This is a genomic window from Flavobacterium sp. F52, assembly GCF_000278705.1.
Lineage (GTDB): Bacteria > Bacteroidota > Bacteroidia > Flavobacteriales > Flavobacteriaceae > Flavobacterium > Flavobacterium anhuiense.
In genome coordinates this window covers 230,687-288,357 of sequence record NZ_AKZQ01000018.1, presented here as the reverse complement: position 1 = coordinate 288,357, position 57,671 = coordinate 230,687, and the positions used below count along the sequence as shown (strand labels likewise).

50 protein-coding genes (2 of these 50 running past the window's edge) are annotated in these 57,671 nt (G+C 35.8%); 23 read left to right on the top strand and 27 right to left on the bottom strand.

From position 1 onward, the window contains the following. The 18 genes from FF52_RS05575 to FF52_RS05490 form a co-directional block, all read right to left on the bottom strand. On the bottom strand, nucleotides 1-478 hold the 5' end (the start) of the coding sequence (locus FF52_RS05575; RefSeq protein ID WP_008463679.1) for a LacI family DNA-binding transcriptional regulator. The gene continues 542 nt to the left of window position 1, outside the view; the window shows 478 of its 1,020 coding nt (coding positions 1-478); it begins with the start codon at nucleotides 476-478; its stop codon lies beyond the left edge, outside the window. A gap of 218 nt (nucleotides 479-696) precedes the next feature. Continuing rightward, entirely contained in the window at nucleotides 697-1,959 is a 1,263-nt protein-coding gene (locus tag FF52_RS05570) for an MFS transporter (RefSeq protein ID WP_008463678.1), read from the bottom strand. 43 nt (nucleotides 1,960-2,002) lie between these two features. Further along, nucleotides 2,003-3,388, bottom strand: a complete 1,386-nt coding sequence (locus FF52_RS05565) for a sugar porter family MFS transporter (protein WP_008463677.1) — start codon at nucleotides 3,386-3,388, stop codon at nucleotides 2,003-2,005. Nucleotides 3,389-3,426: 38 nt separating this feature from the next. Next, nucleotides 3,427-4,527 carry a DUF4434 domain-containing protein gene (locus FF52_RS05560; RefSeq protein ID WP_008463676.1) on the bottom strand — a complete coding sequence of 367 codons (1,101 nt, stop codon included), beginning with the start codon at nucleotides 4,525-4,527 and terminating at the stop codon, nucleotides 3,427-3,429. A gap of 38 nt (nucleotides 4,528-4,565) precedes the next feature. After that, nucleotides 4,566-5,447 carry a hypothetical protein gene (locus FF52_RS05555; protein ID WP_008463675.1) on the bottom strand — a complete coding sequence of 294 codons (882 nt, stop codon included), beginning with the start codon at nucleotides 5,445-5,447 and terminating at the stop codon, nucleotides 4,566-4,568. A gap of 14 nt (nucleotides 5,448-5,461) precedes the next feature. Continuing rightward, the gene (locus FF52_RS05550) at nucleotides 5,462-7,783 is read right to left on the bottom strand and encodes a family 20 glycosylhydrolase (RefSeq protein WP_008463673.1); all 2,322 of its coding nucleotides are present in this window, start codon (nucleotides 7,781-7,783) and stop codon (nucleotides 5,462-5,464) included. A gap of 21 nt (nucleotides 7,784-7,804) precedes the next feature. Beyond that, a complete protein-coding gene (locus FF52_RS05545; protein ID WP_008463671.1) occupies nucleotides 7,805-10,048 on the bottom strand; it encodes a GH92 family glycosyl hydrolase in 2,244 nt (747 codons plus the stop codon). Nucleotides 10,049-10,050: 2 nt separating this feature from the next. Next, on the bottom strand, nucleotides 10,051-11,280 hold the full coding sequence (locus FF52_RS05540; RefSeq protein WP_008463669.1) for a hypothetical protein: 1,230 nt from the start codon (nucleotides 11,278-11,280) through the stop codon (nucleotides 10,051-10,053). Between the two features lie 75 nt (nucleotides 11,281-11,355). Further along, the gene (locus FF52_RS05535) at nucleotides 11,356-12,486 is read right to left on the bottom strand and encodes a glycoside hydrolase family 10 protein (RefSeq protein ID WP_008463668.1); all 1,131 of its coding nucleotides are present in this window, start codon (nucleotides 12,484-12,486) and stop codon (nucleotides 11,356-11,358) included. Nucleotides 12,487-12,540: 54 nt separating this feature from the next. Further along, nucleotides 12,541-14,382, bottom strand: coding sequence for a hypothetical protein (locus FF52_RS05530; RefSeq protein ID WP_008463667.1), 1,842 nt, complete (start codon nucleotides 14,380-14,382; stop codon nucleotides 12,541-12,543). 93 nt (nucleotides 14,383-14,475) lie between these two features. Further along, the gene (locus FF52_RS05525; RefSeq protein WP_008463666.1) at nucleotides 14,476-16,320 is read right to left on the bottom strand and encodes a RagB/SusD family nutrient uptake outer membrane protein; all 1,845 of its coding nucleotides are present in this window, start codon (nucleotides 16,318-16,320) and stop codon (nucleotides 14,476-14,478) included. A 4-nt stretch (nucleotides 16,321-16,324) separates the two neighbouring features. Continuing rightward, nucleotides 16,325-19,345 carry a SusC/RagA family TonB-linked outer membrane protein gene (locus FF52_RS05520; protein ID WP_008463665.1) on the bottom strand — a complete coding sequence of 1,007 codons (3,021 nt, stop codon included), beginning with the start codon at nucleotides 19,343-19,345 and terminating at the stop codon, nucleotides 16,325-16,327. A gap of 33 nt (nucleotides 19,346-19,378) precedes the next feature. Then, the gene (locus tag FF52_RS05515; protein ID WP_008463664.1) at nucleotides 19,379-20,581 is read right to left on the bottom strand and encodes an AGE family epimerase/isomerase; all 1,203 of its coding nucleotides are present in this window, start codon (nucleotides 20,579-20,581) and stop codon (nucleotides 19,379-19,381) included. 29 nt (nucleotides 20,582-20,610) lie between these two features. Next, complete coding sequence (locus FF52_RS05510; protein WP_008463661.1) at nucleotides 20,611-21,273, bottom strand: GDSL-type esterase/lipase family protein; 663 nt, start codon at nucleotides 21,271-21,273, stop codon at nucleotides 20,611-20,613. A 1-nt stretch (nucleotide 21,274) separates the two neighbouring features. Then, nucleotides 21,275-23,077 carry an FAD-dependent oxidoreductase gene (locus FF52_RS05505; protein WP_008463660.1) on the bottom strand — a complete coding sequence of 601 codons (1,803 nt, stop codon included), beginning with the start codon at nucleotides 23,075-23,077 and terminating at the stop codon, nucleotides 21,275-21,277. A gap of 34 nt (nucleotides 23,078-23,111) precedes the next feature. Continuing rightward, the gene (locus FF52_RS05500; protein ID WP_008463659.1) at nucleotides 23,112-24,518 is read right to left on the bottom strand and encodes a DUF5009 domain-containing protein; all 1,407 of its coding nucleotides are present in this window, start codon (nucleotides 24,516-24,518) and stop codon (nucleotides 23,112-23,114) included. Between the two features lie 82 nt (nucleotides 24,519-24,600). Continuing rightward, nucleotides 24,601-25,725, bottom strand: a complete 1,125-nt coding sequence (locus FF52_RS05495) for a glycoside hydrolase family 10 protein (RefSeq protein WP_008463658.1) — start codon at nucleotides 25,723-25,725, stop codon at nucleotides 24,601-24,603. A 446-nt stretch (nucleotides 25,726-26,171) separates the two neighbouring features. After that, complete coding sequence (locus FF52_RS05490; protein WP_008463657.1) at nucleotides 26,172-27,398, bottom strand: ROK family protein; 1,227 nt, start codon at nucleotides 27,396-27,398, stop codon at nucleotides 26,172-26,174. Nucleotides 27,399-27,730: 332 nt separating this feature from the next. On the opposite strand from FF52_RS05490, the gene FF52_RS05485 reads away from it, so the two are divergent. Further along, nucleotides 27,731-28,999, top strand: coding sequence for a DUF3370 family protein (locus FF52_RS05485; RefSeq protein WP_008463656.1), 1,269 nt, complete (start codon nucleotides 27,731-27,733; stop codon nucleotides 28,997-28,999). Between the two features lie 388 nt (nucleotides 29,000-29,387). On the opposite strand, the gene FF52_RS05480 is transcribed toward FF52_RS05485, so the two are convergent. Further along, nucleotides 29,388-29,729 (bottom strand): winged helix-turn-helix transcriptional regulator, encoded by a 342-nt coding sequence (locus FF52_RS05480; protein ID WP_008463655.1) that lies wholly within the window; start codon nucleotides 29,727-29,729, stop codon nucleotides 29,388-29,390. Nucleotides 29,730-29,839: 110 nt separating this feature from the next. Here FF52_RS05480 and FF52_RS05475 point away from each other — a divergent pair, with 110 nt between their 5' ends. Next, nucleotides 29,840-30,376: a YceI family protein gene (locus FF52_RS05475; RefSeq protein ID WP_008463652.1), complete on the top strand. Its 537-nt coding sequence runs from the start codon at nucleotides 29,840-29,842 to the stop codon at nucleotides 30,374-30,376. 147 nt (nucleotides 30,377-30,523) lie between these two features. On the opposite strand, the gene FF52_RS05470 is transcribed toward FF52_RS05475, so the two are convergent. Further along, entirely contained in the window at nucleotides 30,524-31,549 is a 1,026-nt protein-coding gene (locus FF52_RS05470) for a hypothetical protein (protein ID WP_008463651.1), read from the bottom strand. Nucleotides 31,550-31,747: 198 nt separating this feature from the next. On the opposite strand from FF52_RS05470, the gene FF52_RS05465 reads away from it, so the two are divergent. The 8 genes from FF52_RS05465 (at nucleotide 31,748) to FF52_RS05430 (ending at nucleotide 38,679) form a co-directional block, all read left to right on the top strand. Beyond that, nucleotides 31,748-32,263, top strand: a complete 516-nt coding sequence (locus FF52_RS05465) for an RNA polymerase sigma factor (RefSeq protein ID WP_008463649.1) — start codon at nucleotides 31,748-31,750, stop codon at nucleotides 32,261-32,263. A gap of 50 nt (nucleotides 32,264-32,313) precedes the next feature. Next, the gene (locus FF52_RS05460) at nucleotides 32,314-33,213 is read left to right on the top strand and encodes a FecR family protein (RefSeq protein WP_008463648.1); all 900 of its coding nucleotides are present in this window, start codon (nucleotides 32,314-32,316) and stop codon (nucleotides 33,211-33,213) included. Nucleotides 33,214-33,297: 84 nt separating this feature from the next. Next, nucleotides 33,298-35,748, top strand: a complete 2,451-nt coding sequence (locus FF52_RS05455) for a TonB-dependent receptor (protein WP_237718527.1) — start codon at nucleotides 33,298-33,300, stop codon at nucleotides 35,746-35,748. Between the two features lie 197 nt (nucleotides 35,749-35,945). Next, nucleotides 35,946-36,338 (top strand): OB-fold protein, encoded by a 393-nt coding sequence (locus tag FF52_RS05450; RefSeq protein ID WP_008463646.1) that lies wholly within the window; start codon nucleotides 35,946-35,948, stop codon nucleotides 36,336-36,338. A 23-nt stretch (nucleotides 36,339-36,361) separates the two neighbouring features. Continuing rightward, nucleotides 36,362-37,204, top strand: a complete 843-nt coding sequence (locus FF52_RS05445; protein ID WP_008463645.1) for a DUF5777 family beta-barrel protein — start codon at nucleotides 36,362-36,364, stop codon at nucleotides 37,202-37,204. A gap of 18 nt (nucleotides 37,205-37,222) precedes the next feature. Beyond that, nucleotides 37,223-37,600: a c-type cytochrome gene (locus FF52_RS05440; RefSeq protein ID WP_008463644.1), complete on the top strand. Its 378-nt coding sequence runs from the start codon at nucleotides 37,223-37,225 to the stop codon at nucleotides 37,598-37,600. 5 nt (nucleotides 37,601-37,605) lie between these two features. Continuing rightward, on the top strand, nucleotides 37,606-38,160 hold the full coding sequence (locus FF52_RS05435; protein ID WP_035690872.1) for a YceI family protein: 555 nt from the start codon (nucleotides 37,606-37,608) through the stop codon (nucleotides 38,158-38,160). 114 nt (nucleotides 38,161-38,274) lie between these two features. Next, on the top strand, nucleotides 38,275-38,679 hold the full coding sequence (locus tag FF52_RS05430) for a hypothetical protein (RefSeq protein WP_008463641.1): 405 nt from the start codon (nucleotides 38,275-38,277) through the stop codon (nucleotides 38,677-38,679). Between the two features lie 36 nt (nucleotides 38,680-38,715). Here FF52_RS05430 and FF52_RS05425 read toward each other — a convergent pair whose 3' ends face one another. Then, the gene (locus FF52_RS05425) at nucleotides 38,716-39,081 is read right to left on the bottom strand and encodes a winged helix-turn-helix transcriptional regulator (RefSeq protein WP_008463640.1); all 366 of its coding nucleotides are present in this window, start codon (nucleotides 39,079-39,081) and stop codon (nucleotides 38,716-38,718) included. Between the two features lie 134 nt (nucleotides 39,082-39,215). Between FF52_RS05425 and FF52_RS05420 the strand changes: the two genes are divergently transcribed. Further along, nucleotides 39,216-39,998: an SDR family oxidoreductase gene (locus tag FF52_RS05420; protein ID WP_008463639.1), complete on the top strand. Its 783-nt coding sequence runs from the start codon at nucleotides 39,216-39,218 to the stop codon at nucleotides 39,996-39,998. Next, on the top strand, nucleotides 39,973-40,341 hold the full coding sequence (locus FF52_RS05415) for a nuclear transport factor 2 family protein (protein WP_237718526.1): 369 nt from the start codon (nucleotides 39,973-39,975) through the stop codon (nucleotides 40,339-40,341). The genes FF52_RS05420 and FF52_RS05415 overlap by 26 nt, the downstream gene beginning before the upstream one ends. A 99-nt stretch (nucleotides 40,342-40,440) precedes the next feature. Here the strand turns inward: FF52_RS05415 and FF52_RS05410 are convergent, their stop codons facing one another. The 4 genes from FF52_RS05410 to FF52_RS05395 all read right to left on the bottom strand — a co-directional run bounded on the left by FF52_RS05410 (nucleotide 40,441) and on the right by FF52_RS05395 (nucleotide 44,434). Then, nucleotides 40,441-40,932, bottom strand: a complete 492-nt coding sequence (locus FF52_RS05410) for a membrane protein (protein ID WP_008463637.1) — start codon at nucleotides 40,930-40,932, stop codon at nucleotides 40,441-40,443. A gap of 158 nt (nucleotides 40,933-41,090) precedes the next feature. Then, complete coding sequence (locus FF52_RS05405) at nucleotides 41,091-42,017, bottom strand: helix-turn-helix domain-containing protein (protein WP_008463636.1); 927 nt, start codon at nucleotides 42,015-42,017, stop codon at nucleotides 41,091-41,093. A gap of 144 nt (nucleotides 42,018-42,161) precedes the next feature. Further along, nucleotides 42,162-43,256: a hypothetical protein gene (locus tag FF52_RS05400; RefSeq protein ID WP_008463633.1), complete on the bottom strand. Its 1,095-nt coding sequence runs from the start codon at nucleotides 43,254-43,256 to the stop codon at nucleotides 42,162-42,164. A 20-nt stretch (nucleotides 43,257-43,276) separates the two neighbouring features. After that, entirely contained in the window at nucleotides 43,277-44,434 is a 1,158-nt protein-coding gene (locus FF52_RS05395) for a hypothetical protein (RefSeq protein WP_008463632.1), read from the bottom strand. 591 nt (nucleotides 44,435-45,025) lie between these two features. Between FF52_RS05395 and FF52_RS05390 the strand changes: the two genes are divergently transcribed. From FF52_RS05390 to FF52_RS05375, 4 genes are all read left to right on the top strand, one after another. After that, the gene (locus FF52_RS05390; RefSeq protein ID WP_008463631.1) at nucleotides 45,026-46,027 is read left to right on the top strand and encodes an SDR family oxidoreductase; all 1,002 of its coding nucleotides are present in this window, start codon (nucleotides 45,026-45,028) and stop codon (nucleotides 46,025-46,027) included. Between the two features lie 106 nt (nucleotides 46,028-46,133). Continuing rightward, complete coding sequence (locus FF52_RS05385; protein ID WP_008463630.1) at nucleotides 46,134-46,712, top strand: flavodoxin family protein; 579 nt, start codon at nucleotides 46,134-46,136, stop codon at nucleotides 46,710-46,712. Nucleotides 46,713-46,766: 54 nt separating this feature from the next. Then, nucleotides 46,767-47,507, top strand: coding sequence for a DUF72 domain-containing protein (locus FF52_RS05380; protein ID WP_008463629.1), 741 nt, complete (start codon nucleotides 46,767-46,769; stop codon nucleotides 47,505-47,507). A gap of 78 nt (nucleotides 47,508-47,585) precedes the next feature. Beyond that, a complete protein-coding gene (locus FF52_RS05375) occupies nucleotides 47,586-48,341 on the top strand; it encodes an SDR family oxidoreductase (protein ID WP_008463628.1) in 756 nt (251 codons plus the stop codon). A 49-nt stretch (nucleotides 48,342-48,390) separates the two neighbouring features. Here the strand turns inward: FF52_RS05375 and FF52_RS05370 are convergent, their stop codons facing one another. Further along, a complete protein-coding gene (locus tag FF52_RS05370) occupies nucleotides 48,391-48,945 on the bottom strand; it encodes a DUF892 family protein (RefSeq protein ID WP_008463626.1) in 555 nt (184 codons plus the stop codon). Between the two features lie 452 nt (nucleotides 48,946-49,397). On the opposite strand from FF52_RS05370, the gene FF52_RS05365 reads away from it, so the two are divergent. Together FF52_RS05365 and FF52_RS05360 are read left to right on the top strand one after the other, a co-directional pair. After that, on the top strand, nucleotides 49,398-52,643 hold the full coding sequence (locus tag FF52_RS05365) for a CheR family methyltransferase (protein ID WP_008463625.1): 3,246 nt from the start codon (nucleotides 49,398-49,400) through the stop codon (nucleotides 52,641-52,643). Nucleotides 52,644-52,761: 118 nt separating this feature from the next. Next, the gene (locus FF52_RS05360; protein WP_008463624.1) at nucleotides 52,762-53,121 is read left to right on the top strand and encodes an SPW repeat domain-containing protein; all 360 of its coding nucleotides are present in this window, start codon (nucleotides 52,762-52,764) and stop codon (nucleotides 53,119-53,121) included. 72 nt (nucleotides 53,122-53,193) lie between these two features. On the opposite strand, the gene FF52_RS05355 is transcribed toward FF52_RS05360, so the two are convergent. Beyond that, nucleotides 53,194-53,451 carry a hypothetical protein gene (locus tag FF52_RS05355; RefSeq protein WP_008463623.1) on the bottom strand — a complete coding sequence of 86 codons (258 nt, stop codon included), beginning with the start codon at nucleotides 53,449-53,451 and terminating at the stop codon, nucleotides 53,194-53,196. Between the two features lie 250 nt (nucleotides 53,452-53,701). Between FF52_RS05355 and FF52_RS05350 the strand changes: the two genes are divergently transcribed. From FF52_RS05350 to FF52_RS05330, 5 genes are all read left to right on the top strand, one after another. Then, the gene (locus FF52_RS05350; protein WP_008463622.1) at nucleotides 53,702-53,884 is read left to right on the top strand and encodes a hypothetical protein; all 183 of its coding nucleotides are present in this window, start codon (nucleotides 53,702-53,704) and stop codon (nucleotides 53,882-53,884) included. A gap of 240 nt (nucleotides 53,885-54,124) precedes the next feature. Continuing rightward, on the top strand, nucleotides 54,125-55,261 hold the full coding sequence (locus FF52_RS05345) for a glycosyltransferase (protein ID WP_008463621.1): 1,137 nt from the start codon (nucleotides 54,125-54,127) through the stop codon (nucleotides 55,259-55,261). Continuing rightward, nucleotides 55,258-56,391 carry a UDP-galactopyranose mutase gene (gene glf, locus FF52_RS05340; protein WP_008463620.1) on the top strand — a complete coding sequence of 378 codons (1,134 nt, stop codon included), beginning with the start codon at nucleotides 55,258-55,260 and terminating at the stop codon, nucleotides 56,389-56,391. The genes FF52_RS05345 and glf overlap by 4 nt, the downstream gene beginning before the upstream one ends. Further along, entirely contained in the window at nucleotides 56,391-57,536 is a 1,146-nt protein-coding gene (locus FF52_RS05335) for a hypothetical protein (RefSeq protein WP_008463618.1), read from the top strand. Before glf ends, FF52_RS05335 begins: the two co-directional genes overlap by 1 nt. A gap of 24 nt (nucleotides 57,537-57,560) precedes the next feature. Beyond that, nucleotides 57,561-57,671, top strand: the 5' end (the start) of a protein-coding gene (locus FF52_RS05330) for an adenylyltransferase/cytidyltransferase family protein (RefSeq protein ID WP_008463616.1). The gene runs 330 nt beyond the window's last position; the window shows 111 of its 441 coding nt (coding positions 1-111); it begins with the start codon at nucleotides 57,561-57,563; its stop codon lies beyond the right edge, outside the window.

The window sequence follows — 57,671 nt, the reverse complement described above, 5'->3', positions numbered from 1 at the left end:
ATTGCAAATCTTCAAAAAATCTGTCCATCAAAACAACTGGGATATTATAATTTATAAGATCTTCGACCGTATCTTTTATACCTGGAGAAGGAACAATTATAAATCCATCAACCTGTCGAAAATTAAACAAATCTATAAGTTCTCTCGACTTCTGATCATTATTTTCATTACTGCAAAATATAACCTTATATCCTTTCTTATAAATCATGTCTTCAAAAATCCTAGCAAGCTTTGAAAAAAAACTGCTTGAAATATCTTCAACCATGAAGACTAAAATTTTTGATCTTCCTGTTCTAAGGCTCTGCGCAATTTGATTTGGCTTATAGCCTATCAATTTTGCGTACTCCAATACCTTTTGCGTCAATTTTTTCGAAATATGTTTCTCTTCCGCCTTTCCATTTAGCACGAAAGAAACCGTTGATATTGAAATATTCAATTGATCAGCAATGTCTTTTATAGAAACTGGTTTACTTTTCATTTAAAATCAGTTAAATCTTTTAGTATAAGCAATATTAAAAAGGAAGGCATTCCTACCTTCCTTTTTCATTAAATTATCACAAAAACAATCTTCATCAATAATCTACAAGCAAACTGAATTTACTAAAAAACGCTTTATCGAATCCAACTAGTGCATTGGTAACCAAACCCTTAAATCACTCAAATTGGTTAATGAAATAATTTAACATCAAATTTTTATTATGCTTTTTCAGAATAATCTAAGTCTACATAAAAAGTTTCTTTCAACTGCGATAATGCCAATAATGAAATCAATGACAACAAAGTGCCCACTACCATTCCAGCACAAATAATATCGCCGTCAAAGATGTAATCTCTAAAGTATGAGTAAACCAATATGATTAAAGGCAATGAACCACGGACAAAATTTGGTGCAGTAGTTGTAACCGTTGCACGAATATTGGTGCCAAATTGTTCTGCCGCAATTGTAACAAACAAAACCCAATAGCCTACAGATGCCCCCATTACTAAACAAAGTGAATAAAATACTGTTGTTGAAATCCCGTCAGCGAGGAGATATACAAAAATCATTGCAAGATTAAATATAAGAAACCAGTACATTACTTTTTTTCTGCTTTTTAGCCATTGGCTTAAAAGTCCGCTGGCAATGTCTCCAAAAACCAAACCAGCATAACAGAAAGCAATCGCTTTTCCAGCTTCAATAGTCTCGGCTTGCGGTATATTTAATGCTTTCGCAAATTCAGGAGAAAACGTTATTAATACACCAACTAAAAACCACAAAGGCATCCCGATAAGAATACAATTGATATATTTAAAAAACCTTTTCTTATTGGTAAAAAGCGACAAGAAATCGCCTTTTGCTTCCTTTTTTTCTTGAACTCTTTTAAAAATTCCAGATTCAGTAATACTGATTCTTAAAAACAATAGCAAAATTCCTAAAATTCCTCCTGCATAATAACATAAACGCCAGTCCTGAAAAATTTCATAAATAAGATAAGCGGCAACAGCGCCAGAAACTCCTACAGAAGCTACAATCATAGTTCCGTAACCACGTTTTTCTTTCGGAAGAGATTCAGCTACAAGTGTAATCCCTGCTCCAAGTTCTCCTGCAAGACCAATTCCTGCAATGAGTCTCCAAAAAGCATACGCCCCAATTGTGTCGACCATTCCGTTTGCAATATTGGCAACTGAATAAATCAAAATAGAACCGAATAAAACCGAGATTCTTCCTTTTTTATCTCCTAAAATTCCCCATAAAATACCGCCAAAGAGCATTCCGAACATCTGCATGCTAATTAAATATTCTCCTTGATCTCTAATGGCATCACCCGTTAATCCTAAATCTTTTAAACTATCTGTTCGGACAATTCCGAATAGCAAAAGATCATATATATCAACAAAATAACCTAAAGCAGCCACAATAACGGCAGCATTTAAAATTGACTTTGGTTCTTTTGTCTGAAGCTTTGAAAAGAGTTTCATATAGTTATGGGTTTGATAGTTTTATAGTAAGTGTGTACAGATTTTAATGTGCAATCCAGATATCTTCAATTTCTTCTAAGGATTTTCCTGTCGTTTCAGGAACATAGAAACGAGTTATTAATAAATACGGAATACACATTACGGCAAAAATCCAAAACGAAATTGCAGGACTTAACGATTCTAATAATACCGGCGTTAATTGTCCGATAAGATAAGATCCTATCCAAAGAGAGAAACCTGCCATTGACATTGCCAATCCACGCACTTTCACCGGATACATTTCTGATATTAATACCCAAATTACCACACAGATTGAAATCGCGCAGAAGAAAATATAACCAATAATTAAATAAAGCAGAATATTTGGATTATTGAATCCTAAATAGAAATAAGCTCCAATGGCAATAAGCATGGCAAACATTCCCGTTACACCTACATATACCAATTGTTTTCTTCCGATTTTATCTACCAAATACATTCCTAAAACGGTAGATAAAACGTTTACAACACCTATTACAATCTGGAAATCTAAAGATCCCTGAGATGCCATTCCTGCTTCTTTAAAGATAATTGGTCCATAATAGAAAATCACATTCACTCCCATGAATTGTCCTAAAATGGCAAGACTCATCCCGATAAACAAAGCGGTTCTGTAACCCGGTTGGAACAGAATTCTCCAGTCTGATTTTTCTTTATTTGAAATGCTTTTTTGAGTATTCTCTATCTGCTCTTTCGCTTCTTGAGAACCAAATAATTGCGTTAATGTTTTTTCGGCTGCCACCAGATTATTTTTAGAAATCTGCCATCTCGGACTTTCTGGAATAAAAAATATAATCAGGAAAAACAGGAAAGAAGGTACGCCACACAATCCCAACATCCCTCTCCAATATTCTGTCTGAAAAATAACCTTTGCCCATTGTGCATCAAACTGCCCCGAGGTAGACCAGCTTAAAACTTTTGCATTGGCAAAATAAGAGGCAACGATACCAATTGTAATAGCCAATTGATAAAGTGTTACCAATGTTCCTCTGAAACGCGCCGGAGAAACCTCAGAAATATATAACGGAGATACAACAGAAGCTACCCCAATTCCCATTCCGCCAAGTATTCTAGCCCAGATAAGAGCTTCAAAACTATTTACAAACATACAGCCTGCTGCCGAAATTGTGAATAAAGTTGCTGCCAGAAGCATCGTCCATTTACGACCTAAAACGTCTGATATTTTTCCTGCAAAAGCAACCCCTATAATAGATCCTATTAATGCACAGCCCACATACCAGCCAGTTGAAACATTATCTAACGCAAATTGTTTGGACACCTGCTCAATAGTTCCGGATATAACTGCGACATCATAACCGAAAAGAAATCCGCCAATGGCACCTATTATGGAAAGGAAGATTATATATTTAAAATTTTCTTTTTGATTCATTTTTTTGTGGTTGCTTTGGTTAATTAAAACTATAATCTTTATTTAATTCCGAAATATTCTTTATAACGATCGTACAAATGTCCCGCTTGCAAATAAGCTGATTGCGGACTCATAAAGTGCGAAAACTCAAAAGTAATTCCTTTTTGATATCCTGCTCTCTGTGCTGCTTCAAGCTTTAATCTTAGTTTTTCAAATTTAATTGGGAAGAATTTAATTGGCATATCTCTATCAAAAGTTTCTGCATTGGTCCAGCATTCTAAGCCATATTTATCTCCCAGCTTCTTATTGACCGAGAAAAAAGCATCTAATTCATCATAATCAATATGGCCATCTTGAAATGCACAAGCATCAACCGCACCTTTTATTCCGTCAAAAATTTCACCCCATTCTTTTTCGTGTTCTTGAACCGAAACTGCATCTTCTTTTGATAATTTACCTGATGCTGCCATTACGGCTTTTTTACCATCAATCCAAGGTGACATAAATGTTGGCAATCCTCCAGAAACATCTTTACATAATTGACCTAAAGTTCTGAATGACTCTATTGCTCCTTTGGTCTTACGACTGATTTCTCCGCTTAAATACCAGCCAGCAAAACTTTTGTAATGACCATATTTTTTCCATACCTCTTCAATAACAAATTTATTGGCTTCGATTTCAGTCGTCATGTCGCCTGTATCCCAATAAACTCCAGAATCGTATAATCCGAAATAAAATTTCATTTTATGTTTGTCAGCCAAACGCAAATACATATCTAAAAGATCGACGCCTGGTTTGTAGCAACCTCTTTTATTGATTAAATAATCTGAATTATAGGTAATGAATTTTCTGTAGCCTGAACGAATCATGATAACGGTATCGATGCCAATAGCTTTCATGTGGGCGAAATCTCTATCCCACTCTTTTTCTCCCCAGTTTTGATGCGGGATATCATGTGAAATTTCATCTAAAAAAGTCCCTGTAATACGCAATGCATTTCCCTGCGTAACTAATAATTCCGGGCGCTCTTCTGTAATTATTTCTGGTTTTTCAACGTCTTTTATAGACGAATCACTCTCAAAAGAACTCAATAATGGAATACTCACTGCAGATGCTGCTCCTAATCCCAATTGACTCAAAAAATCTCTTCTGGTTTTCATTTTTTTATGTTTTTTTTATAGCTTAGTAGTTATTTTTTTTATTTAGAACCAAAAATATCAATTGATTCTCCGCTTTCACCAAAAGTTTTCAAATTAAAGTAACTTTTTGCCGGACATTGCATATCTGTAAAGCGTTTCGTATGCATTGGTGCTTTTACAACATTTCCATTTACAGAACGATACAAAAAGGTTTCAGTCCACTTTGCTCCTGTCACTTTTGCTGTAGTCCGCTGGGCTGGTTTTCCTTCATTTGCTACCTGATCGATTGCATTTACACGTTTATATTGTGCCATAAATGTTGGTTCGTAACCATCTACATCAAAGATTTGCTCGTATTTTTTGCCAGCGCCTTCAACAATAAATTTTAGTTTTTTAGATTCTATCAATTGAATGCTAATGGTAACCGTTTCTCCAGGATACCAATAATAAGCAGGTTCTGCAGGTGCATTCATGTATAATGCTGTTTGACCAGATTTATAACCTGTACGGCGCAAAAATGGACGAAAGGCTTTATGCTCTTTACTAACAGAACCATCGGCTTCGCGGATTACTTCCCAAGTCAATCCGATATCTGTTTCCTGATCATCTGAGTTTCCTCCTAGATATACTGATGCATTGTCTAAATATGCTCCCGGCTTATTAGGATTTATTCTTGAGAGATCGTATGTCAAAACTGGAAGCGTGACTGTCCCTCCAATTCCTAGCCAAAAATCTTTGCTCGAATATGCTTTTCTATAATAAGCTCCTGCAAAACAAGGACTTGAAGGGGCAGGCAAAATTTCTTTTTCAAATTTGGTTTTTACTTGCTCTTCTATGCTCGCTTTTACAGCCGGTTTTGACTGCGAATTGCTTTCTGTACAGCTAGCCAGAAAAATCATGGACGAAAGTGCATATATTTGAATTAAATGGCTCTTTTTCATGCTTTTTTATGGTGTTAGTTTATTGTAATTTCATCTGCAAATAGAAATGTCGGCTGTCCTGCTGAATAATGCCATTCTGGAATTTTTTCAAAAATTGGAGCTTTAATTTTTACATATTTTGCTTCCTGCTCAGTAAAAACAGCTTTTAAGTTTGTAATCTTTGGACCATCGCCTTTCTCTGCAATTTTTAAATCTTGGCTATGAACAGGAGTAAAATTTATTCCATCTTTTGAAATTAAAACCTGAAACTGTTTAGGTCCAAAAATCCAGTCATTTGGAGAGGTAAACGTGTTCATGCTGACTTCTTTTATCTGCTGTAAAGATTTCAAATCTATAGTGGCTTCAAAATCGTCTTTGTACAGCGCAATCCAGTCTCCTGTACTAAAAGCCGTTGTTCCTGTTCTTCCGTCAACCAATGTTTTTCCGCCATTAAAGCGATAACGATCAACAGGCTCATTTTTTAAAACAATAGGCTTTGCCGTAGCTTTGTTGAATTCGAACTTTTTGGTAAAAATTTTACTCTTGTAATTTTCAGAAATAACTGCTGCTTTTACAGTTACAGCGCTATTAATAATTATGCTTTCACTGTACTTTTTGCTTTGCAAAGTTGGTTCTGAGCCATCTAAAGTATAATAAATAGGAGATTTACTTGAAGTTTTTAAGCTCAGAATCAATTGACCATTTTCTGTATCTACCTTGTATTCTGGGGAAACTTCTAAAATATGTTTCGCATAATTGTACTTCAGCTTATCATAGATTTTCAAAAAATCTGATAACCTATTTAAAAAACTCCCATAATTCTTTTTATCTGCATTTGTCCAAACTACTTCACTTAAAGCAGCAAGTCTTGGCAAAACCATATATTCTGTTTGTGCATCGCTCTTAATATATTCCCTCCAAACATTTGCCTGTGCTCCAATAACCAATTTTCTTTCATCTTCAGTCAATCCGTTTGGAATTGGTTCGAAAGAATAAACTCGTTCAAGATTTGTGAAACCTCCAATTGCTAAAGGTTCAGAAGCTGCATCTGTACTTTGGTAATAATCAAAATAAACATGGGAACTTGGGGTCATAATCGCTTTATGACCTTGTTTAACTGCTTCTATACCTGCCTGAGTACTTCTCCAAGACATTATCGTAGCGTTGGGAGCAATACCGCCTTCCAATATTTCGTCCCAACCTATTACTTGTTTTCCTTTTGCATTTAAGAATTTTTCAATTCTAGACATGCAATAACTCTGTAATTTTTCTTCAGCCGAATGTTTGCTGTCTTTTTTTAATCCCAATTCAGTAATTTTTGTTTGACATTTAGGACATTTTTCCCATCTCTTTTTCGGGCATTCATCGCCTCCGATATGAAAAAATTTTGCAGGAAAAATCGGAATAAGTTCGGTAAAAACGTCTTCTAAAAAAGTAAAAGTCTTTTCATTTCCCAAACAAAGAACATCATCTGAAACTCCCCATTTTTTATACACTTCATAACCTTCTCCAGCACAGCCCAATTCTGGATAAGATGCTAATGCCGCAACCATATGACCCGGCAAATCAATTTCGGGAATAGTCGTTATAAAACGTTTCTGCGCATAAGCTACAACTTCTTTTATCTGTTCTTGCGTATAAAATCCTCCGTGTGGCTTCCCGTCATAAACGCCTACTTGTTTTCCTACTTGAGTTTCGTTCCTAAATGCCCCAATCTGAGTTAATTTTGGATATTTTTTAATTTCTACTCGCCATCCCTGATCGTCAGTTAAATGCCAATGAAATGTATTGATATTGTGCAAAGCCAATAAATCAATATACTTTTTCACAAATTCTGCTGATGCAAAATGACGCGCAACATCTAAATGCATGCCACGGTAAGCAAATCTTGGATAATCTGTAATTTCAACAGCCGGAAGTTCAATCTGTGATTTAGTTTCATTCTCCAGCAATACTTTGCGCAAAAGCTGAATTCCATAAAAAGTTCCTGAACCTGAAGCTCCGTTTATTAGAATCTGATTTTGATTTACTATAAGGGTGTAAGCCTCCTTATTATCATTTTTGAAATTATCCAGCAAAACAATACCATTTTTTTTTGGACTTTCAGTTGAAATTTCAATTTGCAATCCATTTGCAATCCCAATGTATTCTGATAAAAAAAGAGCAATCTGCTTTAAATTGTCATTCTTTTTTGGATAATATATTTTTGAATCCGAATTGAGAATGAAGGGCACTGCCTCTATTTCATTTATTTGCTGTGCCAATGGAATTGTACGATAAACATCCCATTTATTCCCTTGTGCAGAAAGCATCAAAGTATTTAAGAAAAGAACAAAACAAATTATATTTTTTTTCATAATACTATCCTTTCGTACAATTTATTTGTTAGAAATTTTATTAGTCATTTTAAAAACTAATTCTCCACCAGAAGCAATTTGATCGTGTTTGAAAAACAATGAGTCCAAAGTTTTCCCGTTCAAACTCACAGATTCTACATACTTATTATCTGGAGCATTATTTATAGTCTTCACAGTCAATTTTTTTCCATTTTCTAAATCAATAGTTACTTTATCAAACAATGGTCTAGAAATAGTATAAGTAGGATCTCCTGGCGCAACTTGATAAAAACCAATTGCATTCAAAATATACCAAGAAGACATTTGTCCGCAGTCTTCATTGCCACTTAAACCATCTGGGGCATTTCTGTATTGCTCTTTCATGATTTTATCTGCCAATTCTTGTGTTTTAGAAGGCTTATTGATATAATTATAAAAATAAATAATGTGGTGGCTTGGCTCATTTCCATGTGCATATTGCCCAATTAATCCCGAAATATCTGCAGAGGCTTCTGAACCTTCCACTTTTGCAGTGGTATTAAAAAGAGCATCGAGATTTTTCTCAAAAGTTTGTTTACCGCCCATTAAATCTATTAATCCTGGAACATCCTGAGGTGCAAACCACGTCCATTGCCAAGCATTTCCTTCGCAGTAGGGACTGTTCATATGGTCTGAAAATGAAGGATTAAATGGCCCTATAAATTTTCCATTGCTGTCTAAAGCTCGCATGAAACCAGTTTCTTTGTCGAAATACTTTTTGTATCGCATTCCACGCTCTGAAAGCCACTTATAATCTTCCGTTTTTCCCATGTCTTTGGCAACCTGTGCCAATGCCCAGTCATTATAAGCATATTCTAAACCTCTTGATGTAGCAAAAATCACATCTTTATCTGCCGGAATAAAGCCCATTTCCTGATTGTATAATTTTCCTTTTGTCATCAGCCATTCCCAAATCGCAGGATGATTTACTTTAACTCCCGTTGTATCATAAGGTATCGAACGCATCATGGCTTTATAGGCTAATTCTGTATCATAACCGCGTATATTTTTGGTATATGCATCTGCAATTACAGATGTAGCGTGCGCGCCAATCATTGTTCCTGTATAATTGGCCGCTAAATCCCACATGGGCAGTAAACCTCCCTGTTGGTATTTTAGCAGAAGCGAATTGATAAATTCGTTCGTTTTTGATGGACTGACTAAATCAATCAAAGGCATTTGTGCCCTATAGGTATCCCAAAGTGAAAATACTGTATAATAAGTTCCAGATTCTAATTTGTAAATTTTAAGATCCTGCCCACGATATCTTTTGTCTACATCTGAATACGTTGACGGATGGATAAAAGCGTGATACAAACCAGTGTAAAAAATGGTTTTCTGCTCTTCGCTTCCGCCTTCGATTTTAATTTTCTCTAGCTGTTTTTTCCATAATTCCTCTGCTTGCTGTTTCGTTTTATTAAAATCCCAGTCCTTAATTTCGGCATTAAGATTCTGGAATGCTCCTTTTTCATCTACTGATGAGATTCCGACTTTTACTCTTACTTCGTCAGGATTTTCAAAATAAAGAACCACTTTAATATGATTAGCCTTTAATTCTCTTCCTGATATTGCTTTATTGTCTTTATACAATTGAGCTTTAAAAGATTTATTGAATTTTGCATGAAAATAAACATAATCTCTTTTAGACCATCCTTCAGTCAGTCTCATTCCTCTAATTTCAGTATCACTAATAATTTCTATAGAAGATTCTAAAACTCTTTGATTATGAAGATTATGATGCAAATCAACAATAATTCCTGCTTCCTTTGATGGAAATTTGTATTCGTGAAATCCAGCGCGCGTAGAAGCTGTCATTGAAGCTTTTATGCCGTTATCAAAATTTACAGTATAGAAACCTGCTGAGGCTTTTTCATTTTTATGCGAAAAGTTTAACGGATAATATTCTTTCAGGCTTCCGTTTTCCAACTGCAATTTACCCGAAAAAGGCGTAAAAAGGATATCGGCAAAATCAGTCATTCCAGTACCGCTTAAATGTCTATGCGAAAATCCTAAAATACTCGTGTCTTCTGTATAATAACCGCTGCAGGCATCCCAACCCTGAGTTCTCGTATCTGGACTTAACTGCACCATTCCAAAAGGAACCACTGCTCCAGGAAATGTATGTCCATGGCCTCCAGTACCAATAAACGGATTTACATACTGCGTTATATTTTTTGCTTTTTGAGCTGCTACTTTTATTGAAGAGCTCAATAGAAAAAGCAGCAGTATTGGAACAATTTTTTTCATTTTTATAATACTATATTTATATTTTTTTCAAACACTTTCCAGTCAGATTCATCTAGTTCTAAAACATAAGCATAACCATTCTCTGTTTTAGTTTTTTGCCACATATTTACAATTTTCTGCTGATCACTTTCTTTTAAATTACCTTCTTCATCCCAAATTTCTTTTGCACATAAACAGCCCATAGAAGGAGTTTGTCCGTAGAAAATCTGTTTTTTGTATATTTCCTGATCGATGGTTGTTCCATGAAAATGAATCTCACTCCGTCCTGCTTTTCCTGCCCAAAATGCCTGTTGTACACTTAAATTCGATTGCAGTTTTTTTGGAAAAAATTGTAAATAATCTTCTAATAGAAAATCCTCTTCATCATTATTGTAAAAAACCGAAGCGTCACATTCAAAAGGTAAAAATGTAACAAAACTCAAAGTTGGTCCAATAAAAACATTTTCAGACTTGGCAAGACTTTCAATTTTAAACAAACCTGTCGGCGTGTTGCCGTTTGTAATATACATTGGCAAATTGGTTGCGCTTCTTGCCAATTGATCCACTAAAACAATTTTTCCGTTTTCTTTTACTAAAAATCCATTTTCATCCTGAATAAAAACTTTGCCTGGCAAATCTCTGTTTTTATGCTGGATAGAGTATAAAAACTTTGTTTTTTTAGTGGCATTGTATCGTATTAATTGAATCAGATCAGAAATAGAGACTGATTTATATTCAGGTTTTAATTCATTACGCAATGCCTGAATTACAGGACTATCATTATCAATAAATTTTGTTTTTATAAGCTGTTCGACCTCTTTTTTATTTTGAACCAAATAATGTATTGATGTTGCAAAGATTGAAGCATTTTCAGTTTCATTTTCTGTAATATCAGTCATCTCTAAAACAAAATCATTTGGAAAACAAGCATATACCGATTCAAAAACTTTCTTTAAATCGTGTTTTGATAATTGTCTGTAGTTTGACAGCGCTTTTTTTAAAACTTTAAAATTCTGTTCTGAATTATCCATCAAGAAAGAAGTTGCCCAAGCGTAACTGTTCCAATTTATAGCTTTATTAAAATTTAGATAAGCTTCGGCTTCCTTATTGATTATAGAGTCTTGCAATTTGATAAGCAGATTTTCTCTTGATTTTTTTGAAGAAAAAGCAAAAGGTTGTTTTTGTGCAAAACCAGTAAAGCCCATTATAAAAATGAGTGCAAAAAATAGTTGTATCTTTTTTATCTGGTGCATAATGATGTTTTTCTGCTAACTGTTTAGATAAATACTACTGCCAAAAATAGATTTTGGCAGTAATATTTTTAATATTTATTTAGAAGCGTATTTTGTCGTAAAGTACTCTGAATTGTATTTTAATCCTTCAAAAAAGAAAAATACTTCACCGCTTACATAATTGTTTCGGTTCTCGTTTACCATTTGCTCTAAAAACTGATTTGAAGCATTGTAAGTTCCAGATTGAATTAAAACTCCAGCATACAACTTTGAGCGGTCTGCACTATTCTTAATATAAGAAACCTGTGATTTTAATGTCTGCGAATAGGCCGAAAAATCGTAGCGGTAAATCTGCGGAATTACGTAATCGCAATATTTTTTATCCAACCAAGTTGGCCAATCTTGCAAATAATTATCCTTCGCCCACGGATGCACACTTGGAGCCATAGAAACTATAACGTTAGGCTTAGCAGCTTTTACTGCTTTGTATAAATCTCCTAAAAATTCTGTCAGTTTATTAGCTCTCCAATCTTGCCATGCTGGGTCTTTTTCATTTGTTGGCGGATTAACCCCTTTTTCTGTTTTATAAAGTTGCACAGTATAATCATCATAACCTCCTGCAATTGGCATTGCTGGAAGTCTGTCGTCCCCTTGAATACCGTCAACATCGTATTTTTTTACCACTTCTAAAATTAGAGATTTCATAAAATTCTGAACATCCGGATTGATACCATTCATCCATTCAAAACCACTGGAAGAAACCAATAAGTTTTTGTTTACATCTTTAGCCGCCCATTGTGGATATTTTTGTAGAATCACACCACCTTGCTGACCATTTGAAGCAGCAAAACCATATTCAAACCAAGCATGAACTTTCAGTTTTTCTTTATGTGCTTCGGTAATCATTTCCAGCAACGGATCTCTACCTGCGTAACTTTCCATAATTGGAATACCGAATTCTTTATTCATAATTTCACTTGGGTAAAGTGTCCTTCCTTTATTCCAAACTACTACATAAATATCTGTAATGTTCGATTTTTTACAGGTCTGTACCGTTTCTTTAATCGCGTTTAAAGAACTTAATGCCGTTGAAGCAACGTTGGTGACCCAAACGCCCTTTATACCTTTTGTGGTTTGAACCGGATTGTTTGGATATACTTTTGGCGGTTCTTCACTATTGCAGGCAAAAGATAATACGGCAATAGATAAGATTAATATTTTCTTCATTTTTTTTATTTTTAAAAGGAGATTTTCTTTTCTCAAAGAAAATCTCCCAAATCTTTATTGTTCTAATTTGTAAACTGCTAATTTATCATTTGTACCATAATACAATACATGCAGTTTTCCATTTATTACTGCAAAATCAGCATCTACAGTGATATTTGCGTTTGCAACGGCTGGTCCCGTAATTTCCATTATTGGTGAATCTAAAGCAACTGTGCTTGCTGTTGTATAGTCAACTATACGGAATACGTGTTTTCCACCAACTTGTGCAACATAAGTCAAGTATTTTCTGCTTTTATAGGTAATAGTTTTACAATCTGAAGTGGCACTTCCAGAAGAAGATTTAGTAATTTCTGTAAAAGAACTTCCTAGAAGAGCCAAACCATTGTGTCCTGTTCCTGCTGTAGCAGCAACAAATCCTGTTTCATCAGGTTGAACACTGTAGTAGTTTGCTGGAACTCCTGAATAAGCTAAGGCCTGTTTTGTTGGGGTTGGGTTCAACACACCGTTAGTTACGGTCCACACCAATACATCCATTTTCCCCGCTACAGGCACAGTAATTACGGCATTACCATCTAATGAACCTTTTATGTTGATACCAGCACTACGCGCAGGGTAAGCTAGTCCTAAACTAGTTTGAGAAAAGGTAATATAATTGGTTGGAGCCGTATCGTTGATCGAATTCCATTTCACTATGTTTAAGTTTGTTGTTGCTCCAGCACCAGCACCTAATTGTACCCCAAGAATTTTACCATTATCATCGGTAGCCAATTTACGAATTCCCGTTACGGCTCCTCCATCAAATAATGGGGTAGCCCCTTTGTCTAAGCTCTTAATTAAATTCCCCGCAAAATCATAGGCATAAATTCCGAATAAACCGGTAGTCCCAGGCAAAGCTGCAGGTAATTGGTGTGCAGCTACCACGATAGCATTGCCACTAAATCCAGCCGAAGAACCCGCATTTGCAGAAAAACCAAAATCAGCATGCGATTTTTCTAAAATTGGAGAATTTTTAATCAAAGGATTTTTCACAGTGAATTCACGCTCGATTCCATCTGTTCCTGTAATTTTTACTTTAAATCCTGCTAATGTATTCACATTTGTTCCTTTAAAAGCTGGATCTATGGTGTTTCCAAATGGAACATTAATCACAACAGTTGCATCAGCAAAATTAGTAAGGTACGGCACTACTGGCTGTACGATGTTTTTAGTTGCATCGACTATAATAATTTCAGAAGTAGTATCTCCATTGATTACCATACTGCTAATTTTTGCAGGACCTACTTGCTCAGAGGTAAATACCACATCGTACTTGTAGATTGTAGTTCCGTCAACACCTAAAACTTCTAACTTAAATGGCGCTTTACTTGGCAGATTAAACGAGTAATCTTTTACTGTGCCATTAACATAATTATTTAAAGTTCCATTATTAAATTCATATGAAACAGCCAACTTAGTAATATCAGTACCTACAGGAACCTGAACGATTATAGATGTTTTTCCAAAATGAATATTTTCTTTCGGAATTGGCAATCCTACCACGGTCAGGCTTGTTAAACTTGGAGGTGACTGCACAATTAGTTTCCAAACACTGCTTTGTCCATCTTGTCCATAAATGTTTACATCTATTGGTTTTGTCAAATCGCGGTTGACATTATTCGCTGGACTAACAACGCTTCCATTTGACACTAGAATCTCTGTCTTAACATCTTTAAGGTTTGTACCAGCTGGCAAAATAACCTTTGCCTCATTCATATCATTCTGCGCAATGTTGTATAAAACATTATTCAATTTAACGGCTACAATTTTGGCCGATTGATAGCTGCGATCGTCTTTAAAACTATCGTCACATGAGGACAATAGAATAAGACTCATAAGCAAATAAAATATTTTTCTCATTTCTCTATGTTTATATTTTTTACTTCGATTAACCAGTAAAAGTCAATCTTCGCTTAATTTATTTGACAATAATTTAATTTCTAAAGGAAACAATTATTGACTGTAACCATCATTTTGCGTAAGCTGAGGCGCTTTGTTTCTTTCAACCTGAGGAATCGGCCATAAATAGAATTTATCATTCCAGTTATTTGGCCTGTCCGCATCTCTCTGGCGCAGTTTGCTTCCATAAGCACCATATAATGCTAAGTCATTCAAATCTCTTTCAGAGCCTGCTGTACCATAAGTTGGAACCATATCTGGAGTTACTTGACTATAACCGTCAGGATACGTATTTGTACCCGCATTTACTCCCGTTGCAATTGGGAAACCGTATGTTTTTTCAGCATTTTCCAATGCTCCTGTTCTCCATCTTCTCATATCAAAGAAGTGTAAACCTGCTTCTCTGATAAGCTCAACTTTGCGTTCTCTGCGAACCAATTGTCTTAATTTTGCCTGATCTGTAAGTGTCGTAGCTGGCATGTTAACTCTCGCTCTTACTTCGTTGATTGCGCCTGTTACAGTCGCGTCAATTTGATTCAATTCGATTTTTGCTTCCGCATACATTAATAAAATCTCTGCATAACGCATCATTAAGATATTATATGAAGGCTCAGAAACAATCTCGTCATTAAAATAATTGTATTTTCTCCATAAATATCCAACACCACTTTGTATGTAACCGTATTGTGCCACAGATCCTGTATAATCTAAATTTGTAATTGATGTAGAATTATTTGCGGCATCAAATGACAAAGTAGTCGGCTTATACAGTTCCATAATAATATTTAGCTTTACACCTCCATTATTGGCAATGATATTTGATTTATGTGTGTAAATAGACATTTTTAAACGCGGATCTCTATTTGCAAAAGGATTTTTAGGATCGTAGCCCGAACCTGGCTCATCGATTCTTTTTCCATTTGACATCTCAAAAGTATCCACCAATAATTGCGTTGGGAATCTTCCTGACTGCCCTCCCACCGTTCTCGCCATCTCACCAAATGACTGGTAATGCGTCTTTTTTGATGCTTGGTCTGAATAAGAAAGCGCGAAAATATTTTCTTTTTTCGCTGCACCCGTAAGCTGTCCAGATCTCGTAAACAAATCATCAAAATTTGGCGCCAATGCTCTTCCAGATTCCTGAATAATTCTTCTTGAAGTCTGTGCCGCTATATCAAAATAGTATGCTGCTTTAGCCGCATCTTTTGTTCCTTTTTGACCGAAACCTTCTTTACACCAAGATCCTGCATATAAAGCCATTTTAGCTTTTAAACCTAATGCATAAGATTTATCCATACGTCCAAATTCTGTAGCTTGCCAAGGAAGTTGTGTACTAGCCTCTTCAAGATCATTCAATAAATAGTCAACAATTTCCATCCAAGGTTTTCTTGTTGCGTTTTTTTGCTCTTCTGGCGTAACAGACTTAGTAAAAAAAGGCACATCTCCATACAAAGAAACCAAGTAATGATAGTGTGTTGCTCTAATTACTTTATTTTCTGCAACATATTGTTTTGCTTTATCGCTTAAACCATCAATATAAGGCGCAGAACCTTCAATAACCGTATTTGCTCTTGCCACTCCTTTATAAAAATTAGCCCATTGCGCCTCTACTATAAAGTTATTTTCTAGGTTCACATTATTTACCCCAATCGAGCTATTATCAGCTCTTTCGATTCCCATTGGAGTGTACATATCATAGAGCGTAAAAAAAGGCAACTGGCTACTTTCCATGTATAAACTTTGGTAAGACCCATTTGTACCTTGTCTAATTGCACCCTCGCTATTATAAAAGTTTGAGGATAAATAATCACTCAATGGTTCTTTTTCTATATAATCATCACAAGATCCTAACCCAATGATAAGGCTTAATCCTATAACTGTTTTTTTAATTAAATTCATCTCGTTAAAATTTTAAGTTAGCACCTACTGTTACCGTCTGCATGATTGGATAAAACTCTCCTCCTAAATTTCCACCATAACTTGCTTCTGGGTCATAACCCGGGAAGAAATGGCTTAAAGTCCATAAATTTTGTCCGCTTACATAAAGGCGAAGACCATCAATATGTGCTTTTTCTAAAAATGTTTTTGGAATGCTATATCCTAAAACAACATTTTTCAACCTTAAGTAAGCTCCGTTTTTAACCCATTTATCCGAAGCCACGAAATTATCGGCTGAGTTGGCTTCAGGCATTAAAATTGGATAAGCTGCATCCTGATTTTCTGGTGTCCAAGAATCTACCTGATGTGCAAATAAATTTGATCCGTTAAAGAATGGCCTTACTCCAATACCGCTCATTAAAACTTTACGTTCTCCGACTCCTTGGAAAAAGCACGTAAGATCAAAATTTTTGTAATTTGCTGTTAGGTTAACACTATATTCGTAATGAGGGAATGGATCCCCTAAATATACTTTATCATTTTCTGTAATAAGTGTTGGATTTGCACCCGTTGGATCCATTTTTACGTACTTCACATAACCTGGTTTTGCTGAGTTGGATAATTTAGGAGAATTGGCCACATCGGTAGCATCTACATAATATCCGTCTGTTTTGTAACCCCAGATTCCACCGTTTGGATATCCCACAGTAACTGACCTATCAGAATTCGGCCCGTATAGTTTTGTGATCTCATTTTCATTGTTGCTTAAATTTCCGGTGATACTATAATTGAAATCACCCATGTGATCTTTATAAGTTAAACTAACCTCCCAACCTTTATTTTGCATATCTCCTGCATTGGTGTAAGTTGCATTAAGACCTGTGTAATAAGTAACAGGATAAACTAAAAGCATATCATAAACATCTTTTATATAATAGTCTAAAGTGGCAGAAAGTTTTCTGTTGAAAAAAGTTGCATCAAGACCAAAATTGATTTGTTTTGATTTTTCCCATGTAATATTAGGATTAGATAATGTAGTTTGTGCTACACCTTGAGCCAATTGTTTATCAAGCCAATAACTGTATCCAGGCTGTATGGTCGATGCATAGGGATAATTACCAATATCCTGATTTCCTAAAGTTCCAATTGATGCTCTGAGCTTAAAGTCGCTTACATAATCTAAGATCGGTTCCATAAATTTCTCTTTACTAACCATCCATCCTGCAGAAAATGATGGAAAAAATCCCCAACGCTTCCCTTCTACAAATCGAGAAGATCCATCATAACGTCCTGTAGCTTCAAACAGATACTTTCCTGCAAAATCATAATTAAATCTTCCATAAAAAGACGACATTGCCCATTCTGTTGCTCCACCTGTCGCAGAAGCAGTAGCTCCATCACCATTTATTAAATAATACCTTTCCAGTTCAAAACCATTTTTACTAGCACTGATGTCTTTCAAAATATTATTTTCACTTTGAGTTCCTGCCATTATTTTAAAATCATGTTCTCCAAACTTTTTAGAGTAGGAAGCCTGCGCTCTAAAATAGTTGCGCACATTGGCACTATAAGCTTCTGTAACACCATCTCTGGCAGGATAATAACCTTGAACTACACCTTTTAATGAAGTCAGATAAGGAGTGGTAATAAATGTACCTCTGTTTTCTGTTTTTCTATAACTATACTGCGCTAATAATTCTAATCCGTCTTTTGGAGTTGCTATTAAAGTCGCATTTAACAAAATCTCAGGTCTTTCAATAGTTTGGCTTCCTGAAGCTTCCGCATTAGCTACAGGGTTGTCACCATTTTTACCATATCCCCAATTTCCATCAATTTCTTTAACCGCAGAAAGTGTCGGAAGCATGTATAGTGCTTTATTTATAATTCCTTTTGGAGTTGAAATCCCAGGTGTAACTTGAGTAGAAGTTCTATATGATATCTCATTATTTAATTTTAACCACTCATTGATTTTTGCATCAGTATTTAGTCTGACATTGATTCTCTTAAAATTATTATTTTCAATTAAACCATCTTGTTTAAGAGACGTTAAGGCTCCAAAATATTTAATATCTTTTCCTCCCCCAGATAAGGAAATATTATTGTTAGTCATGATAGCACTCTTTTTGATAGTGGCATCTTTCCAATCTGTGTCATATCTGTTCCAATTATCTGGTTTGTAAGCTCTTTGATCTGCAATCATTTGTTCTCTTGCAGCTCTTTGGTCTGCAGGAATAGTAATTCCAGCATTATCAAAAGAGTTCAATTCAGCTTGAAGATAATCTGCCGCTTTTAGCACAACTGGCATATTTGTAGGTGACTGGATAGAAGTATAAGCATCTAGATTTACCTTCATTTTTCCATCTTTTCCTCTTTTTGTTGTAATAAGTATAACACCATTTGAAGCTCTTGATCCATAAATAGAAGCAGAAGCAGCATCTTTCAGAACAGAAACGTTTTCAACCGTATTCATGTCTACCTGGTTTATATCCATTTCAATACCATCTACCAAAACTAATGGAAATGTGCTTGAATTTACAGAACCAATACCTCTAATTCTGATATTAGAGCCATCATTTCCAGGTTCTCCTGAACTTTGTTGTACAGTAACTCCGGCAATTGTTCCCTGCAAAGCTGTTGACATAGAAGCAATTGTTCGTTTGTTTAGTTCAGTTCCTTTTATAGTCCCAATCGCACCAGTAAGGGTTCCTTTTTTCTGAGTGCCATATCCTACTACAACAACTTCTTGCATTTGGTTTGTAACAGATTGCATTTGTATTTTTACAGAAGTCTTACCTGTAACATCTACCGTCATATCTTTAAATCCGATATAACTTGCGACCAATAATGTTTTTTGGTTGGGTACATCTAACTGAAAACTTCCGTTAAAATCTGTCGAAGCTCCTATTTTCGACCCTTGGATCAAAACATTGGCTCCTACCAGCGGCATGCCGTCAGAATCTGTAATCACCCCTTTTAACTGTCTTGTCTGTGCCTCAGCCAACAGCGAGAGCAAACAAAACATGAAGAATAATATTCCTTTTTTCATAGTTAATAATAATTTGGTTTTTGATTAATTAGTTTATTTTAAAGTTGTCCATAATTCGTAAAGCCCGCGTGGAACATGAAAACATCCTTTCCATTTTCCTCCTTTTGCTTCAAGAAGTGGCTGGCCTTCTCTGGTTAGATACCCAAACCATTCTCCTTTGTATTTTTCATCTCTAAAGTGATTCCATGTATAATCGTGAAGCTTTATAAACCATTCTTTGCTTTTTTCACTGCCTGTCATTTTATAAGCCTTCGCAAAAGAAATCATGGTTTCGATATGAACCCACCATAACTTTTGATTCCATTGTAGTTCTTGTGTCGGGTGGCCTTTTATATCTAAGAAATAATAAATTCCTCCAAACTCTTTATCCCAGCCAAATTCTGTCGTTTTTATTAAAATCTCTTCACACTGCTTAACCAATTCGGGTTTATTGTATCTAGCAGCAATATCCATCAAGAACCACATTGATTCATTTCCGTGGCCAGGATTGATGATTCTTCCTTCAAAGCTGTCACTAAAAGCGCCATTTGCTCCAACATTTTCCATGATGATGCCATGCTCTTTGTTTAAGAAATTAGTCATAATGTCTTCAATAAGAGGCGGAATCATCTTATCTACAACTTCTTTTCCAATTGCTTCTTCCAACAGTAGAGACAGATTGCATAAAATCATAGGAAGAGAAAAGTTTTTTAATTCTCTTGTTCCGCCATATGATTTACTCCATTTTCCCTTTGGATTATTTTGTCTCGCCAGAATATTATTATAGGTATCAACTGCAACTTTTTTATGTAAAGAATCATTCGTAGCTTTGTATAATTCGCCAAAAGCCATTGCTGCAAAACAGTCTGAAAATATGTTGTACGGAATCACTAAAGGTTCTCCTTTTTGATTTAAAGAAAAATACCAGTTTCCCTCTTCGTCTCTTCCGTTTTCTAATAAAAATTTTGCCCCATGAAGCGCTATATCAAGCCATTCCTGTTTTTTCTCCACTTTATTATATAGCATAGAAAAAGTCCAGACTTGCCTACCTTGAAGCCAAATAAATTTATCAGTATCATATACTTTACCTTGCCTGTCTAGACATGTAAAATAGCCGCCGAACTGATTATCAATTGAATATTTTTCCCAAAACGGAATAACTTCTTTTAATAATTCATCTTTATATAAGTCTGCGTATTGACTCAAATCTGTATTCTGAAGCTGGTCAAATTTGATATCATTATTAGTTTCTAACATTTACACTATATTTTAAAAGTTTATTATTTCTACTCAATGTATTTTTTTATAATAGATGCCCATAACAAATAACCTGGCCCTAAAAGATGCAGTCCGTCATTTGTGTAAGATTTGCTCAGCTTTCCATTTTGGTCCAAGAAATATGGAAAAAGGTTTATAAACTCAACCTTATTTTCTTTAGCTAACTTTTCTAATTCAATATTGATTTCCTTTATCATCTGCATTTTTCCTTGATGATTTTTGAATGTATCAAACTCATCATTTGTGGGCAAAATACTCTGAATATAAACTCTCGTTCTAGGGCTATCATTTTTTAGTTTAAGTATTATGTTTTGATAATTTTCTAGAATTTTTTCAGGACTTATCTTTTGGGCAATGTCATTTATTCCTATCAGGATAAATACTTTTTTAGGTTTAGATCCTACAACTTCATCCATTCTGTCTAGAACTCCCAACGTAATGTCACCAGAAATTCCTCTGTTTTTTACCTTCTTATCTGGAAAAATTTCTTCCCAATTTGCACAATTAGTTATACTGTCACCTAGTAAAATAATTTCGTTTTTATCTGTTGGCATTGACTCAAAAAATGAACGTCGCTGGTCATAGAAATAATTATGAAAAATCTGTTTGTTTTCTTGAGCAAAAAGTCCCATACAAACAGTTGAAAAGAAAACATAAAAACTTTTGAGCATTTTACTTTTTATTAGTTTTTATACTTCCAGAAAAATCAATTTCTTTCTCAAACGCGTGCAGGCTTTCTTCAATTAAAACTGCTAAATCTCTTTTGTTTATTGGCTTTGCCGAAAAATTTCTTTTCTTTATTTTTGCACCTGCTTTTACCAAAAGATCAACTGCTTCCTGCTCTGTAAGAATTGAGTTGCTTTTTACAACTTTATTCTTTTTATCAAACTGATTTAAGCCTTCTGTAAATTCTTGTACTGAAATGTTTTGTTCTGGATAGAACCAAGTTCTGTTAGCCCATTTATAGCTTTCTCCTTTTGTTTTTAAAATTCCTGTAGCACTAATTTTTTGAATGCTTTCAAATGCTGGATCCGTAGGTTTTACATCATACAGAGGCATTATATACGCTTTCTGATTTAAAAGTGATTGCTGCACTTCTCTCACCGAAACCTTTCTCGGTTCTACTTGATTTTTTATGGCAACTCCAGCCAAGGTTCCTGCTGCCTGACCTGTCAATAAAACTACAGGCTGTAAACGTGTTGCACCATTAATTAAATTAGAAACTGAAATTGCTTTATCAGAAACAATAAATCCATCAATTTTTTCAGGAATTAGAGATCCTAGCGGTACATTGTAGGATGGTACTGCCGGAAATCCTAAATCTGGAGCATCAGGATTTTGTTTGTGATGATGATCAACAGGATAATCTCCAACAGAAATTCCCGTTTTATATAAAGCTTCTTTCTGATTGTATGGATCTGCGACGTGATTATAAGTTAAAAACGAAATGCCTTTTACTCTTCTTCCTTCACGGTAATAAGGAGCATAAGCCAATAAATCTGAAGTATTAAATTCGTCATCAGCTAAACCAAGATTCTTATATCCTAGTTCATTTTGTATATAATAAACAAACTGTAAAGTGTAATTTCTGGCTTTTAATAATTCTTTATTTCGGTCTTCTCTCGATAACTCAACCACATCCAGATAAATATCATTTCCCTTTTTAGGCCAGTTAATCATGTACTTATTATTTGGCAATTTTCCGTAGGACAGCATTTTGTCACAGTCAATTTCTTTGTGATCGACTGTTTCCATGCAAGAACCTGTGAAATTTGAAGCTGAATAATTGCTTGGTTTTGCAATAGTTTTGTCAGTTCCTTTGCCATAATCTTTTAAGATAGCAACCCAAGTAAGATCCTGAACAATATTATTGGCTTTTAATGGCGCATTGGCTTCTTTGGTTTCTTTTTGAGAATCCATTCCCAAACGGTATGCCGCTCCTGCCATTTTCAGCGTCTCACCAATATCAGTGGCATCGATTGTAATTTTTGCTTGAACTTCTAAAATTTCATTTTTATCATTTTTGAAAGTGGCACCTTTAACTGCGTTTCCAACTTTCAAGATGCTTGCCACATAATAACCGTGAATAATTTGAAGATTTTTTTCTTTTGCTGCAATTTGATTGAAAATCTTATTTCCTACTGAAGGTTCAAAAAGTGTGTTGCTTACCCACCCTGTTTCAAGAGCTGCAGCTCCGCCGTAATACTCTCTCAACGCACCTCTGAATTCATTCCAGATACCAGAATCTAGATTATGGTTGCCATCACACGCACCAACTCCCTGCAGAGTAAACATACCTCCTATCCATGGAGATTCTTCAACAATTAATGTATTAGCTCCCAATCTGGAAGATGCAATACCAGCAGAAGTTCCGCTGGTAGAGCCTCCAATTACTAAAACGTCAACCGTCTTTTTGGTGATATTCTGCGAATATCCGTAACAAAATAAAAAAAATGCAATTATTTGAATTTTCATAATATATAGTATTTTTAATAGCTAGATTGAATTTTTAGGTTCTCCAAAACCATTTCTTTTTGGAGAAAAAAATCGTTATCAAAATGGCAAACATAGTAAGTAATAAGCCTCTTAGAAATCCCGTAAAGGCATTTTCGTTAAATACATCGAAATACTCTGTAATAGTGAATAGAGTTAAGATTGGCATTATAACCAACGATGTGGCAACGTACGCAATCATAGGATTTTGTCCTGTTAGAATCAAAAATTTTGTAGCCCTTATGCATTTGAAATAATCACAAACCACAGAGAAAAAAAGTATTGCAAAAAAAGCCAATCCTGATGTTACAAAATAGTAACTATAGGTCGAAGAATCTTTACGTATTCCGCCTTCATAAGCTTCTAGAAATAACCCTAACATCAAACAGTACCCTCCTGCCGAAAAAAGATTTTTCCAAAAAACACCAAATTCTGAGGCATTTGGTTTTAAAACAAAATAAATTAAAACCAACAAGCCTAAAGTAACCACAACATTTATTTCTAGTTCACGTACAAATAAAAAATAAACGTTGCCTACAATAATTGCTAAAGAAATCAGACTTGCCACAATTGCCTTTTTATCATTTTCTCGCACTTCATTTTGCGTCGCTACAGTCCATTCTTTTACGTATTCTCCGGCAATAGTTCCTGGAATTACTATAAAGAAATATTTTAAGTAATAAAATTTATAAGCCCACGCAAATGGAGTAAAATCATATAATTGTTTTACCCAACCTTCATTTGTACTGGCTAAAAAAACAGCCATAATAAATGGCAGAACCAATAATCTGTAAATTGGCTTTTTGAACGTAAAAATATAAATCAAGCTCGCCAAAAAAGCCATATTGGCAAGCACTACAAGAATAATATCGCTGTAATAAATATCAAAATTATGATTGTCTTTTCCCTGATAATTTGTTAAAAGCATTAATGTAAATCCTAGCGCAAATGCAGCAAATTTTATGTAAGAACTTATTTTCGGTTTTTTAAAGTATCTCGAAAAAGAATCTGTTGCAAACATTCCAAACATTAAAGCAAAAGAACTTAAAGAAATGATACAGGCTTTAATGTCAACTGGACTACTTATAACAAATGGTTTCATGTGCATAAAGAAAATAGCAAAAAATACTAATTGTATTCCTCTATAAAATGAATCTAGACAAAGGCTCCATTTATTTATACCATTTTCTAATTTGCTTCCTAATGAAAAAGGAAAAGCGGCACCCATTGAAAATAAAAAGAAAGGAAAAACAAGATCTACCCATGTAATTCCGTAAATATTCGGATTAAATGATGAGTTAGGCGGCACTTGAGCGTGTGCCATCCAAGCAGGCAAATATGTAAGGATCATTTGTCCAGAAAGAATCATTGCAATAATAGCAAAGCCTCGTAAAGCATCAATAGATAAAGCTCTTGTTTTCATATACCGATTTTAATCAACTATTTTTGAGACAATTTTACCCTGTCGTTATAACAACAATCTTCTCATTTAGTATTTTTTATATCTACTTTTTGCTATATTCTTTAGAAAAATAATCTGGAAAAGCTTTCAGACCTTCATAAAAAAAGAATGACTCTCCTTTTACTCCAAGCTTTCTGTTTGTATCAATCATTTGCTTTAAAAAATCAGGCTTCGGATTTACGCCATTGACCTGAAGCAAAACCCCAGAAAAGAATTTATCTTTCTGATCTTTTTTAAGGAATTTGATTTGGTCCTCTAAAGTGGCATTGTAACTCTCAATTGTTTTTCTGTAAACCTGCGGAATTACATAATCACAATATCCTTTGTCAAGCCAAGTTGGCCAATCTTGCAAATATTCTTCTTTTGCCCAAGGGTGAATGCTAGGAGCCATACTTACGATCAATTTAGGTTTGATCGTTTTTAATTCTTTATAAAGTTCTCCAAGAAAAATGGTCAATTTATCAGCGCGCCAAGTAAGCCAATCTGCATTTTTATAATCTTGGGGAGGATTATTGCCGTTGTGTTCTTTTTTATATAGAGATACCGTGTAAGGATCATAACCGCCAAGCGATGGCATTGCTGGCAAACGGTCATCGCCTTGAATTCCGTCAACATTATAATTTTTAACAACTTCGACAATCAAAGATTTTATAAAATTCTGAACTTCTGGGTCTATGGCATTCATCCATTCAAAACCATTTTTTGTAACCAGGTTTCCTTTATTATCTATTGCTTTCCAATTTGGAAATTTTTTCAGGATAGCACCTCCATTCTCTCCGTAAGAAGAAGCAAAGCCAAACTCAAACCATGCGTGAACTTTAATATTTGCATTGTGTCCGGCTTCAATCATTTCTTGCAAAGGATCTCGATCACCAAAACGTTCCATAATTGGCTTACCAAATAAACCCTTCATTATCTTGCTTGGATACAAAGTCGTTCCTCTATTCCAAACCACCACATAAATGTCTGTAATACCCGATTTTTTACAAAGCGCTACCGCCTCAATAATATTTTCTTTAGAATCTAAAGCTTTTGACGCAACATTGGTTACCCACACTCCTTTAACTGGAGAAATTGGTGTAGTAGCATTTGTATTTGGAGTTCTCGCACAACAAAAAAGCGAAAACAATAAAATTGGCAATAAGGTTATTTTTAAGATATTCTGCATTGGTTTTAGGTTTTATTTTGGACAAATATATAAAATTTTACTAACCACAACTTAGTTATTAAATTTTTTTATTAATTAATTATTAAATAATTTTAATAATTAGTCGCGACTATATTTGAATTTCTCAGGAAATACAGCTCATGGAACAAAAAAATATATTTGAATTATTTTTATTTATTTAAGGATATATTTTTTCAAAAAGAAAATAATTCGCACAAATAAATTACATTATTCATTTTAAAATAAAATAAACACGTAATTATCATCAATCGATGAGATAATCGTTATATACATCTGACCTTATCTACAAAGTGAACTAGAAACAAAAGATTTTAAAAATTTAAAAACTTCAGAGAAATAATTTTGTGTAATTACATTAAAAAGAAGCATAAAAAAAACTCTATAAATATTTATAGAGTTTTGAAAGAGTTTCGGAAAAGAATCAGCTATTTAAAGAAAGGGGAAAGCATCTTTTCTTTTACAATGCAACAGGCACCGATTACCCCCACACGATGTCCTAATGTTGATTTTTTTAATTTCATGTCACGATTTACCAAACCAAGCGAGTGTTTTTTAAGTGCAGACTGAATTGGCAAAAGGGCAAAATCTCCAAGCTGAGAGAAATCTCCTCCAATAACAAGCAGATCTGGATTGAATATATTAAGTAAAATTGATAAATAACGTCCCATTTTTTCACTTTGTCTAGTAACCAATTCTATACAAAGACTGTCTTCTAAATTTATTGCTCCAGAAATAATATCTAAATGCTGTAAATCTTCATTTTCATTCAATTCAATTTTAGAATGCTTTCCTTCTTTCAGAGCCTCTTTAAATTGCCTTACCAAAGACCAGCCTGAAATTTCTGTTTCTAAACACCCTAGTTTCCCACATTGGCAAATGATTTCATTTTCAAAAATGGTACTGTGTCCAAATTCGCCAGAATAGCCAGACTTTCCATAATAAAGCTTTCCATCAGTCATTATTCCAATAGCTACTCCCCAACTATAATTTAAGAAAATTATATTTTGTTCGTCATCAACAACACCTTCGCAATATTCACCGAAAGCCATTGCACGAGTATCATTTTCAAGATGTACAGGAAGCCCAAGTTGTTCAGAAATGATTTCGGTTAGAGGCCTGTTTTCACTAAAGAAATAATTATAACTAAAGCCTTCCATAGAATTAATACGCCCAGAAAAGTTAATACAAATCCCAACAATTAATTTTTTCTCTACAGAACTTTCTTCAATATAATTATTTATAAGTGAGCAGAATTCTAAGAGAGACTCCTGAGAATTTTTTAAAGCAAATGGAACACGCAGATCAAGACTTATAAATTCATTTTTTATATTCTGCAAACCAATAGACATATGAGTTCTTCCAACTTCCACTCCTAAGAAAAAAGCGCAAGTCGGGTTGATACTATATAAAGAGGGTCTTCTACCTCCACTATTGGTTATTTTTCCCATATCGACCACGTTTCCTTCCTGTAAAAGCTCATTGACCGCTTTAGTAACCGTAGGAACGCTGGATTGCAATTCAGAACTTATTTCTGCGATTGTAGCATTTCCCGCAGAAAGCAATCGTTTTACTATTGACTGTCTTAGCATATGCCACTTTTGTCCTGAAAGACTATTGTCTTTACTAATATCAAGTAAATCTTTTAAATTCATTTATCTTCGATTTTGGTAAATTCTTCTACAAACATAGTTCATTTTTAACTTAACCGCTTCTTTTTTTTATTGTAAAAATCAAAACGCAGGCTTTCAATCTTACTTCTTTAATTTCGAGTCCCTAAAGCACAAAAAAGCGTCTTTTCGTACCCACATAAGAAAAAACCTCTTAAAAATATGTACATTTTATTTTTAGTCAGCTATTTAAAAAAAATATAACTTAATTAATATTCAGTTATTAAATATTTTTAAAAATAAAAGCAAATATATTAATTTTTTATTATTTTAGCCAACAACTAACTGATTGTCAAATCTATTAAAATTAACCAACCATGAAAACCCAAAAACTATTTTTTATAGTTATTACAGCAATTCTTACTTATGCCTGTTCAAATGAGGATTCTACAGACAAAACCACCGAAAAATTCGTTATTCAGAACGAAGGAAGTAAAACGGCAAAAACGCAATTAGCTTTAAATTCATTAGTTTCTTCTGATTGGACTTCGGGGACATTATCCACTTCTATTGTTCCTCCTCAAGAGTTAAAACATTTAAGCGGTAATTTATCCGAGAAACCTATTTGGAAAAGCAACAATCCTGAAATTATAAGAGGAAATGGATGGCTTATGCAAAATGCAAGAGTTGATTCTAACAGAGGCGGTTCTTCAAACCCACTTTCTGGAACTTTTGGAATTTATTTGTTTCACATTAACCAGTCTGGTTCTACAAAATACCTTCACGTCTTAGTTTCGAATCCACAAACTACAGCACTCACAATTAGCGGAAAAGGATCTACTTACACAAATGCAGAAAAACCTTTAAACGGTAGCGCCACAGGACAGAGCTATTTTGTCTCTAAAGATTGGCTACAAGATACCCCGCGTACGACTTTTAGCAATGTCACTATCAACCCCTCTAAGGTTTATGAAGTGTACAGAGCAACATTATCCAACAATAACATGGTAGATGGGTCTTATGAAATAACCGCTTCGCAAGGCGTTTATGTTTATACTGTTGTAACCTCAACTGGAAATATAAATGATGCTGTAACAGCCACTCAAACTGCCGCCGCGGGCGATATTTATACCGAAGGCACAAACGCTTATGGCCGAGAAGCTGGAATCTACACGCAATCTGGCTGGTCAGGAACTACAGATATAGATTTGCCTTCAGGGCCATCATATATGGGATTGTGTCTAAATACGAGTTCGAAATTTGCGGTTGGCGGAGTTTATCTCCAAAATCAAAATGCTCCCTACTCCTATAAATTAAATGGCGCTTCGCAAAATACGTATGGAAATTATGGCCACAAATACACCTTGACTTTAAAGCTGAATAATCCAAATAGCACTGCAAAAAATGTATCGCTTACATTTGCTTCCAACTTTACATCTGGAACAAATTCACCTTCATTTACCTTCAACGGACCTCTTTATTTAAATGGAGCTTTAAAAAACATTTACACTACTCCAACACAACCAGCTCAGAATCTGGCAACTTGGAGCATTCCTGCAAATTCGTTTTTTAACGCTACCATTACATTTTATGTCCCAGGCCTAATTACGACTGGACAGCAATTGATTTTAAAACAAACGAATTAATTGTAATATTTTGCCAGATACTTAAAAATACATAAACACCATTACGGCAAAGATTTAAAAGAGTTTAAAGCCTTGAAGAAATCAAACAGTATACAGATAAAATAACAATCAATTTTAGGCCCATTTTTAATTTCAGGGTTTAAAATATTTTTATCGATTTTTTATTTTAATTAGTTTTTAAGGCTGTCTGCATGACAGCCTTTTTAGCTTCAAAATCATCTTAAAAAGCCTCCATTCAAATCTTTTCAGTAATGATTTAAATTTTCACAATACTTGAAAGAAAACTTTTCATTTGGCCACAAACTCCCACCCTTACATCCGCTAAAAATAAATTAAAAATCTGCAGCAATTAGAACAAGCAAGTTTTCGATACATGAGCAAATATTAACTATTGACTTATGATTTCTTTTCTAAAATGACTACCCCAATTAATCAATTCGTCTAACATTTTTCTCATAGACATTCCTAATGGAGTTAAAGAATATTCAACCGTTACTGGCATACTGTCATAGAGGGTACGCTTAATAATCTTATTCATTTCTAAAGCTTTTAATTCCTGTGATAGCATTTTTGGAGAAATATCGGATATGTCTCTCTGTATTTCGCCGAACCTTTTCTTCCCGCTTATCAATGAAATAATAATTGGCAACCTCCATTTTCCTTGGATAATTTCTAATGCATCCCTCGAAACCATTAACTTAAATTGGCAACCTTGCTCTTTTTGACTCATATCTAACTGATTTACAAACCACTTTCCTTTATGTAACTACTTACCAATAGGTAACAGCTATATTTTAGATAGCAAGTTTAATTAATTTTGTGCAATAAATAAAATTAAAAATGGAAAATTCAAAATCTTGGGTAATAGACCCTTTGCACTCTGAAGTGCTTTTCAAAATTAAGCATTTGGCTATTTCAACTGTAACCGGTTCTTTTAGAAAATTTGATGGAACTATCATTACTGAGAAATCCGATTTTAACAACGCTAAAGTATTCTTCTCAATTGATGTAAAAAGCATTGATACTAATCAATCACAACGGGATGAGCACTTACAAAATGATGATTTTTTCTCTTCTGACTTGTATCCCAAAATAAATTTTGAATCCACCTCATTTACAAATGTCAGTGGAAAGAATTATAAAATGAGCGGAAATTTAACAATGAAAGGCGTCACTAAAAATGTTGAATTAGATGTAGAATATGGCGGATCAGAATATAGTGCCCAGGGTCAATTAAAGCATGGTTTTGAAATTACTGGAATTATTGATCGAAAACAATTTGGAGTAGCATGGAATATCCCTATAAGATCAGGTATTTTGGGATTAGGAGAAGATATCAAACTAATAGCAAACATTCAGGTCTCTGAATTGGCTTAATCAGAAATTAATAAAAAACATTAAGACAAATTGACTAATAATCTTTTTGTCTTTTTTTTTATTGATAAACATAAAGCTTACTCGGGGCTTAAATTCAAAAAAAAAGGCCTATTACTTTAAATCACAGCTAAGATTTTAAAAATACCGCTAATATTTTTTTTGAAAGTAAAGATAGTTAGTGGTTACACCTACATCTCGCAATCGTATCTGCGAATTGTTAAATTCAAACAGCTTCCAATTTAAATTTAATTTAGAAAGCACTCCAGAATTAAAACTTATTTTTACTTCTCTCACACCGTTTTGAATTGAACTTTCCCACTGTCCGGTTTCTGAAACTCCTGCTTTGTTGGCAATTACAGATTTATCGGTTTGAAATATAAAGGTATAGCCACTATAATTTGAAGTATTAACAGCACCATCATAAAAATAAGGTATTTCCCAAGAGCCTTTTGTGATAGCTGCAACAAAATCTAATGTCACAAGATTATTTTCCGGACAGTAATCTATTGCATATTTTATTGCATTTTCGAACTCCGTATTGTTTGAAATCGATTTTATCTGGTTATTGTAATCTACAACTGTTATAGGATATTTTAAAGAAATGTACTGATTTTCATTTAAATTTTTAATGAAATTAAAAAAGGCCTGATCGCTTACTATAGATTGAGAACTCGCTGTTTGGTTAGTACTGTTATAGCTATTAATTGTTATCGGATAATTAATGTTTAGTCCGTTGATTTTAGACAGAAGATCTGGATAAAGATTCCAGTAATCAATCAAAGTGTCAAAATCTGCTTGATTTGGAATTAATTTTTCGATGTAATTATAATATACCATCGTTACAGGAAAATCTATTTTTACAATATCATCATCGTAATTGCTGGCGTTGATATTATCTAAAACTTTTTGATAATCGGCTGTTGTATTAACCGCAATCTGCTCATTGTTTACTGTGATGGTATACGGGAGTTTTATGGTGCAATAACTCGATCCGTCTATCATATTATCCTGTACGGTTTTAATCATGGCAACTCTTTGCAGATAAGTAGTAAGCGGAGAAACAGTACTAATTGTTCCCTGCGAATTATTGTTTTCTTCCTCCATTTCACTTTGACAGGAAAACAGTAAGAAGAAAAAAACTGCAATTGATAAATATTTTTTTAAAAGTAACATATTTATGTTTTTACAAAGGTAAATAAATTTTAAAAGAAACTATTTTAAATAACCTAACATCAAGCATTTCATAATTTTCTTCTATAATAAATTATCAAAAACCAATAATAATTTATTCTTCTATAGAACAATCCTCTTTACTTTTACCCTACTTAAATTAAAAACAAATACATTTACGTTGAAAAATTGAAACTCTAAATGCCAGATCAAAACCAATCCAATACATGTGATGAAATCATTTTTTCGTCTTTCTTCAAAAGTCATGCAAAAGCACTTCGAAATTTTCTTTTTTACAAATTTGGAAATGCAGCACAAGCAGAAGATATAACTCAGGAAGCATTTGTTAAGCTTTGGCAACATTGTGCTTCTGTCCCTCTAGAAAAAGCCAAATCCTATATATACACCATTGCCAATAACAGCAGTCTAAACCAAATTGCGCACCAAAAAGTGGTTTTAAAATTTGAAAAAAACTTTACTGGTTTGGACAAGACAAATGAAAGCCCGGAATATCTTCTCGAAGAAAAACAATTTCAGACAAAACTTTTAAAAGCAATCGAAAACTTAAACGAAAAACAGCGCATTGCTTTTTTGATGCACAGAATTGACGGAAAAAAATACAGCGAAATTGCCGAGGAGCTAAACATTAGCGTAAAGGCAGTTGAAAAACGCATTCATGTGGCTCTGTTAAGCTTGCGCAAAGAAATTGATTTGTAAAAGGTAGGGTAAATTTAGTTCCAATTGTTTTAATTAAATAATACGATAAAATGAAAAAAGATCGCTTATTAGCAAAATGGCTCAACGACGATTTGTCTCCAGATGAATTGGCAGCATTTGAGGCAAGTCCCGATTTTGAAAAATATCAAAAGATAAAAAAATATACCGCTCACCTCGAAGCAGGCGATTTGGATGAAAATACTATGTTGTCTAACATTTTAAGCCAGAAAAAAGCAACGCCAAAAGTAGTGCCTTTATATCAAAAATGGATACTTAAGGCTGCCGCCATACTTGTTCTCGCTCTCGGAATCACTTTTGCGATGAAAGCTTTTATGCCACAAACGGAAACTGCCGATTTTGGAAAAAAGACTGCTTTTTCATTACCCGACAATTCTGAAGTGGTTCTAAATTCAGGCTCCGAAATAAACTATAAAAAATGGAATTGGGATAACAACAGGCATTTGGAACTAAAAGGAGAAGCCTATTTTAAAGTTGCAAAAGGCAGAAAATTTGAAGTGCAGACCAATCTAGGAAAAGTAACCGTTCTGGGAACCCAATTTAACGTTAAAGCCAGAAAAAACAAGTTTGATGTTGTGTGCTACGAAGGCCGTGTAAAAGTAACTTATTCCAATGCTGAAATTTTATTGACTCACGGACAAAGTGTTCGTTTTGAAAATGGAAAAGAGATTAAAATGACAGTAAGTGCATTAAAGCCAGAGTGGATCGATAACCAGATATGTTTTTATAAAGAAAACATAAGAGCACTTTTAGATGAAGTTGAGAGACAATATAATATTAAAATTGACTTAAACGCCAAAGACACTGTTTCACTCTTTACAGGAAAATTACCAGCTAAAGATCTAAATACAGCTTTACAGATTATCAGTACAACGTGTCATTTGGAAGCAAAAAAAGTTTCGAACAACAAAATAATTTTTGACGAAAAATAAATGTTCCGCCCCAAGCAATTTCATTTTTTATTTTTTCTCTTCTTTCATATCCTGAATCTTTCTGCTCAGGATCAAGGAAAAGCTATGCCTTTCAAAAAAATAATAATTGCTATTGAAGAACAGCATGCTGTAAGTTTTAACTATACTGAAGATAATATTGAAGGTCTCGAATTCAATCCTCCTAAGAAATCACTTTCGTTAGAACAAAAACTGGAATATCTGAGAAAAAAAACCGATTTATCTTTTGAAAATATTGACAACAAATTCATCAATATCTATAAAAAAGATGCATCTTCAAAAATGATTTGCGGTTATGTTTTATCTGCAACTGATAAAAAACCTATTGAGAATGCTAACATTAGTTTAAATAACAAAAATCACTTTACAACCGATTCAGAAGGATATTTTGAGTGCCATAACGAAAGTAAAAATACATTTGTAATTAGCCACATCGGTTTTGCATCAAAGAGAATTACGGCAGGAAATACAGATGCTAAAGATTGCGTTAAAATTCTATTAGAGCCTGAAATTACCGAATTGCATGAAATAAAAACTAATGCCATTCTGGCTTCGGGCATTTCAAAAAATACTGATGGATCTTTTGAAATTAAACCTAAAAAATTCGGTATTCTTCCTGGCCTTATTGAACCAGATGCGCTACAGACCATGCAACAGATTCCGGGAGTGAACAGTCTTGATGAGAGTGTATCCAGTATCAATGTTAGAGGCGGGACACACGATCAGAATTTATTTCTATGGAATGGAATACGAATGTTTCAAACGGGACATTTTTTTGGTTTAATATCCGTTTTCAATCCAAATCTTGCACATACAATATCGATCTACAAAAACGGAAGTTCTGCCTTTTATGGGGAAAGCGTTTCAAGTGTAGTCGCGATTTCTTCTACTCCAGAAAAAGCAGAAAAAAATTCATTCAGTGCCGGAATCAATATGATTAATGCTGATGTTTACGCCAAGTATAATCTTTCTAAAAAAAGTTATATCGAGATTTCGGCGCGTAAATCGATTACCGATTTTGTGGAAACGCCTACCTATAAAGAATATTTCAACAAAGTATTTCAGAATACTACTATAACTGATTTTTCGCAAAGCCAAAATCTTAATTATAAAAGCGATAAAAAATTTGGTTTTTATGATGCTACGATAAAATATGTGCAAAAAATAGGAATTAAAGATCAAATAATACTTGATTTGATAACCATAAAAGATAATCTGGAAGTCACTAAAAGCGCCGCTTCATACACTATAAATAAATCACAAAACAATACTTTACGTCAGCAGAATTATGGCGCAAACTTGTCATGGAAAAGAAACTGGAATAACTTCAACACTAGCAAAATTAATGTTTACAATTCTTCGTATGAACTTTTAGCCAATCAAAACACGACTTATGAAAACCAAAGTGTAATTCAGGAAAATACGGTAAACAACAATGGAGTTAATGTAGAAAACAATCATATTTTAAATTCTAAATTTACTTTTAGCGACGGTTATCAATTTAATGAAATTGGAGTAACCAATTTAGAACAGGTAACGAATCCTGATTTCTATCGTAAAGTAAAAGACGTTTTAAGGACTCATGCTTTAATTTTTGAAGGAAAATATAACGATACCATCACCCGTCTATATTTTAAAGGCGGAATGCGCCTTAATTATATTGAAAAATTCAAGAAATATATTGCAGAACCTAGAATTCAATTGGGATACGGAATCAACAAAAGTCTAACTTTAGAACTGCTTGGCGAACTAAAAAGCCAAAACTCCCAGCAGATTATTGATCTGCAGAAAGATTATTTTGGCATCGAAAAAAGGCGATGGATTATCTCTAATAACAGCACAATTCCTATCCAAAGAAGCAGACAGTTATCATTAAACTTGTTTTATCAAAAAAACAATTGGCTTCTGGACATCGAAAACTTTTATAAAAAAGTGACAGGAATAACAACCTCAAGTCAGGGGTTTCAGAATCAACTGGAATTTGTGAGAACTACCGGCGATTATGAAATCTGGGGAACAGAAATGCTAATTCAGAAAAAAATAAATCACTTTCTTACGTGGTTAAGCTACACCTACAATGAAAACAATTATGATTTTCGCAATTATGAGTATCCTCGTTTTCCAAACAACTTTGAGCTGACTCATACTCTATCTTGGGCGGGAATTTACGAGAAAAACAATTTCAAGATTGCTTTAGGAACAAAATGGTCTTCTGGAAGACCCAAAACATCTCCAGATTTATCCCGAATTGATCTTTCTAATCCAGAATTGGTCTATAACAAACCCAATAACAGTAATCTGCACATGTTTTGGCAGGTTAATCTTTCCTCGACTTACAAATGGGAAACCGCAGACGGAATTCAATACAAAATAGGAATTTCAATCTTAAATATTCTCAATAGAAAAAATGAAATCAACGAATATTATAGAATAAATTCTTTAACCAATTCTGTAGAAGAAATCAATACTTTTTCATTGCAAAGAACTCCAAATCTGAGCTTTAGAGTCTCATTTTAACATCACCTCCCTTAAGAGTTCTTAAACTCTTATTACTTCTTTTTATTTTTTTTTCAAAAAATCACAATTCTTTGGTAGGGTAATCTGCACCAAGGCTGTTTCACTATAGAATCATCATTTGGTTTGAGACAGTTTTAAAACATTCAAATAGAAAAAAAAGCGGACTGATTTTTTACGCATCAAAAGCAAAACAAAACATGAAAAGAAAAAAAACAATAATTGTAACCGCCGTGCTGCTAGTAATGATTTCTGCCAGCATTTACTTTTATTATGGAGTCATCTTTAAAGAAGCCCGTAATATAGCATCAGAAGCTCCTGATTATAGTGTAACGGCCAAGAAACTTATTGAAGACTATAATGCAGATCCTAAAAAAGCAGATGCATTGTATCTCAACAAAACTATAGAGATAACAGGCAAAGCAACCAAAGAAACCGATTCTGTAATTGTACTTGAAAACACTGTTTTCTGCCTTTTCAAAGAAAAATTGAAAGACAAGATTATCCGCAGCAATATAACGATTAAGGGCAAATGCATTGGTTATGACGAACTATTTATGGAAGTTAAAATAGACCAATGTAGTATTAAATAAACCAACTCAATAATAATTAATTTATGAAGAAAATTCTAGTTCCGTTCTGCCTGTTTTTAGTAACATTGGCCTATTCTCAGGATGATTTACTAAAGAGCCTTGATTCTACTCAGATAGAAGACAGCTATTCTACAGCAACCTTTAAGGCTTTACAGCTCGTAACCTTACAGACCACAAAAATGCCAGCTAAAAAAGAGTTTTATTTTGTGGTTTCGCATCGTTTTGGGTCTGTAAAAGATGGTTTTGACAGTTTTTTTGGACTTGATAATGCTACCACAAAACTGGGAGGAATTTATGGTGTTACAGACTGGCTCTCGGTCAGCCTTTCGAGACATACTTTAAACAAAATGTATGAGATCGGATTGAAGTACCGCATGGCAAGACAAAATGATAATTTTCCTTTGGATATTGTTGGATATAGCGTTGCAGACATTAATACTTTTTTAGAAAAAGACCAATATCCAGGCTTAGAATTTAAACATCGCATGACGTACGTGCAACAGCTATTAATATCCAGAAAAGTCAGCGATAAATTCTCATTGGAATTAGTGCCATCCTTTATACACAAAAACCTTTACACTCCAGAAATCGAAAGAGACAATCAGTTTTCTTTTGGAGGCGGCGGGCGCTATAAAATCACGAAAAGATTATCTGTCAATTTAGAATACATGCACAATTTTGACAAACCTGACTTTTACAAAAATCCATTGTCTGTAGGTCTTGATATAGAAACAGGCGGACACGTATTTCAATTAATTTTTACCAATTCACAATCCATGAGTGAGAGCGGATACCTAACTAATGCCTCTGGTGACTGGGGCAAAGGAGATTTCTTTTTCGGCTTTAACTTATACAGAGTATTCTAATAATTAAAACAATAAATCATGAAAAAAACAATCGTACTTACAATTTTAATGGCTGTATTTGCAAGCTGTAGTGATTCTGATACAACTCAGGAGATCGAAACACCAACAACTCCAACGAACCCAACGGATCCCACAGGTACAGTTACGTACAATAAAGATGTAAAATCTATTATTGATGCCAATTGCATAAGTTGCCATTCCAGCGGAAGGTCAGCTAGTTTTAGACCTCTAACTACTTTTGCTCAAGTGAAAGCTGCAGTGGAAAGCGCTGGATTATTAGGCAGAATTCAACTTCAAAACGGCCAGCAAGGACTTATGCCTCAAGGCGGCAGAATGTCTCAGGCAAATATTGATATCATAGTAAAATGGAACACCGATGGTTTAAAAGAAAATTGATTGTTATGAAAAAATCATTCATAAATTTCTTTGCATTATTGCTCGTTATAGCCGCAAACACTGGTGGATTTGCACAAAAACTAATTACAAAAACAGGGAATATTAAATTTCAAGCTTCCATGCCATCTTATGAAGAAGTTGCTGCCGAAAGCAAATCAGTGTCAGCTGTTTTGGATCAGACAACAGGAGATTTTGCCAGTCTCGTTCTCATAAAAGGTTTTCGATTTAAAGTAGCGCTGATGGAAGAACACTTTAATGAAAATTATATGGAGTCTGAAAAATTTCCAAAAGCAACTTTCAAAGGTAAAATAGAAGATTTTGACAGTTCAAAAATTACAGCTTCTCCTAAAAATTTTACATTAAAAGGAGATCTTACCATTCACGGAAAGACAAAACCAGTCTCAGTGATTGTAAAAATCTCCAAAGCTCAAAATGGAGTTAAAACCATTGGCTCATTTGAAGTAAAACCTGAAGACTTTGCTATTGAAATACCGAGTCTTGTAAGAAAGAAAATTGCCGACAAAATCGAGATTGATTACAATTTTTTATTGATTAAATAATCTCCTTTAAGAATCAGCTCTATTCAGATTCGAATAAAACATGACGAATGTTCTGTAGGCCGGTGTGAACTTATAGCGCCGGTCTCTTTTTTTAAACCTTAAAATTAAATTAAAATGATCTGCAGAAATTACATTGTTACCGGAGAAGATGTAAATGATTATATGGTTATGGAAGATACCGCATACATTTCATATACCCTCCGATTGTTATATCATTTTTTGTTCAATAACGGATTTTCAAAAGAAAAACTCAACTATATGCATTTAGATTTACAAGAAGGAAATCATGAGTTAGTATGCCATAAAGATTTGATGTTTACCCAATCTTTTTTAGTTGAAATGAAATATTGCCATATACAAGACAATATCAATTTCAAAAGTTCCTTTTTTAACTCAAAGAATGAATGTTGTGCAGAAGTTATAAAAGAAGTAAAATGGTTTGATCCTATCAGCAAAGAAGTTATCAGAACTCCAAAAAATATTCTCAAGCAATTCCACTATAAAAATATTTCTGCTTAATTAAAAAATATTTGTCGTGTAATCAAACTTTGCATATCACGGCTTTAAATCTAAACGTTTCAAAATAAGCTCCCTTAAACGCGCCTCATGTTCATCTCCCCAATTTCCGATAGCCGAAATTACTGGAATTAGTGTTTTTCCAAAATCAGTGAGACTATATTCAACTTTGGGAGGCACAACAGGGAAAATAACTTTTGAAACCAATTCATGCTCCTCTAATTCTTTCAACTGAATATTTAAAACCCTGCGTGAAGCGTCTGGTATTTTGCGTTGCAATTCACTTGGCCTTTTATGGCCTTCATTGATAAACCAAAGCAAACGTATCTTCCATTTGCCATAAAGCACTTCCCCTATCAGGTCAAGTCCACAATTCAGGTTCGGGATTATTTTTCTTTCATACATATAACAAAAGTAAGCCTATGTACCGATTTATGCAATAGGGGAAAAATTTGTCCCTATCTGAATCGTAATTCCTTACTTGTGAGAAAGTTACATACTTCTGAAATTTGTACAAAAGAAATTTAAATCGAATTAAGATGGATTATCAAAATGAATTATCAGGCAAAATTGCTTTAGTCACAGGAGGCACTAAAGGAGCTGGACGAGCAATCGCAGAAAGACTTTTGCAAGCTGGCGCAACGGTTATTATTACTGCAAGAAACACACCCGAAAAAGAAAACAGCAAACTGCATTTCATTCCTTCGGATTTAAGTAAGGCAGAGGGAACCCAAAAAGTAATCAATGAAATACTGTCAACTTACGGAAGACTGGACATTCTTGTGAACAATCTTGGCTCTTCTGTAACGCCTGCTGGTGGCTTCGCAGCATTAAGTGATGAAGACTGGGAATCAACTCTGCAGGCTAATCTGCTTGCTCCTGTTAGATTAGACAGAGGATTTTTACCACAAATGATAGAGCGAAAAAGCGGTGTTATCATTCACATAGCATCTATTCAAGGCAAACTCCCTCTCTTTGATTCTACTTTGCCTTATGCGGCCGCAAAAGCAGGATTAATTAATTACAGCAAGAGTTTATCAAATGAAGTTACACCAAAGGGTGTTCGCGTGCTGGCTGTATCGCCAGGATGGATAAATACAACAGCATCAACAGCGTGGCTAGGTGAAATTGCGAGAAATTCTAATATTACTGTAGAAGAAGCCCAGCAAGGAGTCATGAATGCATTAGGTGGGATTCCGTACGGCAGACCCGCAGAGCCAGAAGAAGTAGCAGAATTAGTCGGTTTTCTTGTTTCACCAAGAGCCAGCTATCTGACAGGAACAGAATTTGTAATCGATGGCGGCACCGTGCCAACAATTTAATAATCTTAAAACAATAGAAATGAACTTGCCAAAAGTAATAGAAGACTTAGTTAATGCACAGAACAGCTTTGATAGCGTTTCTTATGCCAATTGTTTTTCCGAAAATGCGGTGGTATTTGATGAAGGTAAAACACATAATGGAAGACCTGAGATCTTGGATTGGATTGAAGAATCAAACCAAAAATACAAATCAGTGATGAAGCTTCTTGAGTGCGCTGAAAACGGGACTGGAATTGTCTTATCAGCAGAGTGCTCCGGTACGTTTCCAGGAAGTCCGATTACATTAAAATTTCATTTTGATATTGCTGATGGATACATTCAGTCTTTAAAAGTAACAGGATAAGAACTAAGAAGCGATTGATTTGCAGAAATCATTAAATAACAAAGCGCCGGTTTTCAGACGAAAATCGGCGCTTTGTTATTCACGCAAAATTTTGCTGTTTTAAGGTTTTATTTTATTAATTAATTGCTGTTTTCTAAACTGAAAAATTGAGCCGACAGCAAAGAACAGCAATAAGACAAGAAGCGTATTGCCGATTACAGGATCTTTAATATCCTTCGCTAGCGGATGCCCTAATGGAATTCTAGTAAAAGTTTCATTAACAGTTGGAACCAGAGATAGAAAAAAACTAAAAGACAACCAGAAATTTTCAAAATAACGGGCTCTTGCGCTGTTTTTTCTTTTCGAATTAAGGAAATAGGCTCCCAATACCAAAAAGATTATAAAAATAGAAAAAACATGCCCTGGATTAAATCCGCCATGTTTGGAGATCCCCAACGAAGTTAATGAGGTGACGATTGTTCCGTAAAAATATATTTTGCCGGATAATGTGTTCAAATTGATTTTACCGTATCTGATAAAATCTACAGCTGCCGCGACTATTGCTACAACGCCTACGATTGTGTGAAAAATTCCTAAATTTGACAATCCCATTTTTTATGTTTTAAATTTGTTTGAAAATACACAGCAAACTTCCGACAGATCAAGAGGAATGTTTTTGCCAAATAGTCCAATTTTTTGGCAATTTGGTTCACAAAAAAAGCATCCTAGATGAATCCTAAGATGCTTAAAATTTTAAAAAAGACTATATTTTACAATTGCTGACTATTATTTAGTTTCTGCCGATAATTTGTTGGACTGACATGGTATTTGCTGGTAAAGCTTTTTGTAAAATTCGCCAAGTCATTAAATCCACAGTCAAAAGCTATTTCAGTGATACGTTGATCAGAAACCTGAAGTAATTCGGCAGCTTTTTCCAGCTTTTTCATTTTAATATAATTGGCTGGCGTATCGTGGTATATTTTTGCAAATTCACGCTTGAACGATGATACGCTCAAATTATTTTGCTGCGCTAGTTCTTCGATGGTGATCTGTGAAAATAAGTTTGCTTCAATAATTTGCTTGAAAGTATAAGCTGCAGGAGAAAAAAGCTGCGATAATATGAGCTGGATTGATTCTGAATTTTGTGTTTGGGACAAAAGAAGTATAATTTCTTTTACTTTCAGCACCAAAATATCCTCGCTAATCAGAGATGGATTTTCAAAATAAAACAATAACCCTTCAATATACTTTTGAATCAAAAAATCACTGTTTATTATTTCACTTGATTTATTGGATATTGCATTCTTAGGTTTTTGAAGCAGCTGCGGAAGTTCCCTTTCGTATATTTTTTTTAATATCTCGGGATAAAACGTTAGGATTACAATTTCACAATTGCCATTTTGATTTGAATTGCGCATCTGCTTCCCTGAATCTATACAATTCAGCAATAGGGAATAATCGGTTGCAACCTTTATTTGCTCATCATCAATCTGATAATCAACCTCTCCTGCTTTCACATATAAAAAACAAGCCTGTTCCGTTACAGGAAAATCAAATTTAAACGGCGGCGCTAATTCAATTTTCTGAATCAGCGTTTTGCCATATAGATCGTGTTTTTTATAGTCGGTTATCATGATTTTCCCTTTTGACTGATATTTAACTGCTGGCTGCTCACTCTTTTTCAGAGCTATTCTCATTAACTAAGCAATTTTAAATTTTAGATTAACCATCAACTTTAATACATCTACCCACTACTAACAAAAGTAATAAACGACATTATAACTTTTGTCCATCTTAAAATATTTTATTTGCTTCGTCCTATGCTGCCAATTTCTAACACATCATTTATTTTTCTTTTCTGCCAAAAAAACTGACTCTGCGTATGCATTTTTTGTTCCATCTGTGAGATTTTTGGCTACACCGTTTATCCATAATTTTGCTACATATCGATCTACATCATTTTCTTCATATCCAGCTATGTAAATGTTATTATTGTGTACCACAACCGCATTGGCATCTGCATTATTTGTGCCATCTGTAATGTTTGTTGCTTTGCCGTTTATCCATAATTTTAGTACACTTTTTTGGTTAATGCTCTCGTTTCCTACCACATAAACATTTCCTTTTTGAACAAATACAGAAGACGCAACAGAATAATTTGTGCCGTCAGAAAGGTTTTGGACTTTCCCATTTTTCCATAACTTAGCGATATATTTATCGTTTTCAATTTCATAGCCCGCAACATACACGTTGCCATTTTCTACAAATACAGAAAGTGCATATGCATTATTGAGACCGTTTGTAAGGCTTTGTGGCGTTCCATTTTTCCAAACTTTTGCCACGCTTTTACTGCCATTATTTTCATTTCCGCAGATGTACACATTTCCTTTATCAACATAAAATGAGTTGCCATCTGTATCATTTTTCCCATCTGTAATATTAGAAGAAACGCCATTTTTCCAAACTTTTACAATATAATGAGCATCTCCAAACTGCTCTCCTAAAATGTAAATCATCTTATCTTCGACTATTATCGATTGAATGTGAGCCGTTTTTTTGCCATCGGTTAATTTTTGAATTTTCCCGTTTTTCCAAATTGCGGCTACATATTCTTCGCCAGACATAATAGAACCTCCAACATATATATCATTCTTATGCACAAAAACGGAATTTGCATCAGAATAATGTTCTTTCTCTTCTAAGTCTATGTTTTTTTCATTTTTCCATAATTTCGCAACGTGTTTCATGCCCACTTCATCTGCGATCTCTTCTATAGAGCTTTCAAACTTGCTGTCATTATATTCGTATCCAGCAATATAAATATCGACCTCATTTGAAATTTTGTCTTTTGCAATTGGAATTTTGCTCGTATTACAGCTTAAAAAAAGTGTTGCAAATAAAGCGGTTATTATAATTTGTATATGATTTAGATTCATTCTTTATTTGATTTAAATAACTATTTTAGAAATATTCCTGATAAAAGCAAATTTTCGTCAAAAACTAGCGATACTTCGTATGATGCATTTTTGATGATGATGTAATTTGCAAAACGTAATTCACCTTCATTCTTTATCGTTTTTATAATTGTTTTTTTATCCAGTATTTTTAATGCATCTTCAAATTTCATTCTTGCTTTTAGACCATTTTCAAATGAGATTTCAACTTTTTTCAAATCATTTAGCGAATAGCTTTTCATACTGCTTGCTTTTTTATTTTCAAGATCTTTCGGATTGACTTTAAAATAGAAGTAGAAATCATGATATTCATCCTGATACATAATCTGATTCATTTCTCCAGAACTACCATTAATTTCTTCTATCCGCTCAAAATTTTTGCTGATTGGAGATTTCAAAAAATCCTCTTCGGTTGATTTTCCAACGATTAGAGTGTTTACATGCCAATTTCTATCGATTTTTACAACTGGTTTATTTTGAACATCTTCAGGTTTGGTACTATTTTTAATTAATTCTTTGGTATATTTTTCGTTATCGCAACCTCCAAAATCGATTAACCCATTAAAGATGTCCCAATAGCAAGTTTTGGATAAATTTGTGCTGTTTAAAATAATAAGCCGGTCATAATCTGGCGCGAAGAAAATGCATTTGTTTTCTTCTTTTACATTCCAATATAAACCATTATCTGTATTTGGATTTTTTGTACCCTTGCCGTATTTCAGCTCTATTTTCTTTAAGATTTCCGATTTCAAATTCGGATCTTCTATCGCTATCCTTACTCCATAAATATTACTTTCTGCTTTAAAATTCCTTAAAGCATTCTTTAATTCATTTCCGTTTTTAATTCTCTCTAAATCAATGTGAGCACCACCAAATCTTGAAATGCTATCTGTTCTAAGTTTTTCTGAGTTTATTTGAAAAATAATTTTGTGCTCATTCAGATCGATTCCATCAAAAGTATATTTTTGAGATTTTTCTACTTCAGCAAATAAACAAAACGGATACTCAACAGTTTCAACACCAACAAGTAAACTATCATTAAATTCTATCAGATTTATTAAAGGTTCATCCAATTTTAGTTTTAATAAATCTATTTTTTCTGGTTTAGTGCAGGAAATCATAAATGGTAAAATGGCAAGTAAAAATAAATGTATTTTCATAAACAAATTATAAAGTATAAGAATCAATATCAATCAAAATATCCAAGAAAATTAGAATTTAAAACGGCATCCAAAACAACAAAGTGTCAAAATTAGATCTTTTATTGCTTTTGTTAAGATGTTTTGTTTTATCCTTTATTTTGAATTTCGTGATTCTAGTGTAAAGTACTCAGGTTTCATAGGTGTGTTTTTATCATTAGATTTATTACATAAACTAAATCTCACTACAAATTTTCAAAAAAAGATAAAGAGAATTGAAGCAGATATAAATTAGCCAGAAACAATTCGATATTCGTAAAGATATTTTATAAATGCGTGTTAGAGGTTCTTAACCAATTAAACTTCGAATTTCCAAATATTATGTCTCAGGAAACTTCAATTATTCTCCAAATTCTTCAGATTGTAACATCCGTACCCTATAAGCCTACAATTACACTTTTCCTCTAATGCAATGACCTATTTTTCAGTCTCTACAAAGACTTCAATATTATTTTTTTTTTGCATATTATATAAATCCAAAACATAATCCTGTAAAATCGCCATTACCTGCTTTGCTACTTTTAGCTTATTAAAAATCTAAAAATCAAAGCAATGGAAAATAAAAACACGATAACTAGACGCTCAGCTATTACAGGAATGGGTGCTATCTGCCTGACTACCGCCTTTACTCCTGTTCTTGGTGCAGATTTCACGGGAGACGAAAAATCAAACATCCTTCCAGAAGACCCTAAGACAAAATATCCTCGTCCGCCTTTCAAAGAACAGAAGCAACCTTGGCCAGGACTTGTAAGCAAAATGGATCCCCGTCCCGACCACGGTGAGAAAAGCTATAAAGGATCTGGCAGACTTAAAGGCCGTAAAGCGCTCATTACAGGAGGAGATTCAGGAATGGGTAGAGCCGCAGCAATTGCCTACGCGAGGGAAGGCGCAGATGTCACCATCAACTACTATCCAACAGAAGAGGAGGATGCCAAAGAAGTCATCCAGCTCATTAAGGCAGAAGGCAGGAAAGCTATTGCCATTCCTGGGGATTTAAGAGATGAAAGCTTTTGCAAGTCGTTGGTGGAAAAAGCCGTTAAAGAACTTGGAGGATTGGACATCGTTATTAACAATGCTGCAAGACAGCAGACTCATGACTCCATCTTAGACATTTCCACAGAAGATTTTGATGCGACAATGAAAACCAACATCTATGCTCCCTTCTGGATTATAAAAGCGGCACTTCCTCATTTAAAACCAGGCTCGTCAATAATAGGAACAAGCTCCGTCCAAGCTTATGCTCCCACCGAGGATCTCTATGATTACGCACAAACCAAAGCGGCAACCACCAATTACATTAAATCGCTGGCCAAACAGCTTGCTCCAAAAGGAATACGAGTGAATGGCGTCGCTCCAGGCCCTGTATGGACGCCGCTGCAAGTAAGCGGGGGTGCCACAATGGAGAAGCTTAAAAATTTTGGAGGACAAACCCCAATGGGAAGGCCAGGACAGCCCGTAGAGCTGGCTTCCATTTATGTGCAACTGGCTGCTGAAGATGCCAGTTACGCCACTGGACAGATCTACGGATCCAGCGGTGGGGAAGGAAATCCTTAATTACACCTAAAAGCTGGACATGGCTATAGAATTCAAGCAATCTCAATTGCTACAAAAGAATAAAGTGAATAAAGACTAAAAGTAATCTACTATATCTTAAATACTTATGAAAGCTGTCATACTGCTGGCCACCCTCAAAAACAAAGGCCTTTCCAATACAGAAACGCTTACGGAATTCTTCTGCGGTTTTCTTTCAAAGCAGAAAATCGAATTTGAAATCATTAGACTTGCGAACCATAAAATTCTTCCTGGAACCTACATCCATTTGGAACAGGAGGATGACTGGCCTGCCATTTATGGAAAAATCCTTAAGGCAGAGATTCTGATCTTTGCCACTCCAATCTGGTGGAACAATCATTCCTCCGAACTTCAGCGTTGCATTGAGCGACTCGATGAAGTATTTGACATCATCAATTCTGGAGAAAATTCTCCTCTAGAAGGCAAAATGGGAGCCGTTATTGTAACTGGGGATTCAGATGGCGTGGAGCATATAACTGGAAATATAGCCAATTTTTTCACCTGCACTGGTCTTACCCTTCCTCCCTACGCTTCTTTGGGTGTAATCTGGGAAGGTCACAGCAAGGATTCCAAAAAAACAAAAACCGAGCTCCTAGCCCACTATACTAAAAATTACAGCAAGGATGCCCAATCTATGGCAGAGTCTCTGGCAAAAGCCTTAAAATAAAAATGAACTCAAGTCAAATAGCGGTTCGCAACACAGAATATTTAGCAGCATCATATGAAAAAGCATAGCATCCATATTGGAACTTCAGGATGGTCCTATAAACACTGGCATGGTACTTTCTATCCCGAAAACCTAAAGGCAAAGGATGAATTTTCCTATTACCGCAATTACTTCACGGCAGTGGAAATCAACAATACATTCTATAGGATGCCCACCGATGAAACCTTTGAGAACTGGGAGAGACAAGCTCCAGCGGATTTTGTGTATGTCATCAAAGCCAGCCGATACATTACACATATGAAAAAGCTCCATGACCCCAAAGAGAGCCTTCTTATCTTTATGGACAAAGTAAAGCTTTTAGAAAAAAAACTGGGCGCTATACTATTCCAACTGCCTCCATCCCTTGGAGCCGATCTTACTCTATTGGAGGATTTTCTCATAGCGCTTCCCGCCCACAGCCGATATGCCTTTGAGTTCCGTAATAAAGAATGGGATATACCTGAAGTATATCAGCTTCTGGAAAAATACAATGCCGGCTTCTGCATATATGAACTTACCGGCTACAAATCGCCACTGCAGGTCACCGCAGATTTCGTTTATGTCCGGCTGCATGGGCCAGCTGCCGAAAAATATCAGGGCAACTATACCGAGAGTACGCTTGAGCAATGGGCTGAGATATGCCTAGAATGGCTAAAAAACAAAGATGTATTTATTTTTTTTGACAACGACCAGCAGGGATACGCAGCATTTAATGCCCTAAAGCTAAAAGAGCTTGTCGAACAGAAAATGATGTAAAAACAATTGCAGATGATGCAAAGCAATTTGCGCTTCTTTGCCTAAAACTAAAACTATTAATAAACTAAAAAAGAAACTATGGGGAATCTATCGGATTATTTTGGACGAAACATTGACCGCAGAAAAATTGTCATTACAGGCGGAAGCACTGGTATCGGTAAAGCGGCAGCACTTCTGCTTTCTTCCCTTGGTGGAGATGTTTTTATCTTCGGAAGGGATAAGGATGACCTAGATCAGGCACTGGGAGAAATCCAAGCGCAGGCTGAAGGAAAAATTTATGGCATAACAGCTGATATCGCCCTGAAAGAAAATATTGAAATGGTCTGGAAAGAGATAGACCAGAGATTGGGAGGTGTAGATATACTTATCAATAATGCAGCTCTGGGAGCTGATGGAATCACTGAGGAAGAATACGAAAATATTAGGTATATACTAGAGACCAATATACTTGGATACATCTCCTTTGCTAAAGAAGCTGTAAAAAGAATGACTATACAGCAACGAGGACATATTGTCAATATCGGTTCTATGAGTGCAGAAACGCACGAAGAAACTGGAACGGTGTATGTAGCCACAAAGTCAGCTGTAAGAGGCTTCAGTGCAGCACTCCGAAAGGAGGTAAATCCATTGGGCATCAAAGTATCTCTAATTGAACCGGGTGCAGTGAGCAGCGATATGCAGCCAGGAACCAGAGAAGAACACCGCGGGAAAATACAAAAAATGGAAATGCTTGAAGCAGAAGATATCGCGATGAGTATTCTATTCTGCCTATCACAACCTAAACGATGTGATATTGTGAGCCTTCAGGCGCGCCCCCATCTTCAGATCATCTGACCGGACCCTAAAAACAGCCTTATCGAGGCAGGCCTAACTAAGCCTGCCTTTATAAATTAGGATTATAATGCTCCCGAACAAGATTTCTATTCTCATCCAACGCGGCATCAAAGTTAATGGTATTGTCTGCTGCATCAGAGAGTTGGCTGTCAGCATCTAATGCCTGAGCAACAAAACCTTCAAACAGCTCCTTCTCCTCCGCTCTTTCAAGTACTTTTGCTAATATGCTAAGCATACGGCAACTGGCCATATGGCTGTGCAGTATTTTCTGAAGCCAAGCAATCATTGCGGCATCACGCACTGGACCTTTAGAAGTCCGCTCCAATAAAGCAATCCACTCTCTTTGAAAGCCGACCGAAGAAAAATGTTCCCTCTGAAAACTTCCTGCCGAAGACTGTAGTGACTGCTTAACATATTCGACACGCCTCTTGGTTCCTGAGAAATTGCCTAGGAGAAAGGTAAGGCTGCGAGAGGAAGCTTCTTCCTTTAAATTTGCTATCGCCATCACTAGCATATTCATCTCTGAAAGCTCCTGAGATGCCAATGCATCATATAGTTGTTGCATACTTTGATGAGTTTTGCTTTTTTTTCTTTTGATTTTCATTGTGAACTAATTTTAATAATTCAAATTTAGTTTCCGCAAAAAACTGATTATTAAAGCCTTACATCTCAAGATTATACAATCTAAAGCACAACTAAGGTCTATTTTATTCATCATACTTTGAAAACAATCTGCACCATGGGAATTACAAAATATTTTCGAATAATTATATAAGAATCAGTATTGACATAGAGATACTTTAGCTCATACCAAAAACTGTTCAAAGCACCCAATCAAACTGAAAACACTCAGGCGCAATGAATTATTAAATAATATAAGCCCCTAATCACAGCTTCAATTTAAAAACAAGATCTGTACATTTTATGTGTGGCAAGCTTTTATGCCATGACAGACTATTTTTATATGATTTGAAATTTATGCGGCTGAGCCTTCTGCGCTTCAGCTAGAAGGTTTGGGTATTAATAGCAGGATTGAACTGCTTAAAAAAATGCAATATGGACAAACTTGACATAAAAACAGATCAAAATAATGAATTTCCAATAATGGGTATTGCCTGCTGTGCGGCCTGCTTAGAAAGTCTTAAAACTCTTGTAGGTTCATTAACAGAGACAACTGGTTCTTTTATCATATTTCAGGACCTATCGCAACCGCAGCAAAAGAACCTTTCAGAAATGCTGCAGCAGACTGCCATACTTCCCGTGCAGGAAATTGTCAATACTGCCGAGATGAAGCCCGGCTATATCTATGTAGTTCCGGAAAACAATTTCTTGATTCTGAATCAAGGTACCTTAAGTCTCAAACGCTTTACCAGAGAAGAAAAACCTTCAGAATCCCTGGACCAATTCTTTGGCGCATTAGCCGAGAAATTTGGCAACGATGCCATAGGCTTGCTCCTAAACTATCCAACAGGAGAAGGAGCTTGGGGGCTTAAAAAAATCAGGGCAAAAGGTGGCGCGACTATTGCTGTGGCTGATCTGACTGTTCTTCCCGTCAGCGATGTGACAGACACCACCTTTGACTATTACATCAGACCCACTCATACAGCCGATCTGCTGGCAACAATTCGTGCTGCCAAACTAGCTGTCCAAGACCAAAGTGCTGAAGCGCAGCAAGCGTATGAGGATATCATAAAGCTGGCAGCCATAAAAAGCAGAACAACCTTGGAACGCTTTAACCCTGAAATTCTAAAGCGTAAGATTGCCAAACGAATGGTACTCACCAGACAAAAGAGTCTTGTGGGCTATCTAAGAATGCTCAAGGACAGTCCCTCTGAGCAGGATTTGCTATTTTATGAAATCCTAAACAGTCCGACCTTTTTCTTCAACTCAACTGCATTTGATGTACTCGGCAATATAGCATTCTCTGCTCTTCTAGAAAATAGCTCCGGGAAAGAACTCCGATTATGGTCTCCAGGCTGCCGAAGTGGCGAGGAGGTTTATTCTCTTGCCATTGTTTTGCATGAATATCTGCAAAGTAGTGGCCATAATAATCTTAGCTTTAAGATATTCGCAACCGACATTTCCCTTAAAAACATCAAAAAAGCTAGAACAGGCATTTATTCCCAACAGGATATCAAATATGTCGATCAGGTAAGAATGGAGAAATATTTCATAAAAAAAGACAGCAAATGGCAGGTGGGCAGAATCATCCGTGACTGCTGCGTGTTTGCCGTTCACGATATCACAAAAGATTTTCCCTTGTCAGGAATTGATCTGATTTCATGCCGTAATGCCTTGCCTCTTTTTAGCACAGAACTCCGCTTACAGCTTGCCGCTACGTTTCACTATGCGCTTAATCCAGGAGGCTTTCTGCTTATCGCGGAAGAAGATTCCATTCCACAGAGCGAAGAGCTCTTTCAAGCCACAGAAATAAAAGGGCTTTATATAGGAAAAAACACCTATGGACGCATCCAAACCCGCGATTTATTAAATTCTGCTGTAGCTATAACAGAACATCAGAGCGCTACATCTATTAAACATGAGAGTGTGGATGCGGACACAAAAGATTTCAGGAAAATAACTGCCGAACTGCTGGCCGAGCAATATGCTCCAGCCGCAGTGCTGATCAATGAGCATTTTGAAATCGTACATTTTAATGGAGACACAAGCCCTTTTCTGCAGCCACCTGCAGGAACACCAAACTTTAATATTCTGAATATGGCACATCACGAGGTGCGTCCTATTCTTAAAAAAGCCATCTTAGATGCCAGATCTGAAAAAAGAAGCCAGCAACAGAATGCCGTTCTTTCTATTGGTCATAGCACTTACACTGCCTCTTTTGAAGTGGTATATCTGCCCATGCACAGCGAGCTCTTACTGGTGGTTTTCAGTCGCAAGCCAATCCTAAATAGTGACGAAACGCTAAAAGACTCCATAAAGGCAGAAATTCCACCCCATCACACCAATTCAAAAGAGCTTACTAGAAAACAGGAGCTTTATTTCGAAGAATTACAAACGACTAATGAAGAACTCCTACAACGCACCCAAGAGCTTGAGCTTCTTAACGAAGAACTCAAAACCACAGCAGAAGAGCTGAGATCCAATAATGAAGAGCTATCTTGTACAAACGATGAGCTTAAAGACAGACGTAACGAACTTTCTGCCTTACAGCAGCTGCATGCCTCAATTATCAAAAATCTGAAAGAACCTCTGATTATTCTGGACCAGAACCTTATTGTACAAAGCGCCAATCCAGCCTTTTACCGTAGCTTTGGAATACAAGACGGCATAATCGAAGGGCTCTCTATCTTTGATGGAGCCAACTCTCAATGGATTTCGCCAGAATTTAAAGAATTAGTATTGCAAAGGATCAACCGCAAGGAAATGGTGCAGGACACCCGAATCCCTTTGGCATCAGGACCAACATTACGCACATATATGGTTAATGCAATGGCAATCGAAAACGAACTGCAGCAGTGCGTAATGCTTACCTTTAGAGACATCACAGATTTTGAAGAGGCTAAAAAAGAGCTCTCATTCCAAAGACAGCAACAGCTAGAGCGTAGCACACAGTTGGAGCACTTCACCGCATCGGCGACTGATAAGCTGTTGGATCCAGTGCGCAAAATCCACATGTTTGCAAAGAAAATAGTAGATACTGAAAAGTCCCTTACACAAGGAAGCATACATAGTTTGGAGCGGATTTTAAACACCTCCCACAATCTCGAAAGACTCATTGAAGACCTTGTGATCTATTTAAGAGTCCATTTCGAGCAGAAAAAACCTAAAAAGACCGATTTGAATCAGATTTTAAGAAAGGTGCTCAATGAACTAAAGAGTCCCATCAGACAAACCAGTGCTATAATTGAATCCGAAGAGCTGCCGCTGATGCCGGTCATTCCTTGCCAGATTAGGTTGCTCTTTGCCCATCTCATCAGCAATACATTACGCTTTGCCAACGAAGCGTCTGCTCCTATGCTTAAAATCACACTGCATCACATCAAGGATATTTCCCATGAGATTTCTGGCGTCTATCCAGAAAACGAATATATCAAACTTTCGTTCACAGATAATGGAAGAGGTTTTGAGCAGAATTATGAAACTCTAGTCTTTGATCCTTTCTATCAGCTACATCGTAGCGAAAAAAACTATGGCTCTGGACTGGGTCTTGCTTTGGTGCGGCAGATTGCGCTGAATCATCACGGTATGGCAAAGGTCAATAGCTCTCTGGGACAAGGTACAACAGTCAGCATCTATCTTCCTGTGACCGTTTCTTTTGAAGAACAGTGCAGCCCAAACTAAGATAGAACATTGTATTAGCTTATTTAATTCCAGCCTTATTGTACCGCCGGTCCTGAATTATCGGGCAAACGCACTACACCATTACCCTTACTACTTTATAAATTAAAACTTTAAAATTATGAAACCAATAAACACTAAAACCCACGGCTATATGGATTACATTATGGGCGTCTTTCTCATTGCTTCTCCGTCTCTTTTTAATCTGAATCACGAAAAGCCTGAGAGTAGTGTCTTTTATGTGCTTGGTGCAGCGACGATTATTTATAGTCTGATGACCGACTACGAGCTAGGATTTCTAAAAGTCATCCCTATGCCCATCCATCTGATAGTGGATTTTTTATCTGGGCTATTTCTGGCAGCCTCTCCCTGGCTTTTGGGTTTCTCAGAAACAGTTTACGGTCCACATCTAACTCTTGGAATTATTGAAATTGGTGCCGCGTTGCTCACAAGCACGCAGCCTCGAAGACAGATTCTCTAAACTAGATCGAAAGAATTATCAAACAAAAAAGCTGCCTTTTGGCAGCTTTTTATTTAAATCAGAAAATCTAACTTAAAATCCTTCGGGCTTATCTTGTGCATCATGCCCATGTTGCTTAACCAACTTATTATAGATTCCAAGTAACAGAAATGGAGAGGCCCACTGCCCAACGAAAAGAGCAGCATGTCGCTTGCCTAGGCATTTTAAAGCTAGTGAAGTTCCCATTGCGGCGAGCGAGCCGTAGAGAAACAGATCTGAAGGCAGCTTTGAAGTTTGTTCTTCTATGGCTTTGGCCGCCGTTCCTTCGGTGTTTTCATTTTCAAATGTCATAACTATCAGTTTTTAAAATTAATATCCTGAAAAATACATCTTCATACTAAGGCATATTTACAGAATTCAAATTCAGTTTTACAAACTGAAAATCAATAGTTTTCAATCTTCAGATTAATACCAAACTCATATTGTTCATTAAATGCTCGCCAAAGCCTAAAACTGTAAAATCACGCGTAAAAGATATAACGGCGGCCAAGTAGCATTTCCTAATTTAATTCATATTTATGTTTAATTAAATCCCACAGCAATGAAATTTAAAAAAGGAGAGCTGGTGCAACAGGAATTTGGAGGACCAGTAATGGAAGTCATTGGCTTTGAGCCAGATCTCATTGAAAACATCATCACTCAATGGGAGGATGAGAAAGGCACTATTATCAAAGCAAAATTTATGCAAGACACTCTTATTCCTGCATCTTCCATAAAAAAGTAAAATGGCAGTCCCAAGGCCATCAGAGAGCGGAATACTTTCCGCTCTTTTTTTCTCCCTAATAGAGATTTCGCAAAACAACAACTAAAATTCAGATCCAAGCTACTGAAAATTATATAATTCCCGTGCCTTTAACTATAAAAATAGGCTATTGGCCTCTGATACATTTGCTTTTCTTTCCAAATTTAAACATTAGATCTGGGAGCTTAAAGTCCCTAATGCAAATTATTAAAATCCATTATTATGATAAACAACTTAAAGAAAATTAGTAGAAGCGCCAGCGTACTAAACCAGCAAAAACCTCAGCAAGTGCAACATTATGATATGATTGTGCTGAGCCACCTTCGGTGGAAATTCGTCTACCAACGTCCTCAACATCTCATTAGCCGAATGGCACAAGATATGAAAGTGCTTTTTATTGAGGAGCCCCTACCCAATCCAGACAATAAAGAACCGGGAAACTTGAGCATCATCAGCGAAAATCTCCATGTACTGCAGCCCAATGTTGAGCGCATTGAAGATATTGCTTTAATTCTCCCTTCCTATACCGGCAGTCGAAATATAGGATCAGCTTGGTTCTATTCACCTGCATTCTGCCCTATTTTGGAATCTTTTAAATTTGACACTATCATCTATGACTGCATGGATGAACTATCTCTATTTAAAGGAGCACATGAGCAGCTGATGAACCAAGAAAAATATCTGATGGCCAATGCAGACATTATCTTCACAGGAGGCAAATCGCTTTATGAATCCAAAAAAAGGTTCCATCGGAATGTACACTGCTTTCCAAGCTCTGTTGACCGCAGTCATTTTGAAGAGGCAAAAGGCGAGATTTCCATTCCATCAGATATCGGCGATATTCCAATGCCAATTGCGGGCTACTTTGGGGTTATCGATGAAAGGATTGATTTAGAATTGTTGCATGAAGTGGCAAAGAAACTTCCTGATGTATCTTTTGTCATGATTGGACCTCTGGCTAAAATTGAGCACTCTGACCTGCCGCAGACTCCGAATATCCATTATTTGGGGATGAAATGTTACAAGGAACTTCCTAGCTATCTAAAAGCTTTTGACATAGCTCTTATGCCTTTTGCGCTCAATGACGCTACAAAATTCATCAGCCCTACCAAAACGCTCGAATACATGGCCGCCAACAAACCTATTATCTCCACAAAGATTACTGATGTTGTGCGTGACTATGCCCACTGCGTACATCTGGTAGAGAATGCAGATGAATTTGCACAAGCTACCCGAGAACTCACCGATCCCAACAGCGGTTCACAATGGGAGTGCCAGTATAGGGAAATTCTGGATAGGACTTCTTGGGATGCCACGGCTCAAAAAATGAAATCCATCATTAAATCCTTTACCAGATGAAACAGACCGGCATTTTAATTATAGGAGCAGGCATTTCAGGTGCAGTTCTAGCCGAACGCTATGCCTCTATTGGCAAAAAAGTGCTTGTAATTGAAAAGCGAAGCCATATCGCAGGGAACTGTTATGACTATACCGATGAAAACGGAATATTGGTCTCCAAGTACGGCGCACATCTATTCCACACCAATGATCAAACCGTATGGCGCTACGTAAACCAATTCTCCGACTGGTATCCTTGGGAACATAAGGTCAAAGCAAGAGTGGACGGAAAATCTGTACCCATTCCAGTGAATATCACCACAGTCAACGAACTTTTTGGGCTTTCCATCGAGGATGAACAGCAGATGAAAGTTTGGTTGGAAGAGAACCGCATACCAATATCTCGTCCGCGCAATGGCAAAGAAGCCGTTTTAAACCGAGTTGGCGCTGTGTTATATGAGAAAATGTTTCGGCATTACACTAAAAAACAGTGGGATAAATATCCCGAGGAGCTCGATGCTTCCGTACTGGAGCGCATTCCAGTGAGAACAAATTTTGATGACCGCTATTTCTCTGACGAGTGCCAAGCGCTTCCTGCAGGAGGCTACACGCAACTTTTTGAGAATATGTTGGATCATCCAAATATAGAAATACTCCTTGATACTGACTATCTGGAGACAAAAAAAGAATACAGTGGTTATGAGAAGCTATTTTATACCGGTCCAATTGACCGCTTCTTTGAATTTACTGGACAGCTCACTGAAAAACTTGAATACCGTTCGATCTATTTTGCTAAAGAGACCATTAATGCAGAATATTTTCAGGAAAATTCCGTAGTAAATTACCCTGGAACCGATACCCGCTATACCCGCATTGTGGAATACAAACATTTTGGGAATCAGAAATCCTCAAAGACCACTATAGTCAAGGAGTACACTACCGATGAGGGAGAGCCTTACTACCCAGTTCCCAATCCCAAAAACCAGGAAATCTACAGCAGCTATAAAACGCTGGCTGAACAGCTCCCTGATATCCATTTTGTGGGAAGATTGGCCAACTACAAGTACTTCAATATGGATGAAGCCTTTAAAAACGCGCTGGATCTATTTGAAAATCTGCAAGATAAAAACACTTTAAAAACAGCTGGATAATGGAAAGATTCAATACTTTTTTTATGGCTGGTTTTGAATGCGCTGACCACATCAATAGAAGCGGGGAAAGAATCAACCTTTTGAAGGAGACCCAACACGATATCAGGACAGAAGAAGACTACAGGGCACTCAACGCTATAGATATCAGAACGGTACGCGAGGGCATCTGCTGGAGCGAAGTTGAAAAAGCATCTGGAGATTTTGACTTCTCGAATGTGCTGACTCGCATAAGATCCGCAGAGAAATACGGCATTCAACAGATCTGGGATTTAATCCATTTTGGATATCCTGACGGGCTTTACCCTACCCATCCGCTCTTTGCTGAACGTTTTGAAAAGCTCTGCGAGGCCTTTGCCTTGTTTTATAAAGCCAATGCCACCCAGCTCCTGATGGTAGTGCCTATCAACGAGATTAGCTTTCTGGCTTGGCATTCTGGCGATGTGAGAGGTACAGTCCCTTTTGCGACCAACTCTGGATGGGACATGAAATACCATCTCTGCAAGGCGGCTATAGCTGGAATCAAAAAACTTAAAAGCACCGATGCCAACTGCACTGTCATTCTGGTGGAACCTTTGGTTAGAATCCATCCCACACCAGAGCATTACCATGTGCTGGATATCAACGAACACCAGTTTCAAGCCATGGACATCATAGCTGGACGTATGTGCCCAGAACTAGGAGGCTCGGAGGACTATCTGGAAATTCTTGGCTTTAACTACTATTGGGACTGCCAGTGGGAAGCCGAAGGGAAACCACTTCCTTGGCCAGAAGAGCAGGCAAAGGAAAAAAGAACGCCCCTTAGCGAGCTGCTTCAGACTGCTTACTACAGATACCACAAGCCTATTTTTATTTCCGAAACGGGGCATTTCGGACCGCAAAGAGCCTTGTGGATAAAAGAAATTGCCACTGAATGCCTCAAGGCTCAAGACAACGGCGTGGATCTTCAGGGCATCTGCTTATACCCCGCCACCGACCGTCCCGACTGGGATAATCTACAAAACTACTGCCAGTGTGGTCTTTGGGATCTTGACCAGCACAAGGACCGCATAGCTCATCAACCCTATATTAATGCGGTTATTCAGGCTCAAAGCAAGTTCCAAAAATCTCAGAACGTACTGAAGCGCCTAGCCAGATTATTTGAATAATTGTCTCATTTAAAACCTAAAAAAATGAAAACCATAAAACCCATAGTAGGCATTACTTTTAGCGCCTTTGACCTTTTACATGCTGGACACGTGAGAATGCTTGAAGAAGCCAAATTGCACTGCGACTACCTCATT

Excerpts from the sequence above, each read along its gene's own strand:
- FF52_RS05535 (WP_008463668.1), bottom strand. The coding sequence starts at position 12,486 with ATGAAGAAAATATTAATCTTATCTATTGCCGTATTATCTTTTGCCTGC.
- FF52_RS05385 (WP_008463630.1), top strand. The coding sequence starts at position 46,134 with ATGAAAGCTGTCATACTGCTGGCCACCCTCAAAAACAAAGGCCTTTCC.
- FF52_RS05415 (WP_237718526.1), top strand. The coding sequence starts at position 39,973 with ATGGCGGCACCGTGCCAACAATTTAATAATCTTAAAACAATAGAAATG.
- FF52_RS05450 (WP_008463646.1), top strand. The coding sequence starts at position 35,946 with ATGAAAAGAAAAAAAACAATAATTGTAACCGCCGTGCTGCTAGTAATG.
- FF52_RS05525 (WP_008463666.1), bottom strand. The coding sequence starts at position 16,320 with ATGAATTTAATTAAAAAAACAGTTATAGGATTAAGCCTTATCATTGGG.
- FF52_RS05420 (WP_008463639.1), top strand. The coding sequence starts at position 39,216 with ATGGATTATCAAAATGAATTATCAGGCAAAATTGCTTTAGTCACAGGA.
- FF52_RS05455 (WP_237718527.1), top strand. The coding sequence starts at position 33,298 with ATGCCTTTCAAAAAAATAATAATTGCTATTGAAGAACAGCATGCTGTA.
- glf (WP_008463620.1), top strand. The coding sequence starts at position 55,258 with ATGAAACAGACCGGCATTTTAATTATAGGAGCAGGCATTTCAGGTGCA.
- FF52_RS05350 (WP_008463622.1), top strand. The coding sequence starts at position 53,702 with ATGAAATTTAAAAAAGGAGAGCTGGTGCAACAGGAATTTGGAGGACCA.
- FF52_RS05540 (WP_008463669.1), bottom strand. The coding sequence starts at position 11,280 with ATGCACCAGATAAAAAAGATACAACTATTTTTTGCACTCATTTTTATA.
- FF52_RS05515 (WP_008463664.1), bottom strand. The coding sequence starts at position 20,581 with ATGTTAGAAACTAATAATGATATCAAATTTGACCAGCTTCAGAATACA.
- FF52_RS05500 (WP_008463659.1), bottom strand. The coding sequence starts at position 24,518 with ATGAAAACAAGAGCTTTATCTATTGATGCTTTACGAGGCTTTGCTATT.
- FF52_RS05530 (WP_008463667.1), bottom strand. The coding sequence starts at position 14,382 with ATGAGAAAAATATTTTATTTGCTTATGAGTCTTATTCTATTGTCCTCA.
- FF52_RS05545 (WP_008463671.1), bottom strand. The coding sequence starts at position 10,048 with ATGAAAAAAATTGTTCCAATACTGCTGCTTTTTCTATTGAGCTCTTCA.
- FF52_RS05360 (WP_008463624.1), top strand. The coding sequence starts at position 52,762 with ATGAAACCAATAAACACTAAAACCCACGGCTATATGGATTACATTATG.
- FF52_RS05335 (WP_008463618.1), top strand. The coding sequence starts at position 56,391 with ATGGAAAGATTCAATACTTTTTTTATGGCTGGTTTTGAATGCGCTGAC.
- FF52_RS05445 (WP_008463645.1), top strand. The coding sequence starts at position 36,362 with ATGAAGAAAATTCTAGTTCCGTTCTGCCTGTTTTTAGTAACATTGGCC.
- FF52_RS05460 (WP_008463648.1), top strand. The coding sequence starts at position 32,314 with ATGAAAAAAGATCGCTTATTAGCAAAATGGCTCAACGACGATTTGTCT.
- FF52_RS05425 (WP_008463640.1), bottom strand. The coding sequence starts at position 39,081 with ATGTATGAAAGAAAAATAATCCCGAACCTGAATTGTGGACTTGACCTG.
- FF52_RS05435 (WP_035690872.1), top strand. The coding sequence starts at position 37,606 with ATGAAAAAATCATTCATAAATTTCTTTGCATTATTGCTCGTTATAGCC.
- FF52_RS05390 (WP_008463631.1), top strand. The coding sequence starts at position 45,026 with ATGGAAAATAAAAACACGATAACTAGACGCTCAGCTATTACAGGAATG.
- FF52_RS05355 (WP_008463623.1), bottom strand. The coding sequence starts at position 53,451 with ATGACATTTGAAAATGAAAACACCGAAGGAACGGCGGCCAAAGCCATA.
- FF52_RS05475 (WP_008463652.1), top strand. The coding sequence starts at position 29,840 with ATGGAAAATTCAAAATCTTGGGTAATAGACCCTTTGCACTCTGAAGTG.
- FF52_RS05470 (WP_008463651.1), bottom strand. The coding sequence starts at position 31,549 with ATGTTACTTTTAAAAAAATATTTATCAATTGCAGTTTTTTTCTTCTTA.
- FF52_RS05495 (WP_008463658.1), bottom strand. The coding sequence starts at position 25,725 with ATGCAGAATATCTTAAAAATAACCTTATTGCCAATTTTATTGTTTTCG.
- FF52_RS05430 (WP_008463641.1), top strand. The coding sequence starts at position 38,275 with ATGATCTGCAGAAATTACATTGTTACCGGAGAAGATGTAAATGATTAT.
- FF52_RS05410 (WP_008463637.1), bottom strand. The coding sequence starts at position 40,932 with ATGGGATTGTCAAATTTAGGAATTTTTCACACAATCGTAGGCGTTGTA.
- FF52_RS05485 (WP_008463656.1), top strand. The coding sequence starts at position 27,731 with ATGAAAACCCAAAAACTATTTTTTATAGTTATTACAGCAATTCTTACT.
- FF52_RS05490 (WP_008463657.1), bottom strand. The coding sequence starts at position 27,398 with ATGAATTTAAAAGATTTACTTGATATTAGTAAAGACAATAGTCTTTCA.
- FF52_RS05520 (WP_008463665.1), bottom strand. The coding sequence starts at position 19,345 with ATGAAAAAAGGAATATTATTCTTCATGTTTTGTTTGCTCTCGCTGTTG.
- FF52_RS05560 (WP_008463676.1), bottom strand. The coding sequence starts at position 4,527 with ATGAAAACCAGAAGAGATTTTTTGAGTCAATTGGGATTAGGAGCAGCA.
- FF52_RS05345 (WP_008463621.1), top strand. The coding sequence starts at position 54,125 with ATGATAAACAACTTAAAGAAAATTAGTAGAAGCGCCAGCGTACTAAAC.
- FF52_RS05505 (WP_008463660.1), bottom strand. The coding sequence starts at position 23,077 with ATGAAAATTCAAATAATTGCATTTTTTTTATTTTGTTACGGATATTCG.
- FF52_RS05570 (WP_008463678.1), bottom strand. The coding sequence starts at position 1,959 with ATGAAACTCTTTTCAAAGCTTCAGACAAAAGAACCAAAGTCAATTTTA.
- FF52_RS05565 (WP_008463677.1), bottom strand. The coding sequence starts at position 3,388 with ATGAATCAAAAAGAAAATTTTAAATATATAATCTTCCTTTCCATAATA.
- FF52_RS05380 (WP_008463629.1), top strand. The coding sequence starts at position 46,767 with ATGAAAAAGCATAGCATCCATATTGGAACTTCAGGATGGTCCTATAAA.
- FF52_RS05395 (WP_008463632.1), bottom strand. The coding sequence starts at position 44,434 with ATGAAAATACATTTATTTTTACTTGCCATTTTACCATTTATGATTTCC.
- FF52_RS05550 (WP_008463673.1), bottom strand. The coding sequence starts at position 7,783 with ATGAAAAAAAATATAATTTGTTTTGTTCTTTTCTTAAATACTTTGATG.
- FF52_RS05365 (WP_008463625.1), top strand. The coding sequence starts at position 49,398 with ATGGACAAACTTGACATAAAAACAGATCAAAATAATGAATTTCCAATA.
- FF52_RS05480 (WP_008463655.1), bottom strand. The coding sequence starts at position 29,729 with ATGAGTCAAAAAGAGCAAGGTTGCCAATTTAAGTTAATGGTTTCGAGG.
- FF52_RS05400 (WP_008463633.1), bottom strand. The coding sequence starts at position 43,256 with ATGAATCTAAATCATATACAAATTATAATAACCGCTTTATTTGCAACA.
- FF52_RS05375 (WP_008463628.1), top strand. The coding sequence starts at position 47,586 with ATGGGGAATCTATCGGATTATTTTGGACGAAACATTGACCGCAGAAAA.
- FF52_RS05370 (WP_008463626.1), bottom strand. The coding sequence starts at position 48,945 with ATGAAAATCAAAAGAAAAAAAAGCAAAACTCATCAAAGTATGCAACAA.
- FF52_RS05405 (WP_008463636.1), bottom strand. The coding sequence starts at position 42,017 with ATGAGAATAGCTCTGAAAAAGAGTGAGCAGCCAGCAGTTAAATATCAG.
- FF52_RS05465 (WP_008463649.1), top strand. The coding sequence starts at position 31,748 with ATGCCAGATCAAAACCAATCCAATACATGTGATGAAATCATTTTTTCG.
- FF52_RS05440 (WP_008463644.1), top strand. The coding sequence starts at position 37,223 with ATGAAAAAAACAATCGTACTTACAATTTTAATGGCTGTATTTGCAAGC.
- FF52_RS05510 (WP_008463661.1), bottom strand. The coding sequence starts at position 21,273 with ATGCTCAAAAGTTTTTATGTTTTCTTTTCAACTGTTTGTATGGGACTT.
- FF52_RS05555 (WP_008463675.1), bottom strand. The coding sequence starts at position 5,447 with ATGAAAAAGAGCCATTTAATTCAAATATATGCACTTTCGTCCATGATT.